This is a genomic window from Maribacter caenipelagi, from assembly GCF_004364175.1.
Lineage (GTDB): Bacteria > Bacteroidota > Bacteroidia > Flavobacteriales > Flavobacteriaceae > Maribacter > Maribacter caenipelagi.
On record NZ_SNZW01000016.1, the window covers coordinates 115,343 to 156,692 of the forward strand.

Sequence of the window (41,350 nt, forward strand, 5' to 3'; positions counted from 1 at the left end):
AATGCTATGGCTGATAATTGTTTTTTATCGATATTTGCTTTGGCTATGGCTTGATGAACAACGGGTACAATATTTTGTTGATGGGCTCTTGATGCAAGTTCTGGTACAACCCCTCCATATTCTTTATGAATAGCCTGGGTGGCGACAACATTACTGAGCACTTTATCGTTCATTAAAACTGCCGCAGAAGTGTCATCACAAGAAGATTCTATAGCAAGTATATAAATTGTATCGTGTTCCGGCATATTTGGAATAAAATTTGAATAACAAAGGTAAAACATAAAGACCTATCAAAAAACTGAGAAAAATATTGGTTCGAACATTATTGGTGCTTTTGCTGATATGTGTTTTGAGTACTATCATTTTTTCATTGCCAGTGGTGCAGACCTTATTGGCGCAGTTTGCTACGAAAAAAATTAACGATCAATATGGTACACATATCAATATTGAACGCCTGAAAGTTTCGTTGATTTCTTGGAATACCGGCTTAGAAGGCGTCTTTATAGAAGACTACAAACAAGACACTTTATTCTATGTCAATGAGCTTAAAACTTCTATTTTAAGTATTAATAATTTGGTGCAGGGTAGCTTAGAATTCGGAGATATTGAAGTTGATGAATTGAACTTTAAGCTCAAGACATATTTCGGAGAAACGAATACTAATCTTGAGGTTTTTGTAGATAAGCTCGATGATGGTAAACCTAGAGAGCCGGGTACACCACCTTTTAGGCTTTCTTCATCTTATGTGGACATAGAAAATAGTAGGTTCAAGTATATTGATGAAAATTTAAATAACACTACTATTTTAAATTTTGATAGTCTTAATATTGGTGCGGCCGATTTTTTAATTCTAGGGCCAGAGGTTTCTACAGATATTCAAGAAATGTCTTTCTATAGCAATCGTGGGTTAAAAGTAGAAAGACTAGCAACAAATTTTAAGTACACGAAGCAGCAAATGCGTTTCGATTCTTTGAAAATAAAAACTCCACTATCAGCTTTAGATGGTAATCTAGTATTTAATTATAATCGTGAAGATTTTAAAGATTTTTTAAATAAAGTGAATGTTGTTGCAGAGTTTAAGGAGTCTAAAGTCGCCTTTGATGAAATTAACTTGCTATACAATGAATTTGGTAAAGGAAAAGAGGTTACGTTCAATGCCAACGTAAATGGAGTTTTAAATGACTTGAATACAGATAATCTTTTCTTATTTTCTGATGATACCGGTATACGTGGCAATTTTAATTTTAAAAACTTATTCAGCAAACAAAAGCCATTCAGCTTAAATGCTGAAATGAAAAATGTTACAAGTAGTTATTATCAATTAAACGCCTTGTTGCCCAATCTAATCGGTAAATCTTTGCCATCTTCATTCAGTAAATTAGGGCAATTTACTATTCGTGGTACTGCCTTTATCACCAACTCTTCGGTAGATGCGAAAGTAAACTTGAATACTGCCGTAGGTAGTAGCTATGCCGATATCGTTTTAAGTGATTTTAATAATATCGATAATGCTACCTATAAAGGATTCATCTCTTTAATTGATTTTGATTTGGGTGATTTCACGGAAAATAAAAACCTGGGTAAAACAACCTTAGATTTTAATGTGGAAGGAAAAGGTTTTATCAAGGAGAAACTGAATACAGAGGTCATTGGTCAAATTTATTCTATAGAGTTCAACAACTATAATTATCAAGATTTACGGGTTTCGGGTATTATTAAAGATCAGTTATTCGATGGGTCTTTAATTAGTAACGACGAGAATTTTAAATTTAATTTTAAGGGTCTTGCTAACGTTGCCGAGACTAGAAATAATTTCAATTTCATTGCGTCTGTAGATTATGCCGATCTAAAGAAATTGAATATTATTAATGATAGCGTTTCTATTTTTAAAGGAAACGTTAGTATGGATATTACGGGTACTACCTTAGATAATATTGTTGGTGATATAAACTTTACCCAAACGAGCTATCAAAATGTAAACGACACCTATTATTTCGAAGATTTTGAGGTGACCTCTATTTTCGGAGAAGATCGTGAGCGAACAATTAATATTAACTCACCAGATATTATTACCGGTTTTATGAAGGGTGATTTTAAAGTACGAGAATTGGGTAAACTTGTACAAAACTCTTTAGGTAGTATTTATACAAATTACAGACCTTTTCAAATATCTGACGGTCAAAACCTTTCCTTTAATTTTAAAATTTACAATAAGATTGTAGATGTTTTCTTTCCTGAAGTACGGTTCGATCCAAACACTTTTATTAAGGGTAATATTGTTGCAGATGAAGGCGATTTTAAACTAAATTTTGAATCTCCGAGTATTGAGGCATTTGGCACAGCTGCAGATAATATAGAGGTTAGAATCGATAATAAGAATCCGCTGTTTAATACGTTCGTTTCGGTAGGTGAGTTAGATACACCGTATTACAATTTTAAAGATTTTAACCTGATCAATACTACATTAAAAGATACGTTGTTCTTTAGGTCTGAATTTAAAGGAGGAAGCGATTTTAATGATTCTTATAACTTGAATTTTTATCACACATTTAATCAGGACAATAAATCTGTTATTGGTCTTAAAACATCTGATGTTAATTTTAAAGGAAATAAATGGGTACTGAATAAAGATGGAGATACAAAGAACAAGGTTATTTTAAATAGGGCTCTCGATAGTATTACAATTCAAGAAATTGTAATGAACAATGAAGAGAAAGAGCAGATTAGATTAAAAGGGCAACTGGCAGATTCAACATATAAAGATCTTCAACTTCAGTTCAAAATTGTATCCTTGGATAAAATAACACCGGTAATCGATAGTCTAAAGCTGCAGGGCGAGGTTAACGGTACGCTAAACGTGCTTCAAAAAGACGGTATCTATTTACCATCATCGAATTTGAATATAGAAAAATTCGGGATCAATGATATTCCTTTGGGCGATTTGGTAATTAATATTATTGGAAATAAAGATTTATCAGAGTTTCAGGTTAATTCTCAATTATCAGATAATAACGTTGAAAAATTTAGTGTAGTTGGTAGTATCGAAAATAAGGGGGAAATACCCAAAGCAAACCTAATTGCCAATTTTAATAATTTTGGTCTTGAGCCGTTCAGTCCATTGGGTGAAGGTGTTATCGATAATATACGTGGAGATATTGACGGTAGGGTAAAGATAGAAGGCAATGTAGATAATCCCAATTTCAACGGACTCTTAACTTTAGATAATGCAGGTATTGCGGTACCTTATTTAAATGTCGATTATGGCTTTGCACCACGTTCAAGGGTGGTTCTCAGAGATCAGACTTTTGATTTTGAAAATATAGCATTAGAAGACGTTGCAAAAGGTACTCGGGCAAATTTAGATGGTACAATTAGTCATAGTTTTTTTAAAGATTGGGTGTTAGACTTAAACGTTGATACTAAGAATGATAAATTCTTAATTCTGAATACAGAGTTTAAAGAAGGAGAGTTGTATTATGGTACTGGTTATTTAAACGGAACAGGGCGTATTTACGGACCAACAACTGCTTTGAATATCACGGTAGACGGATCAACGGCAAAAGGAACTTCTTTGAAAATACCTTTAAGCGATGTGGCTAGTGTAGGTGATTATTCATTTATCAATTTTTTAGAAAAGAAAGATAGGCAAAGAATAGAAAGTCAACGTCAGCTTAAAGATTATCAAGGTTTGGAATTAGAGTTCAACCTCGACGTAACACCTGATGCCGAAGTTGAAATTGTAACTGATACCAAAACAGGAAGTTCTTTAAAAGGTACTGGGGTAGGGATTATTTTGATACAGATCAATACTAACGGTAAGTTTGAAATGTATGGTGATTATGTTGTGGTTACAGGTGAGTTCAATTATAAGTTTGGAGGTATAATAGATAAGAAATTTAAAGTAGAACCTGGTGGAACTATAAACTGGGATCAAAAACCATTAGAAGCTTTATTGGACATGGAAGCGGTTTACTCTTTAAATGCGAATCCTGCTCCATTACTTGATGATGTCGGATTTACAAGGAGAATACCGACAGATGTTATTATTAGTTTAACGGGACAACTTCAAAAACCAGATATAGATTTTGGTATTGAATTTCCTGGTACAAGCTCTATAGTTAAGTCAGAGTTGGAGTACACTTTGCAGGATCCAACGGTAGAGGAGAAGAATGCTATATTTTTATTGGCACAAGGTACCTTTGTTAATTCTCAGAGCGGAATTAATCAACAAGCGATAACGGGTAACTTAGTCCAAAGTGCATCAAGTATTCTAAACTCAATTTTAAGTGGAGGTAATGATAAGTTTAATCTAGGACTTTCTTACGAACAGGGTATCTTGGACCGCTCTGCAGATATTGAAACGGATGATAGAATAGGGGTAACGGTATCTACGCAAATATCCGATAGAATATTATTTAACGGTAAAGTAGGTGTACCGGTGGGTGCTTCTAGCGAAACATTGGTGGCAGGTGATTTTGAAATACAAGTTTTATTAAATGAAGAAGGTACTTTAAGTGCTAATTTCTTTAGTAGACAAAGTGAAATACAAGCATATTTGTCTGATCAACAAGGCTCTACTCAAGGGGCTGGAATTTCTTACGAAGTAGATTTTAATAATTTCAAAGAACTCTTTCAAAAAATATTGGCAACTAAACCAATTGAAAAGAAAGAACCAGTAAAAGAAATCGAAACCCCATCTTCTGTCATGGGTAATGATAGTTTAATTCGATTTTACGATAAGCCGAAATCATTGAATTAACAGTTAAAAGCTCATCTAATTATGAATAAATAACAAATTTTAAGAATTTGACTATTAATCTGTTATAACGAAATCCTTTTCGTTGATTTTTTCTTAAAATGCGACTGACTTTTATTCCGATTTCGACTAAGATTTATTACTTTCGTTGGCTTAAATTTTTCCATGTCCGCAGAAATAAAAAAAATAGCAGTACTGACTTCAGGAGGTGATTCACCAGGTATGAATGCAGCCATAAGATCAGTTGTTCGTACGTGTGCCTATATGAAGGTAGATTGTGTTGCAGTCTATAGAGGGTATCAAGGTATGATAGAGGGGGATTTTAAAACTATGGACGCCCGTAGTGTTAACAATATCATTAATAAAGGTGGTACCATATTAAAGTCTGCCCGTTGTGATGATTTTAGAACTCCAGAAGGTAGAAAAACAGCGCACGAGCAGTTGTTGAAAGCAGGTATAGATGCATTTGTTGTAATTGGTGGTGATGGTAGCTTTACCGGGGCAATGATTTTCAACAGAGAGTTCAATTTTCCTGTAATCGGTATACCTGGTACAATTGATAACGATATTTTCGGAACTACATTCACTTTAGGTTTTGACACAGCTTTAAATACTGTCGTTGAGTGTATTGATAAGATTAGAGATACAGCAAGTTCTCACAACAGACTTTTCTTCGTAGAAGTAATGGGAAGAGACGTTGGGCATATTGCATTAAATGCAGGTGTTGGTGCGGGTGCTGAAGAAATTTTGATACCAGAAGAGAATTTAGGTTTAGATAGATTGCTTGAATCTTTAAAAAGAAGTAAAGAATCTGGTAAATCTTCAAGTATCGTAATTGTTGCCGAAGGTGATAAATCTGGTAAAAACGTATTCGAACTTAAAGAATATGTTGAGGAACATTTACCGATATACGATGTGCGTGTATCTGTACTTGGGCATATGCAAAGAGGTGGAGCACCTTCTTGTTTTGATCGTGTTCTTGCAAGTAGAATGGGAGTAAAGGCCGTAGAGGCTTTGTTGGAAGGTAAAACAAACCTAATGGTAGGTATTCAAGATAACAAGCTAACATTAACACCTATCAATAAGGCGATTAAAGGGCATACAAAAATTGATAAGGAGCTCATAAGAGTTTCAGAAATAATGACTACATAATATTAAAAATTAAAAATAGAGAAAATGTCAAATTTGAAAATAGGAATTAACGGTTTCGGTAGAATAGGTAGATTGGTCTTCAGAACTACAATTAAGCGTGGTGATGTAGATGTAGTGGCTATCAACGATTTATTAGATGTTGAGCACTTAGCTTACTTATTGAAATATGATTCAGTTCACGGTAGATTCGATGGTACTGTTGATGTAAAAGATGGTCATTTGGTCGTAAACGGAAAAACGGTACGTATTACTGCAGAAAGAGATCCTAAAAATTGTAAGTGGGATGAAGTTGGTGCTGATACGGTTGCTGAATGTACCGGTATTTTTACAACTTTAGAAACTGCTCAATACCATATTGATGGTGGTACTAAGAAAGTTGTAATTTCTGCTCCTTCTAAAGATGCACCAATGTTCGTAGTGGGTGTAAATCACAAAGATGTTAAAGCAACGGATACTATCGTTTCTAATGCATCTTGTACTACAAACTGTTTAGCGCCTTTAGCTAAAGTTGTTAATGATAACTTTGGTATTGAAGAAGCATTAATGACAACGGTACATGCAACTACAGCAACGCAAATGACAGTTGATGGTCCTTCTAGAAAAGACTGGAGAGGTGGTAGAAGTGCAATGTTAAATATCATTCCCGCATCTACAGGTGCTGCAGTAGCGGTAACTAAAGTTATTCCTTCATTGAAAGGAAAACTTACTGGTATGGCTTTTAGAGTACCTACTGCTGATGTTTCTGTAGTAGATTTAACAGTGAAAGTTAAAAAAGAAACTTCTTTAGATGAGATTAAAAAAGCTTTTAAAGCAGCTTCTGAGGGCGAATTAAAAGGTGTATTAGGTTATACAGAAGAGAGCGTTGTTTCTCAAGATTTTATTGGGGATGCTAGAACTAGTATTTTTGATGCAGGTGCTTGTATCGAATTAAACTCTAGTTTCTTCAAGTTAATTTCTTGGTATGATAACGAAGCTGGTTTCTCTAATAAAATGGTAGACCTAATTCAGCACGTTAATAGCTTATAACCTTCATTTTAGTATAACAAAGATATATCCTGAAAATGAGGCGATTTTTCCTTATTTTCAGGTTTATTTTTTAAAGACATTCGGTATATGATTTTAATAGTAGATAGTGGTGCAACCAAGTCAGATTGGATTGCCTTGGATGAAAATGGCGAACAACTTTTTTTAACACAAACTTTGGGTTTGAGTCCAGAGGTATTAACTAAAGATGTTATTGAAGATCGCTTAGCGAATAATTTTGAACTTTCTAAGAATAGAGAAAAGGTATCCCATCTTTATTTCTATGGTGCGGGTTGTGGTACTGAGCGTATGAAATTGTTTTTAAAAGCAATTTTTAAAGACTTTTTTCCCAATGCAAAAGCCGATGTAAAAGAAGATACTTATGCAGCCATATTTGCTACAACAAAAGTTGGTCATCAAGGTATCGTTTGTATTTTAGGTACAGGGTCTAACTGTAGTTATTATGATGGTAATCAGTTGTTTCAGAAAGTAACTTCTTTAGGTTACATACCTATGGATGATGGTAGTGGAAATTTCTTTGGTCGTAAACTTATTCGTGATTACTATTTTCATAAAATGCCATCTGATCTAGCGCATAAATTTGCTTCTTCTCATGATTTGGATGCCGATGTAATAAAAGAGAACTTATACAAGCAACCTAACCCGAATACTTACTTAGCGACCTTTGCTCGTTTTTTAATCGAAAACAAAGAGCATCCATACGCTAAAGGTGTTATAGATAAAGGCTTTCAGCAATTTATTAATAATTATGTAATGCAATTTGAATTGGCTACTAAAGTGCCCATCAATTTTGTAGGTAGTATTGCGCATTATCTAAGAGATGAATTAACTTCTGTGCTACTTAGAAATGATTTGATCGTTGGTGTAATTAGACAAAGACCTATTGAAGGTTTGGTCGATTTTCACCGATCTAACATGTAAGATTTTATTTTACGGCAATCATAGAGATTTCAACATTTACAAATTTAGGTAAATTTGCAACTTCTACTGTTTCTCTTGCTGGTGCAGTTTCTGCATTAAAATAAGAAGCGTATACTTCGTTTACTTCAGTGAACTGTTTCATGTCACTAAGAAAAATAGACGACTTAACAACATTTTCAAAGGTCATTTCAGCTTCGGTTAAAATGGCCTTTAAATTTTCCATAGACTGTTTTGTCTCTAATTTGATATCTCCAGAAACCAATTCTCCGCTTTTAGGGTTCAAAGGAATTTGACCAGAAATATATAAAGTTCCATTGCTTAATGTTGCTTGATTGTATGGTCCTATAGGTGCAGGAGCATTCTCAGTATTGATAATTTTTTTCATTTTGGCTAAAATTTAGTTGTTAGTTCTGGCTTCTGTTTTCCCACTTAAGATCTTTAAGTATCGAAGAATCTATACCAATAAAGAAATACCATCTTTTATAGGTTCCGAAGGGAGTCCAATTAAAGCGCATGGTAAAACTTTTTAAATCTCTTTGAAAACGCAATTGGGTTAAGGTGAAACCTTGATTTTTGAAATCGTAACCAGATGATCCGCCAACAGACCAACGTGGGGCAAGTTCTATATCTCCAGAGAACATTAGCGAGTGGCTGCTAAACTCACTTTGCCGAGCCGAATTACTGTAGTTGGCAGAATAGGCAAGTCTAAAGTTCCACGGTATTTTTGTGCCGAAAATGGGGTTTTCTACATCAGAATTTTTATCGTCTTTTCTAACCGGGTTAGAATTGAAATCATCGGCCCTACCAAAAAGGTCGTCATCTCTACCACCACTTTGAGCTACATAATCGAAGGGGTCTAAATCTTCTTCTTCATCTTTCCCTTTATCGTCTTTCTTTCCGAACATTTCACTGCTTATGGAATATGATACATTGGCATTGGCTCTTGTAAGTCTAAAAAGACTTCCGCCATTATCAATATTCCAAGTGTCTATTCTAGTTCCATTATTATCAATTGCGTAAGGATCTAGACCTGCAGAGAAGTTAATCGACATTTTATTGTCTAATATATTAGTACCACCATTTATACTTAATGGATTAAGACGAAGTGAATCTGATTCAAAATTATATCCTGTAGAGATATTAAAATTACTTAATAATGATATTTTTTTAGGTTCAATTTTGGTGGAATCTTTGTCTCTAACCTTTGCCTCTAATGTATTTGCTAAAGAAAAGCTTAAGCTATTAGATTTTCCTAAAGATGGTGCACCGTTTAATGTTCCTTGAAAGCGGCTATATTGTACTTCCACTTCATCGCCATTTAGGTATTCATCGTAAAACTGTTCAAATGATGGCGCATAACCATAGCTTAAAGATGGTCTTAGGGTATGTCTAATTGCTTGTATTTTTTTGTCTTCTCCGAAGTCAAAAGTTCCGTAAAGAGTGGTCCCAATACTTGCGCTGAAATTATAGGTGTTATAACGGTCAAATCCGCTTATCGTATCTCTAACAACTGCGTCTGTATCTGCATCAAAACGTTGATTGTAGGTTTCTAAGGCCCAAACATCTTCATAGTTACCACCGACACTAACACTAAAAAATTTTGCTACTTTAAAGTTTGTGGCTATAGGTATACTGTGACTTACGCCTGCACGCGCATTGTCGAACATTTTTGTAGTCAAAAAATCATCATCGTTAGTGGTCAATCTATTTTGCGCGTTTACATTATACTGAAAATTGATGTTGTCGATAATTCCCTTTTTTATACCATCTCTTTTAACGAAAGGATATATACGCTCTACACTTGCTTGAAATGTAGGCAAGGTCATAGTGATGTTGTCTGTGTTAGATTCTGTGGCAGTCGCTGATGTTAATTGAGAATGCGTAGCCGTTAAACTCATATTCACCGACGGATAGTTAGGGAATGTTTTGGAATATGATATCGATGATGATAAGGTGTTGTTCTGAGTATTCGGTAAATTTCGTTGTTGTAAAGAATTTCGGTAATATTCACTACTACCTAAGTTTACAGACGCTGAAAAGCGTGAATTCGGACTCGACTTAGTATCCTGCGAATGCGAAAATTGAATATTGTAGTTTCGAGACAAACTATAATCGCTGAACCCTTTTTGGCTTGTTACTTGGTTTTCGTATCGTAAGTTAAGATTACCTCGGTATTTATATCGTTTCGTATAAATTGATGCGGTTCTAAATGCGTAACTACCATTTGTGTAAAAATCTCCAGAAAGGGTAACATCTGCATAATCTCCTAAAGGAACATAGTATCCCATGTCTTGAAGAAAGTATCCTGTATTTGGGTCATTACCAAAAGAGGGCATTAAAATACCTGCAGATCGACCCTGCGAAAGAGGGAAATAGGCAAAAGGCATAGCGATTGGGGTTGGTACATCTGCAATATATAAATTACTAAAACCGGCAATTACCTTCTTTTTAGGTACAAATTTTGCTTTTCTTACCCTTATGTAATAATCTGGGTTTATAGTGTCTGTAGATGTAGTCAGCTTTCCTTCGCTTAAAAAATAGACTGAGTCATTCTCTTTTTTTGTGATTTCAGCATAAACTTTCATAGCATCGCTGCCTAAAGCACCTGCTGCCGCTTGTTGTTCTGTTCTCGAATTCCAGATAAGTGCTTTTTGAGTATCAAAATTAAAGCGGATAGAATCTGGTATTACAATATTTGTTCCTTGTTTAAAATAGGGCAGTTGGGTGTAATTGCCTAAAGAATCTACCATTCTACCGGCATAAACTTCATTCTTTATATAATCCATTATAATTACACCTGCCTTTAGTTCGGTATCTTGATAATAGATTTCGGCCTCGTTGTAGAGGTAAATTTTATTTTCTTTTTGGCTTAGTTTTACATAATCTTTTGCCTTATATTTTATTTTGTCAAGCAGTAATGGTGGCTTTTGGTTAAGAGAATCGGCAACTAAAGAATCATTGGCGATAGAGTCTCTAATGGCCGTTGGTGGAAACAATGGCGCGATTATTGAATCTCTTTCTGCTTTGATATTAAGAGTCGTAATTTTACCTTCTTGACCAAGAGCATAAAAAGCATTGGCAAAAACCAAGAATAGGAAAAGTAAGTAATGTTTGTTTGATTGCAAGGCTATATATCCTATTTTTGTAAAGGTTTGGCGGTCCAATGAGCCGTTATTTAAGATGTCAAACTTACATATATTTTTTAATCCCTATGTAGGGTCTTACAATAAATTTAACCATTATCAGGGCGATATAATCCCTAACACATATGAAAATAAAATTCTTTAGCATTTCTTTAGTTTTAACAACAGCGTTATTACTTCTGTCTTTTACGGTACCTGATGAGGAAAAAAAATCAGATGATCCATTTATAGTTGTACTTGATGCAGGGCACGGCGGTCATGATCCTGGTAACTTAGGTAATGGTTACTTAGAGAAAAAAATAGCCTTAAACATTGTTTTGAAAGTTGGAGAAATACTTTCTAAGAATAAGGATATAAAAGTTATTTACACGCGTAAAGACGATACGTTTATTGATTTGTACGTTAGGGGAGAGGTAGCAAATAAAGCGAATGCAGATTTGTTTGTTTCAGTGCATTGCGATTCTCATACCTCAGACGCCCATGGTGCAGGTACCTTTGTATTAGGTCTTCACGCTAATAAGCAAAACTTTGAAATAGCAAAGAAAGAAAACTCGGTAATTTATCTTGAGGATAATTATGAGAATCGATACGCAGATTATGATATTAATTCTCCAGAATCTGTTATTGGACTCACTATAATGCAAGAAGAATTTTTAGATCAAAGTGTGGCTTTGGCAACAATGATTCAAGAAAATTTTTCTAGTAAGCTAAAAAGAACGGACAGAAAAGTGAAGCAAGCAGGTTTTATTGTATTGCACCAAACGTTTATGCCAAGTGTTCTAGTTGAAACCGGATTCTTAACTAATAAAGATGAAGGTGCTTATTTAAACTCAACTAAAGGACAAAATGATATGGGCGATGCTATTGCTAAGGCAATATTGCATTATAAAGAAGGTGTTCAACCAACGGTGCAATCTGTAGCCACAACAGTTACTAAACCCAAGGCACCACCGGTGCAAGAGGCAATAATAGAAAAGGTTGAAGAAAAAAAGGAAATTGAAGCCGAACCTGTCAATGAGGTAGTTGCTGAAGTGGAACAACCTAAAGAAGTTATTTCGACACCTAAAGTTGACGAGGTTAAAGAAGTACCTGTGGTTAAGGTCAAAGAGGCGATTAATGAAAAAGAAGTGGTAAATTCTATTGTCTTTAAAATTCAATTGATGGCAAGTAGTAAGAATGTAGCCCTAAGTTCTAGTAACTTTAAAGGACTTTCAAATCTTTCTCAAGAACCATATAAAAATTTATATCGTTATATGTATGGTGAAACAAGGTCGTTTAGAGAAGCTAAAATGATGCAGTCTCAAGCTCAAGACAAAGGGTATGCAACTGCTTATATAGTGGCTTATAAATTAGGTGAGAGAATTCCGATTCAAGAGGCGATTGACGAGGTTTCTAATTTTAGACCTTAAAGTGTAAATATTATTCATAATTTTGAGAGTACTAAAAATATAATTGCTTGAAACTATCTAGAGAATTAAAAACAGGAATTATCGTTATTGGTGGCATATTGCTGTTCATCATGGGATTCAGCTATTTAAAGTCGACCCCAATTTTTGATAATAGTAAAACATTTTACGCTGTGTACCCTAATGTTGGCGGACTGCAATCTGGTACGAACGTTTCTATTAACGGGTTCAGTGTTGGTAAGGTTAACGATATCAAATTTTTAGATAATCAAGGAAATTTATTAGTAACATTTACAGTTGGTAATAAATTTGAATTTTCAAAAAATAGTACCGTTGAATTATACGATACAGGTATAATAGGAGGTAAGGGGCTGCAAATTAAACCAATCTTTGATGAAGCCTTGGCAAAATCTGGCGATACGTTACGTACAGAAACCAGACCCGGTATTACAGATTTGGCACAGCAGAAACTAAATCCACTAGTTCGTAAAGTAGAATCGGCTATTTCTGGCGCAGACTCTGTTTTGGTTAATGTAAATTCTGTTTTAGATGAAAAGACCAAGAAAGAATTGAAAGAGGTGATAGGAGGTTTAAACACTTTGATTACTACCTTAAATGGTAGTGCAACACGACTAAATTCAGTTTTAGATGGTAATAAAGAAAAACTAGACAGCTCATTAGAAAACTTTGAACAACTAACTGCTAATTTTGCAAAACTTTCAGATTCATTAAATTCTGCAGGACTGGGTAGAACATTGGCAAGTTTAGAATCTACTATGGCCAGTTTAGATAAGGTGACAGAAAAAATAGAAAATGGCGATGGGTCACTTGGTTTACTTATGAATGATAAAGAACTTTATGGTAACTTAACTAGTGCGTCGAGAGAGTTAGACTTATTATTACAAGATTTTCGCTTAAACCCTAAGAGGTATGTCAATGTCTCTGTTTTTGGTAAAAAACAGAAAGATTACGAAGTGCCAGAAGATGATCCAGCAGCTAATTCTATAGAGAAGTAAAGAACATTAATTTATATGCAATATCTCCCTAATATTATTTTTGTAGTCCTGCTCATAGTAGGTATTGGTTTCTTTGTAAAGAATGTATCAAGGTTAAAACGAAACATTTTTTTAGGTAAAGAAGCGTCATTAACAGATAATAAGCCACAACGTTGGAAAAACATGGCAAAGATTGCTCTTGGGCAATCTAAAATGGTGGTGCGCCCAATCGCCGGAGCACTACATATTATTGTTTATGTTGGTTTTGTTATCATAAACATTGAAGTTCTAGAAATTATTTTAGATGGTATTTTCGGTACACATAGAATGTTTGCTGTTTTAGGTCCTGTTTATGATTTCTTAATCGGATCTTTCGAAGTTTTAGCCTTATTGGTTATAATAGCTGTTGTTGTTTTCTGGATTAGGAGAAATATCATAAAGCTTAAGCGGTTTTTTAAGCCAGAAATGGAAGGATGGCCTAAAAAAGACGGAAATCTTATTCTTTATATTGAGCTCGTACTAATGGTTTTGTTTTTGACCATGAACGGTGCAGATTACCAATTACAACAAATGGGTGCAGAACATTATGCTGCCGCTGGGTCTTTTCCAATCAGTAGTTTTATTGCTCCTATGTTTGAAGGCATGTCTATTTCAACATTGGTATTAATAGAACGCACAGCTTGGTGGGTGCATATTGCCGGAATTTTGTTTTTCCTTAATTACCTATACTACTCAAAGCACCTTCATATTCTTTTGGCTTTCCCGAATACATATTACGGTAAGTTGACACCTAAAGGTCAGTTTAGAAACTTACAGTCTGTTACAGACGAAGTTCGTATGATGATGGATCCAGATGCAGATCCTTACGCTGAACCTACAGAAGATGCCGTTGTTCCAGATAAGTTTGGGGCATCAGACGTGCAAGACTTAAGTTGGGTACAATTGCTGAACGCATATACATGTACAGAATGTGGTCGTTGTACTAGTGAATGCCCAGCAAACCAAACAGGAAAAAAATTGTCTCCTCGTAAGATTATGATGGATACCCGTGATCGTTTAGAGGAAGTGGGTAAGAATATAGATGCTAATAATGGTGAGTTTAAAGATGATGGTAAACAATTACTGAACGATTATATTACTCCCGAAGAATTATGGGCATGTACATCATGTAATGCTTGTGTAGAGGCTTGCCCAATAAGTATTGATCCTCTATCAATTATTATGGATATGAGACAGTATTTGGTTATGGAAGAATCTGCAGCTCCTACAGATTTGAATAACATGATGGGTAATATTGAGAATAATGGAGCACCTTGGCCATTTAACCAAATGGACCGTTTAAATTGGAGTAAAGAATCTTAAAGATAGATATGGCAAGTGAATTAAAAGTGCCTACAATGGCAGAATTTTTTGCGTCGGGAACCGTACCTGAAGTTTTGTTTTGGGTAGGTTGTGCTGGTAGTTTTGATGATAGAGCAAAGAAAATAACGAAAGCCTTCGTAAAGATTTTAAATAAGGCTAATGTATCTTTTGCGGTACTTGGTACAGAAGAAAGTTGTACTGGTGACCCAGCAAAACGTGCGGGTAATGAGTTTTTGTTTCAGATGCAGGCAGTGACTAATATAGAGGTGCTGAATGCTTATGAAATAAAAAAAATAGTAACGGCATGCCCGCATTGTTTTAATACTATCAAAAACGAATACCCTGGCTTAGGCGGTAACTATGAAGTTGTACACCATACACAGTTTCTAAAAGATTTACTGAACGATGGAAAAATTTCTATGGAAGGCGGTAACTTTAAGGGGAAGCGTATTACATTTCATGACCCTTGCTATTTAGGAAGGGCAAACGGAGTATATGAAGCACCAAGAGACTTAATTAGAAAATTAGATGCCGAGCTTATCGAAATGAAAAGCTGCAAGCAAAGAGGTCTTTGTTGTGGTGCTGGTGGTGCTCAAATGTTCAAAGAACCTGAAAAAGGAGATAAGGATGTAAATATTGAGCGTACAGAGCAAGCATTAGAAACAAAACCAGAAATTATAGCTGCAGGTTGTCCTTTCTGTAATACGATGATGACAGATGGTGTTAAGAATAAAGAAAAAGAAGGTGATGTTCAGGTAATGGATATTGCAGAGATGATTGCAACGGCCGAAGACTTATAATAGTTAAAAAATTAAAATTTGCTAGTAGAATTTAACACATTGCCAGAAACTGCAAGAGTTTGGATATATCAATGCAGCCGTTCATTTTCTGAAAAGGAAATAGTGGAAATTGGTTCGGACTTAGATACTTTTTTAACTTCATGGACCGCGCACGGTAATGACTTAAATGCAGGTTATGAGATAAAGTATAGACGATTTATAGTAATAGCTCTTGATCAAACTACCCAAGGGGCTACTGGTTGCTCTATTGATGCTTCTGTTCATTTCATACAGGCCTTAGAAAAGAAATATGATGTTCTTCTATTAGATAAGATGAATGTTTCTTATAAACAAGGTGAGTTTGTAGCTTATAAAAGTTTGATTGATTTTAAGGCGATGGCGAAACAAAAGGCTATTTCAAAAAATACGATTGTATTCAACAATCTGGTTACAAATAAAGGAGAGTATCTGGAGCATTGGGAAGTACCTGCTTCTGAGAGTTGGCATGCTCGTTTCCTTTAACATAATTTCTTCTTAAGTATTAGATTTTATTGGGTTTTATCGATGAAATGCAATAATTTCAATCCATAATAGTTATCTCAGTACATATATTTTTATGCGCTATATTTTTATTCTTATTTGTGGTTTGTTTTGCTGTTCAAGTTTACCGGCTCAAAATCCCCTTGTAACTAAAGACAGTACTGCTCAACAACGATGGGTAGATACTAAGTATAATGAAATGAGCTTAGATCAAAAACTGGGTCAGCTTTTTATGGTTAGTGTTGCTTCGAATCAAAGTAAACAAGCTACCGATCAAATTAAAAATTTAATACTTCAAGAGCATTTGGGTGGCGTTATTTTTTCTAAAGGCGGGCCTGTTCGACAAGCGAAACTTACAAATGATTATCAAGCTGCTTCAAAAATTCCATTATTAATTGGAATGGATGCCGAGTGGGGACTTTCCATGAGATTAGATTCTACCTATGCATTCCCTTGGAATATGACTTTGGGTGCTATTCAAGATAATTCTATAGTAGAAAAGGTAGGATACCAAATTGGAAAGCATGCTAAACGTTTAGGTGTACAAATAAACTTTGCTCCAGATTTAGATATCAATACGAATCCGAATAACCCGATTATTGGAAATCGTTCTTTTGGTGAGAGTAGGAAAAATGTAGTTGATAAAGGAATAGCTTTTGCTCGAGGGATGGAAAGTGCTGGGGTTTTGGCAAATGGTAAGCATTTTCCAGGTCATGGCGATACAGAAGTTGATTCTCATCATAATTTACCGGTAATTCCATTCTCAAGAAAAAGACTGGATAGCTTAGAACTGTATCCGTTTAAGAAATTAATCAATTCAGGTTTAAGTAGTATAATGGTAGCTCATTTAGAGGTGCCTGCACTTGAAATGAAAAAAGGAATGCCTTCTTCTTTGTCGGAGCAAATAATATCCGGAATTTTAAAGGAAGAATTAGGCTATGAGGGATTAATTTTTACCGACGCCCTAAATATGAAAGGGGTTTCTACAAAAGGTAAAGATGGTAGCGTTGAATTAGATGCATTTATGGCAGGTAACGATATGTTATTAATGCCAGAGAATATTGTAAGTGCAAAAGAAAAATTGACAAAAGCCTACGAAAAGGGCAAGTTATCTGAAGAGCGTTTAGCCTATTCTGTCAAAAAAATATTACAAGCAAAGTTTAAGGCTGGTTTAGATAAATATAAGCCTGTACAAATAGAAAATTTATATGAAGATTTAAATAGCCTAGAAGATGATATTGTTTATGAGCAAGCTATAGAGAACGCTATTACGGTTGTAAAGAATAAATTAGATTTACTTGCGGTTAAGAATCTTGATAATAAGAAGATCGCTTATGTAAAAATGGGTGATTCTGATAACGAGGCTTTCATAAAAGGGTTGAAGAATTATGCTGACATTACGGTGGTTGAAGCTAATGATATAAATACCTTGAAAGCTAAACTTAAAGATTTCAATTTAATTATTGTAGGACATCATAAGAGTAATGAAAGTCCGTGGAAATCATATAAATTTTCAACTAAAGAATTGAATTGGTTGCAAGAAATAGGTAGTGAACGAACGGCTAATCTAATTCTTTGTGTTTTTGCGAAACCGTATGCGCTATCGGATATCAAATCATTTGATATGATTGATGCTGTGGTAATGTCTTATCAAAATAGCGAGATTGCGCAAGAGAAAACAGCAGAAATTGTATTTGGGGCTGTTGGTGCAACAGGCAAATTACCTGTAACGGCGCATGAAGAGTTTCCTGTCCATACAGGCGTACAAATTAAACCGCTAAGTAGATTAGGTTATAGCATACCAGAACGTGTTGGTATGAGTTCTAAGGGACTAAGAGTAATAGATGAGTTAATGAGTCATGGGTTAGATAGTTTAATGTTTCCTGGAGCTCAAGTTTTAGTCGCTCGAAAGGGAAAAGTAATCTATCAGAAAAGTTTTGGGAAACCAACATACGATAGCAATGAAAAAATAACCAATGATTATATATATGATTTGGCTTCTTTGACAAAAATATTATCCACATTACCGATGGTAATGAAAATGGAGGAAGAGGGTAGAATAGGTTTGAACAATACTTTTGAAGAGTTGGTGCCGAATTACTCTAACACCGAAATTAAAAATGTAACAGTTTTAAAGGCACTTTCGCATTATGGTCGTTTGCCAGCGTGGATTCCTTTTTATATCAATACATTAGATGAAAATAAAAAGCCTTCAGGTGAGTTTTATAGAAACTCGCCATTACCAGGTTTTTCAACAAAAGTGTATGATAATTTATACTTAGCCGATGCATACAAGGATTCTATTTACAATAGAATCGGTAGACAAGATTTAAAGTCTAATAGATATCGTTACAGCGACGTACCCTATTATGTAATGAAAAAGGTTGTTGAAGAAAGTTATGGTCAAAGGTTAGACGGATTAACAAATAATTTTCTTTATAATAGAATAGGCGCAAACCATACTTCATATAATCCTTTAGAGAAATTTGACAAGAATAGGATTGTACCTTCTGAGGAAGATAATTATTACAGATACGGTACTGTACAGGGTTATGTTCATGATATGGGTGCTGCAATGCAAGCTGGGGTTGGCGGCCATGCCGGACTTTTTAGTAACTCTAACGACATAGCCAAGATTATGCAGATGTATCTACAAGATGGCTATTATGGCGGTACTAAGTTTTTCGATTCTAGAACCGTTAAAAAATTCAATACCTGTTATTTTTGTGATAACAATGTGCGTAGGGGAGTAGGATTTGATAAACCACAACTACAACACAGTGGACCAACCTGTGGTTGTGTTTCAAGAAAAAGTTTTGGACATAGTGGTTTTACAGGAACTTATACTTGGGCAGATCCAGAGGAAGAAATTGTCTACGTATTTTTATCTAACAGAACATATCCATCTGCATCTAATACACTTTTAGTTAAATCTGGGTTAAGAACCAGAATTCAACAGGCTATTTACGATTCAATTCTGAATTAAAAAAGGTAGTTTTGTTGTAATGAAAATAGCAATAGTATGTTACCCTACCTTTGGTGGTAGTGGTGTTGTCGCAACAGAATTAGGAATTGCATTGGCTAACAGAGGTCATGAAATTCATTTTATTACCTATAAGCAGCCTGTTCGTTTAGAGCTGTTAAGTAATAAAATATTCTTTCATGAAGTTCATGTGCCAGAATATCCTCTGTTTCATTATCAGCCTTATGAACTTGCATTATCTAGTAAGTTAGTAGATACAATTAAGCTTCATAAAATAGATCTTTTACATGTACATTATGCCATACCACATGCATACGCAGGGTATATGGCTAAGAAAATGCTAGAAGAAGAGGGTATTTACGTACCTATGATCACTACATTACATGGTACTGATATCACTTTAGTTGGTAAACACCCTTTTTATAAGCCAGCTGTTACTTTTAGTATCAACCAATCTGATGTGGTTACTTCGGTTTCTGAAAGTTTAAAACAAGGTACTTTGGATACTTTTGACATTAAAGGCGAAATTGAAGTTATACCTAATTTTATCGATGCTAAAAAATATAGCACATCTTTTACCGATTGCCAAAGGTCGAACATGGCAACAGAAGAAGAACGTATAGTTACTCATATCAGTAATTTTAGAAAGGTAAAACGCATACCTGATGTTATAAAGATTTTCAGTAAAATACAATTAGAGATTCCTTCAAAACTTATTATGGTCGGTGAAGGACCAGAAAAAGAAGGAGCAGAGCGTTTGTGCGAAGAGTTGGGTATAGCAGATAAGGTAATATTTTTAGGCAATAGTAATGAGATTGATAAGATTTTATGCTTCTCAGATTTATTCCTTTTACCTTCACAATCAGAAAGTTTCGGACTAGCAGCTCTTGAGGCTATGATAAACAAGGTTCCTGTTATTTCTAGTAATGCTGGTGGTATACCAGAAGTAAATACAGAAGGTGTTAGCGGATTTTTAAGTGATGTTGGTGATATTAATGATATGGCTGCAAAAGCAATTACTATTTTAAAGAATGATAGTGTTTTAGAAAGATTTAAACTTAATGCCTTAAAAGAAGCGCAACGTTTTGATATTCAAAAAGTGGTTCCGCTTTATGAAGAAGTGTATGAAAGGGCATATAAAGGAAGATTTAAAAATGTTTAAATATTCAATTTGTTTTTTTCTGTTAGTTATAATTCAATTAAATTCTTGCAAGGGTACTGCTCAAAATAACGTGCAAGAATCTAATGATATGGGTATGGAACTTATCTTAAATGAAAATTACAGCGGCTTTGAACAAGAAGAATATCTTTTAATTAAAAATCAAAAAGAATTGAACGCGTTTTACGGTAAAATAAACCGAACTAGAAAACCAGGATTGACTCCACCTTTAATAGATTTTACTACCGAAATGATTCTTATTTGGTGTGGTGATAGTGCTGCATCAAATTATGTTAATCTAAAATTGAGCGAAGATGATGAGTTTTTAAAGATACACAAGCTTAAGTCTAAGACTTCTAAAGAAGAAAGTAAGCTAGTGGTTAGTCCTTTTAGTATGTATAAACTTCCTTTAAGTACTAAAAGTTTAAAAATTGAAAAGTAATTAGTCGATAAATATTCTACATTCAACTATCAAACGATTTTAATTGCTGTACATAGTAATTTTTTGACAACTACCTAACTTACAATTAATTTTACATTTTATAACCCAAATTATTTATTATGAAAACTACTAAAATTTTTAGTTTTTTATTTTTATTTATGTTCTCATCTGTCACCTTTGCCCAAGATGAACTTCAAATTACGGCAAAAGATAGTATAGTGCAAAGCTCATGGATTTTCGGTGTTGGTTTAAATGCTGTAGATGATTCAGGTAATGTTTTTGATGGTATTTTTAATGTAGGTCAAGAATGGAATATTGTTCCTTTTCCATCGCGAGTAAGTATTGGTAGATATTTCAAAAGTGGATTAGGTATAGAAGCTATTGGAACCTATAACCAGTACAAAGAGGGTAATGTTATAGATGCTGAAGTTATTACGGAGAACATTAGTTATTTTGGTTTCGACGGTAGAGTAACTTATGATATTAATAAGATTATCGGTGAAACAGGTTGGTTTGATCCTTATGTAGGTATTGGTGCTGGGTATACAGATGCAAATAATAAAGGTAGAGGTACTTATAATGCTGTTGTAGGTTTCAGAACATGGTTTTCTGACAGATGGGGGTTAGATTTTAATTCAACTGGTAAATGGGCTATGAGTCAAGATCAGGGTGCAACCAATCATATTCAGCACGCCGCAGGAGTTGTTTATCAATTTGGAATTGAAAAAGGGCTTTCTAAGCGCGGTGAAGAAAAACTTGAACTATTAGCAGCTATAGAAAAAGAGAAACAACGCCAAACAGATTCTATCAATGAAGTTAATCGTATAAAAGACGAAGCGTTATTGGCTGAAAGACTGAAAAAGCAACAAGAAGAAGATGCTTTGGCTGCAGCTGAGAAGGCAAAAATAGATGCAATAAATAAGCGTAAGACGGAAATTAAGTCAAGAATTGAAAATTTAGGAAATGTATATTTCGGATTGAATTCTTCGGTTGTTAATTCTTCATCTAAAAAAGTGTTGGATTCTCTAGCACAAGTTTTAGAGGAGATTCCGACATTAACCTTGAAGATAACTTCTCACACCGATTCTCGTGGTACCTCTAAGTATAATGACTGGCTATCGCAACGAAGAGTTGATAAAACAAAAGACTATTTATTGTCTAAAGGGGTTTCTGCGGATATGCTGACAACAGAAGCTTACGGTGAAACTATGTTACTGAACGAATGTGATGACGATACCTATTGTCCTGAAGAAAAACATGCCGTTAATAGGCGTTCTGAGTTTGTGATTATGGAATTCTAATAAAAAGTACATCATTTATAAAGCCCCTTTAGTAAGTACTAAAGGGCTTTTTTATATCCAATAGAAAGATTTAATTATTAAGATGCGTTAACCTACAGAAAACGTAAATACCTCAGAGGTAGATTCATTACCGATACTATCTTTAGTAATAATTTTCCAATAATAGATTTTGCCTGCTTCTACAGGAATGTCATTAACTCTAGTTTCTGTGATATTTGTTCCATAAAGCTGTGGGTCCTTTGCTTCACCAAAATACAGGTCGTAAGAAATAATATCATCATCAGGGTCTTCTGATTTCCAAATTAGGTTTACCGTTGTACTTGTTTGAGAAATTGAAGCTCCAGATACAGGAGAAATAGCTGTTGCGGGGTATGGAATAGTGGATTCTAAGCCTGGTCCTTCATTATAGAAATTCCAAATTTCACTGCTGCTATTTATTTTTCCAGTTACATACCACGAATAAGCTACACCTCGGTCTAGTATTATAGCAACATTGGTATCATTACTTTCTATTAAATCTGTTTGAGAGCTTAAGAGATTTGTTAAATGGACAATGTAAGGACTATTATTATTTTCATCTGACCATTCAAAGATGAGCTCGCTTTGTGTAGCGGAAACAATGATACCTTCTGTACATTCTGAGTCATCTTCAGGGAAGACAAGCGCGATATTTATTTGATCTTTGGCGTATTCCAAAACATCTGAATCTACACCGCATGATTGTATCATTAACAATAGGAAAACTAAAAATCCGCTTTTTTTCACTGTTTTAAAAGTTTGAAGGATTTATTGAAGTTATCATTCTTCAACCTTAAAAAATAAATACCTGAGCTTAATAAACTAGTATTAATTTCAATGATTGGTTGTTCAACTTGATAGTTGTTAGAATATACTAAAATCCCTGATTCTGTAAAAATAGCTATTTCCACCTGATTCATTGTAAGAGATTTCAAATCTATTGACAGACTATTACCTACCGGATTAGGATAAATTATTGGAGTTTTTCCTAGATATATCGTTTCCTCGAATTTACCTTGACAAAGTTGATTTGTACTAATACTAATAGTATTAGTTTCATCTAGTAAAGGCACATTTATTTGAGATTTTTTTGTTTTAAAACTTTTACCATTTACTTGAACGGTATATTCCTCTGCACCGTTCATTTTTATATTGGCACTATTGGTCAATGCATCAAAATCTAAAAGAACATTTAATGGCAAAGGCTCGGTAATAACAATCTTAGAACAATTTTGATAATTTGTTGATGTGCTAGAAGACATACATAAATTATATTCCCCTTTTGCTAAGTCGGCAATAGTTAGGGTTTCAGTGAAGGCAATAGTTCTATTTTCACCTTCGCCAGTAATTGTAGCATGAAATTCTTCATCGTTTAAAGATTCAATGAATATAAATCCGTTATCGGAACTAATACATGAAGTACCAGTTGAAGTTATTTTAAATTGATTTGCAGGATATGATGTAACCTTACATCCTTTTTCATCCACTATTTCACCATCAGGAGTATTCGGGCAATTATCGTCTACATTTAATATACCGTCGCCATCATCATCTCCAATATTATTTAATTGTGCGCTAGAACAGCCGTTGGTATCGGAAGTTTCTCCAGCAGCGGTATTCGGACATAAATCGTTGGTGTTGTTTACTCCGTCTCCATCATCATCTCCATCATTGTTAGTACCTGATATTGTCAATATAAAGTCTGTAGTGCAACCTTCTGACGTTGTAAAAGTATATGTCCCAGATTGGGAAGAATTTAGGTTCTCTATGAGATAATCATTATTTACCACAGAACCTCCTGGCAAGGAGATGGTAAAAGAAATGTCATTAGGTAAAATACTTAAGGTTATAGCATCTCCTTCCTCTAATGTTAAGTTGTTGCTTCCACTGTCCCAAGTGCCATTAATCAAATATTCGGGTATTACGCTTTCGTCAGTGCAAAAAATTTCTCCCCATATTGCAATATTATTAGCATTGATATTTCCTGCAGTACTAAAATTACCACCAACCAGAAGTTCGGTATCATTCTTAATAAACTGCATAGTATTAACTCTAATATCCACCCCTACATTAGTAGCTGTACCTAAAGCCTGCCAACCATTTTGCGTACTCCAACGAGCAATATTGTTCACTACTTTATCGATTGTGCCATTATCACTGGCGGTATCAAATGTGCCACCAACGTATAAATATGAGCCACTACTTGTAATGGTATTTACATTTCCGCTTACCCCAGTACCTAAAGCTTCCCAAGTGTTATTGTTTTTATGGTATCGGGCTATTCTATTTACAGTTTTATCTCCGGCAATCGCAAAATTACCTCCAACATATAAATAATCACCCGCAGAATCCATGGCTTGTACAAATCCACTTGTACCAGAACCAAGAGCAAACCAATTAGAGCCGTTCCATAAGGCAATTCTAGTTGCCGATATTCCACCGGCAGTATCAAAATTTCCGCCAATATAAACCCTGTTATTATTGTCTATATGTATAGAACGTACCTCATTATTTGTTCCTGAAATATTTGTTGAAGCGTCTGTAAGTAAGCTCCAAGTTTCGTTTTCCCATTTAGCAATATTATTGGCATTCAAGCCGCCGGCAGTTGTAAATACACCTCCTATGAATAAAGTTCCGATTTCATTAAAAGCTATGGTTGAAATTGGACCGTTTGTACCAGAGCTCAAGGCTGACCAAGAAGTACCGTTCCACTTCGCGATATTATTAGCTTCAATACCACTTACTTTGGTAAAATCACCGGCAATGTAAAGTGTTCCGTCGGGGGATAAAGCTATTGCTAGAACAGAACCTTCTATATCACTACCAAGTGATGCCCACACTTCAGTATTGCTTAGAGTAGCTAGGTCGGATGTACTAATACCGCCGGCAGAATTAAAGGATCCAGCAATGTAACTTTTGCCATTGGTAGATGATGTAATAGATTGTACAATACCATCTGTACCTGAAGATAGTGATTTCCATTCCCCAATACCGTTTACGGGAGTGGTTACCGGACCGGTTATGGTTTCCGTTAGTTTAAATAATTTGGCATTTGTTCCATAATCAGAAAAATATAATTCTCCAGCTTCATCTTCACCAAAAGTTGAAATGAATTCTCCGTTGGTTTTAAAGAGTAATTCGTTAGATGTTACACCGTTGGATGCATTATATTCTAGCGCCCACACACGGCCAGAAACATAATCCCCATATACATATTTATTCTTTATGCTATTGCTTGTTAACGATCCTCTATAGGTGTAGCCCCCTGTAATTGAAAGATCAGATGCACTATGGTCATAAAAGAATATTGGTTTAATATCGGGTGAAGTAGAAAGCGATGTTTCTCTACCATAACTTGGTTCTGTATTTGCTTCAAATCTGTTCCATCCAAAATTACCGCCTTTAACTATAAGATTAATTTCTTCATAAGAATTTTGACCTACATCTGACCCCCAAAGATTACCAGTGGGGTCAAAAGAAAATTTCCAGGTATTTCTGATACCCCAGGCATAAAGTTCATCTAAACCTGATTGACCAACCCCTGGATTATCTGAAGGAATCTCATAATTGCCATTCGGTAATTCGGGGTTTGTTTCTATTGGATTACTGCCATCTACATCTACATCTAATCGAAGTATACTGCCAAATACAGTATTTAAGTTTTGTCCGTTGCCCTGTGGGTCACCACCACCGCCACCATCACCAATTGAAATATACAAATATCCATCAGGACCGAACGCAATTTTACCGCCATTATGGTTTGAATCTGATTGGTTTTTAGTGAATTGTGCTATTATTAATCTAGAGTTTGGATTAATTATGTTTGGGTTTGAATTATCAACTTGAAACCTTGCAATGTTAATTCTGTAGTTACTAGGTTGATCTATATAGTACACAAAAATGTAACCGTTAGTAGTATAATTAGGGTGAAAAGCAAGACCTAAAAGTCCAATTTCTTGACCAGTACTGTATGATACTATTGAGGAGATATCTAAGAATGTACTTTGTTCTTGAGCAGTAACATTTTCTTTGTTAGGAAATACTTTTATTAGCCCAGGTTGCTCAACCACAAACATACGGTTAGTACCATCTACACTACCTTGAATTTCAGTCGCAAAATTAAATGAGAGGTTAGGGAAGGCGTTTTCATATGATACTTGAGAGTATAAAAAGGTATTTATAAAAGTAAAAAACAATAATAACCAATACTTAAACGTAAGTTCAGTGTTCATTTATACGTGTCGGGGATTAAAATTACCCGCCAAAGATAGAGAATAACTGACCAGATTTTAACTCAATTAAATCTTATATGTATTATTAGTAATAACTTTTTAGAAGTAATTACTATCAAAATTATAGAGCATTATAAATTTTATCAGCTAATATTTCACTGCTCCAAATAATTCGTCCACAGTGCTCTAGATGCCAAAGTGCGCGATCTTTAATTAAATTTCCTGCAAGCATAGGTCCTGCGATATAAAGATTTTCAGAAGCTTGTAAATTTTCATTTATTTTAATTCCAATCTTAGAATCATTTATAGTCGCAAGATTCTTGTCGAAGATGTTTTTAAATAAATCAGGAATATGTTCATTTTCTAAATTAATGCTACCAAGACAATTAATTACAATATGAAAATTATCTTTCTGATTCGAATCATTATTTTCGGGTGAGTCAAAATTTAATTTGAAGTAATCTTTTTCGAGTTCTAAGTTTTGAAATCTACCTTTAATTTGAGTAAATTTTTTCTCTTCCATTAATTGGTCGATGACGGATAAATAATGAACACCCGCACATCTTTGTCTTCTGCCAATTTGATTTCCATGAGTACAAGCAAATTTTATTAACTCATCTTTATTCAATTTAGGCAATAAATTACCAAAACCTTTAGAAATAACCCCAACTGTAGAGGCTGCTCCTAAATTTATACTATCGGCGAGGTCTAAATCTTTATTAACAGCCAGGGCAATCTGGTCTGCAGTAATATTTTTAGCATCCTTTAATCTGTCTAAGTTAACAGTGCTAAAACTAGTTAATTTATTGTGATTTATACGACCATCAGGCATAGTGCCATGGGTAGATAAACATGTAAATGTATTTGTGCCTTGTTTAAATTGTGGTTGGTCAAATATTCTATAAATTGCTTCTAAGCCACTTGCATTGGCGCCTAAAACTAAAATATTTGAATTAAGCTCTTTTTTACTTCTTTCGGCGAGAACATTTACAACCTCTTTTATATTTGTTTCTATTGTAGGCAAATACAAATTGTTGATATACTTTAAAGTGGATGCGACGTTATTTTTATCTTCAAATAATTTTTTATTAGGAAGAGATCCTGCAGATAAAATTACTTTATCACATTCTAAAGTAGATTTGTCAATAAAATCTATAACAAAACCATTTTCAGTTTTTTGAAGGTCAATAGCTTCATTTTTTATTTCCTTTAGAGTAATGTGTTTTGAGTTATTTGCTTTTGTGATTTGATTTTTTACCTGTTCTTTTATATACTTGCCAAAAAAGAATCTAGGTACATATAAGTCATCCCAATCACCGGTGTCTATATTTTTCTTATTATTGTCTATCCAAATTTTTGAAAGTTCACCACCATTAAAAATAAAAGTTTCTAATAATTCATTTAAATTTTCATTTAACCAATTTTTAAAATTCGTTCTATGTGATTCAATCGGAATAAAACTTTTAAGATCGTTAATTAGTAATACGGCTTCTCCAGATTGTTTTCCATAAGGAATACCGCTGTAGAAATTATCTGTTTTATCTATTAGGTATAAATCTACTTTCTTAGTAGCCATTAATAATTTTTCTATCAATGGAATTAAGGTATAACTTGTAGCGATTCCGGCACCGATAAATGAAATTTTTTCGGACATAGATTGATTATGAATATTTACTCAAAAATGAACATTATTTGAGAGAAAGATATCTTTTTTCTGAACAATTGGTTTAACTAGTAAATAAAATCGACATCTAACAATTTCGTAGTCATCGATATTAAATTTTAATAAAAAAAGCCTGATGCGATCAGGCTTTTTTTTGCGGAGGAAGAAGGGATTCGAACCCTCGAAGGCGTTAACCTTACAAGTAAAATACATTACTTGCTACAATAGACCACTCTGCCATTCCTCCAAGTTGTACAAAAAAACGACATATAATTTTATTTATTGTCTTCTATTACTTTTTTATCTAAAAAAAGTTCTGAATGATTATAGGTTGAGGTAAATTTGTATAATTGAACTATATCGTAAATAAACCCCTTTGAACGATATTAATATTTGAACACGGTAAATTTGTTTTTTTTTGTTGTTTGAATTAACCTAGAAGTCTTAAAATGAGAAAAGTTTCTTACAAGAATATGTTACAGAACAAAAAGAATGTTGCCCTAACTTCTTTGGTCATAGTAATGTCTGCAGTTGGAATGAGTTTTGGCCCAATGTTTTTTGGTCCAGGTCTAACAGAAGCAGAACCTATTGGTAATTATTTGGATGGTGTATTTCCTAATACAGGTTTTACACAAGATCCTTATGTGGTTGCTTATCCAAATCTGGATTTTGATACACCTTTGAATTTTAATGTTGTACCGGGTCAGAACAAGATTATTGTTGGTCAAAGAGACGGTAAGGTATTTTGGTTTGACGATGCAGATAATACCACGGTAAAAAATACGGTGATCGATTTATCAAATGTTGTCGGAGGACAAGTTTGGGATGGCGGATTTTTAGGATTGTCAATTCACCCAGATTTTGGAGATGGAGTACACAACTTTTTCTATGTCTATTATAGTACTGCATCTAACGACACAACTTTAGAGCAGCCACTCGGTTTTTATTGTGGTGAAGAGAAGTTTCACGGGAATTACTTAGTATTAGAAAGATTCGAGGTAAATCCAGCAACAATGGTTGCCGTGCCAAATACAAGGGAAAGGATGATTCAGCGTCAATTATATAATACTACGCACCGTGGTGGTGGTATGGAGTTTGGTAATGATGGCTACTTATGGTTAACAACAGGTGATCAAGCAGCATATATTAATGCACAACAAATAGATGAGAATTTAGATGGTGGTGTATTACGTATAGATGTTGATATGATTGGTGGTACTACTAGTCATGCGCCGATTCGTATTCTTGGTAACCAAGCAGGGGAGGCTGATGAATTTTCTGGTATAGGATATTATATTCCTAACGATAACCCTTTTAATGATGGTTCAGGGGCAGTTTTTGAAGAGTATTTTACTTTAGGTCATAGAAATCCACATAGAATGACCAAAGATAGTGCTACAGGTATATTCTATATTGGCGAAGTAGGTGAAGATAGTCATGAAGAAATTAATATTGTGGATCCAGCATCGCCCGGTTTAAACTATGGCTGGCCTTTATTTGAGGCAAATGCCCCTTATACACCAAGAACAAATGCAGGAGATGTATGTTTAACTCAGTTATATAATAACATGGCGCATACCGGGCCTTTAGTGCAGTTTCCTAGGGCAGAGGCAAATGCAATAATTGGTGGTTATGTATATAGAGGTCAAGATTATAATGACCTTACTGGTTCATATATCTGTGGTGATTATGGTGTAGGTGGTGAAATTTGGAAGGTTGATATAGGAGCAAATAATACCTATACTTCTTTAGGAAATTTTGCTCCTGGTAATATGGTATCTTGGGGTCAAGATTATGATGGTGAATTGTATATTCTTAGTCAAGGGGCTGGTGTTAAGTTATATAAACTTAGATCACCAGAAGCTACTAACTATAGCAATCTGCCTCAAAATTTAAGTGATACAGGCATCTTTACTGATATGACCAACTTAACCGTTAGAGAGGGTGTTATACCTTACGAAGGTATTGATCCTTTCTGGTCAGACGGTGCTCTTAAAAAAAGATGGTTGGCAATACCAAATGATGGAACACATGATACTCCAGCAGAACAAATTGCCTATTCAGAAGATGGTGTTTGGGAATTTCCTGTAGGTAGTGTACTAATCAAGCATTTTGATTATCCAATTGATGAGAATGATCCAAGTGTTGTTAAAAGAATGGAAACCAGATTTTCTATCAAAGGTAGTGATGGTGAATTTTATTTTGTGACTTATAATTGGAATGAAGCGCAGACCGATGCTGTTTTACAAGAAGATGGTTTAGATGAGCCAGTATTGGTAACTGAAGTTGGAGGAGGTACGAGAACAGATACTTGGCACTTTCCAAATAATGGAGAATGTGTTACCTGTCATAATGATATATCTCAAGGAACGCTTGGCGCTCGATCAAGATATTTAAATACCGACTATGATTACGCTGATAAAGGTGGTGTAGTTGGTAATCAATTAGTTACGCTAAGTGAATTAGGTATTTTAGACGCTACTATTACAGATACTGATACCCCTGGTATTTTAACTCATACTTCAATTAACGATGTAAATGGAACTTTAGATGATAAGGCAAGGTCATATTTAGATTTAAATTGTGCTTATTGTCACCAAGAGGGTACAAATAACCGTGGTGATTTTGATTTAAGATTGTTTAAAACATTAAATCAAACAGGATTATTGACTGCAGGTGTTAATGAACCGTTGGGTGTAACACCAGATGAAAAAATTGTATTTGCTGGCGATGCCAATAAATCAGTGCTTTGGCATAGAACAAATAGTGTTGTTCCAGGTCAAGCGATGCCTCCATTGGCTAAAAATAGAGTTGATGAACAAGGTGTAGCTATGCTTCAAGATTGGATCAACAGTTTAGTAGAACCATTAGCTGCACCTGATACGGGTACATACAGAATAGTTAATGTGGAGTCAGGTCAAACCTTACAAGTTGATGGTGGTGCTACTAACAATACTGCTAATGTCCTTCAAGGTGGATATCAAGGTGTAGATAGTCAGCATTTTATATTAGAAAATGCTTATGCTGGTTATTTTGAACTTCGTGCAGTACACAGTGATAAATACTTAGATGTAGCTGGTTTTGGAGCTGCACAAAATGTAAATGTATGGCAGTATGATGGTAATGGTAGTGATGCTCAACAATGGGAAGTGTTAGGTGTTGGTAATGATGAATACCATATTGTAAATTCTCGTACTGGAAAATATTTAGGCGTACAAACAGATGGTAACGTTGCAGTTCTAGATGATGATGGAACCGATATATTTAAATGGAGATTTGATGATATAGGTGCTGTTGTTGAGAGAGAAATTGTTCTCGATGTTGATATTCTTACTACTAGCGAAGATGAAGATATAGCACAGTTTCAAGTTTCTCTTGGCGCTGAACCTACAGGTGATGTTGAGTTAGATTTAACAGTAATATTAAATGCTGATGAAATTTTATTGTCCGAGGCGATATTGACTTTTACTAATGCTAATTGGAACCTTCCGCAAACTGTTGATGTTACTGGGGTAGACGATGTAGATGTAGATGGTCCTCAAGATTTTCAAATTCAAATTAGAGCGAATGAAAATTCTATAGATGCTGATTATATTGGTACTACGATAATATTAGATGGAGTTAATTCTGATAACGATGGTGGTGGTGTAGCACCACCAAACCCAGGTATTTATAGAATAGTTAACAAAAATAGCGGACAAACTCTAGAAGTTTTGGCATCTAGTTTAGACAATGAGGCTAACGTTCAGCAAGGTCCTTACCAAGGTGTTGATAATGAGCATTTTGAAATTGACTATGATGGTGCTGGTTACTATTCATTTATTGCACAACATAGTTTGAAAGCAATGGATGTTGCTGGTATAGGAGCTGGAGTTGGTGTCAATGTTTGGCAATATGATTTTAATGGTACTAACGCACAACTTTGGGAAATAGTTGATACTGGCGATGGAGATAATACTTTTTTTATAATCAGTAAATCTACTGGTAACTATCTTAGAATTTCTCCAGAAGGTAATATTGAAGTTGTTGCTAATCTGAATACAGATATTTTTAAATGGACATTCTTGCCTATCGGTACTCCTGCTAGTGCCGGTGTTAACGTAAGTAAAGATGTTGTAGTTGTTGATGAAGATTTAGATACAGATTCTTTTAATGTAACCTTGAATACTTCGCCTAATGGTCAAGTTGTTCTTGAATTTAATGTGGTACTTGGTGCTGATGAATTTACGCTGGATCAAACGCAATTAATTTTCGATGCAACAAACTGGGATACGCCACAAACGGTTGTAGTAACAGGTGTTGATGATGCTATTGTCGATGGAGTACAAGATTTAATATTTGATGTGCTTGTAGTTGACCCTGTTGTCGATACAAATTACGAAGGACTTGGTACAACTGTTAAAGGTTTAAACTATGACAATGATGGTGGTGACAATGGTGCTCCAATAGTTGGTGAATATAGACTTGTAAACGTACAGACGCAGAATACTATAAGAGCTGCAAATGGAGGGTTAATTCAAGAAACGAACTTAGAAACTGGTGCTTATGATGGGGCAGCTTATCAAGAGTTTGAATTGGAAGATGTTGGAGATGGGTATTATGCCCTAAGAACTTTACATACAGCTGATCAATACCTCGATGTGCAGTTTTCTAATACTGATCCAGGTGCTAATATTTGGCAGTATACTTTTAATGGGTCAAATGCACAATTATGGCAAATTGTTGATGCCGGTAATAATACCTATCATGTAATAAGTAAGTTAAGTGGTTATTATTTAACAGAAGATGTAAATGGTAACGTATATGTTGATGAAGATAACGGTGGGGATATCTATAGATGGCAATTCTTAAATACAGGTTTTGCTCCTGTTGCAAATTCAACTGCAGATATTCTAACAGGTAATGAGGACCTTACAGTACAATTTTCTAGTACTGGTTCTACCGATGACAAAAATGATATAGTGTCTTATCTATGGGATTTTGGCAATGGTGATATTTCAAATGAGGCTAATCCAGAATACATTTTCGAAGATGGCGGTTCATACGATGTTATTTTAACAATAGAAGATGGAGATGGTTATACAGATGTTGCCGATGCTCTTACAATAGAGGTAAATGGGGCACCTATTGCTAATGCATCTTCCAATTTGAGCGGTGGTGAGGCTACTATAGATATAGTTTTTACAGGTGATCAGTCTGCAGATGATGTAGGTATCGAATCTTATTTATGGACATTTGAACCTGGCGAGACATCTATTGCTGTAAATCCTACTTACACATTTACAACAGAAGGGACTTATGAAGTTACCTTAACGGTTACTGATGAAGGAGGCTTAGAAGACACAACAACATTAGAAATAACAATAACCGCGCCTAATCAAGCTCCGGTGGCAGTTGCATCTTCAAATGTTGCAGGTGGTATTGTTCCTCTTGAAGTTGAATTTATTGGAGATCAGTCTACAGATGATGTAGGGGTTGAATCTTACTTATGGACGTTTGAGCCAGGTGAAACATCTACTGAGGCTAATCCAACTTATACCTTTAATGATATAGGTGTCTATACAGTAGAGTTAACAGTTACCGATATAGAAGGACTAGAGAGTACAACAACAATTGATATTACAGTAACAGCGGACAATGAAGCTCCAGTTGCAGTTGCCTCTTCTAATGTAATGACAGGTGATGCACCTTTAGAAGTGCAATTTACTGGTGATCAATCAACTGATGATGTAGGTGTAGTATCTTATTTATGGACATTTGAGATGGGGCAAACATCAACAGAGGCTAACCCAACGTATACATTTACTACAGAAGGTACTTATATAGTTACTATGGTAGTAACTGATGCTGGTGGTTTGGAAGATACTACGACTGTTGAGATTATAGTAACAGTAGATGAAACCCCTGTTGCTGTTGCTTCAGCTAGTGTGACACAAGGTGAAGCGCCTTTAGAGGTTCAGTTTACCGGTGATCAATCTACAGGTGTAAATGAGATTGTTTCATATGCTTGGGATTTTGGTAATGGTGATACATCAACAGAGGCAAACCCAACATATACTTATACTACTCCGGGTACTTTTGATGCAACATTAATAGTTACGGATAGTGAAGGGTTAACAGGAACATCTACTATTGAGATTACCGTTGGTGGTGTTGTAGTAGAAAACCCTACAGCTGTAGCTTCTGCTGATGTAACTAGTGGTGATGCTCCATTGGTTGTGTCATTTACTGGAGATCAATCAACAAGTGTAAATGAGATAGTTTCATATGAATGGGATTTTGGTGATGGTGAAACTTCAACAGAAGCGAACCCCACATACATTTATAATACGCCAGGTACGTTTATCGCAACATTGATTGTGACAGATAGTGAAGGGTTAACTGGGACATCTATAGTAGAAATTACCGTTACTGGTGGTGTTAATTTAGCTCCAATTGCGATGGTGACATCTAATGTTGAAGTTGGTGAAGCCTTAGAAGAAATAGTTTTCACTGGTGATCAATCTAGTGATGATGGAGACATAGTTTCTTACACTTGGGACTTTGGAGATGGTGGTACGTCAGATGAAGTTAATCCGTCATATACATTTTTGGAGGCTGGTACATATACCATAACTCTGGTTGTAACGGATGATGAGGGTTTAACCGATGAAGCTAGTATTACGCTACAGGTATTAAATGAAAATATAGTTCTTGAAAATGATGATTTCGAAGTAGTATTGTCACCAAATCCTTCTGTTGATTTTGTAGAAGTATCTTTTTCAGGAGACTTTAATACGGATGATGTTATTGGTCTTATGGTTCATGATATGAGCGGTAGGCTTATTAGAAGGTATATACCTGAAGAAATTGCAGAAGATAATAAGTATAGAATTTCAACTGCAATTTTCAATAATGAAGTATATGTGATAACATTGGTTATGACAAGTCAAGAACCAATCTCTAAAAGGTTAGTAATTAATAAATAATATATTCTTAAGTAACACAATAAAAGTGGCTATATCTCGTAATATAGTCACTTTTACTTTTTATAATAGTTTATGAATATCAAAAAAGATTTCATTAAGACGTTGGTTTTTACCGTTTTAATTTCGGGTATATTCTTATTTTTTGCTTCTAAATCCTCTCCAATTTATCCTTTAAATGATTGGGTAGATGCAAACGCTATTTTTACGGTCGGTAAGAGTATGATGGATGGTAAAGTGGTTTATAAAGATATATTTGAACAGAAAGGACCCACATTATATTTAATTCATGGTGTAGGCTCTTTAATATCTCATAATACATTTATTGGAATTTATCTGATGGAAGTTATTGCGTTTGCATTTTTCCTGTTTTTTGGAAGAAGAATATTTAGATTGTACTTCAATGCGCAATTATCCAGCCTGTCAACTATTTTATTGGCATTCTTCATGGTTAATGTAACTAATTTTGTTCATGGTGATAGTGCTGAAGAATATTGTATCCCGTTACTCGGAGCAAGTTTGTTTTATTTAATAAGATATTTAAAAGAAGGTAATAGGAGTTTGATGTCATTTAAAATGTTGTTGGTTAATGGCATATTGGCCGGATCAGTAATTTGGATCAAGTACTCTATGATTGGCTTTTGGTTCGGGTGGATGTTAGTTGTACTGTTCACATTGCTTATCGATAAAAAAATATTTAGAGCTTTTCAAGCTAGTATGGTATTTCTTTTTGGAATGGTTTTATCAGGTATACCATGGTTAGTATATTTTTATTCTGTTGACGGACTTTCTGATTTTATAGAAGTGTATTTTATTACCAACATAAAATACTATGCTAGTTCTAACGGAATGTTAATGAATTTGGTAACTATTATCGGAAAAATTATTCTTGTTTATTTTAGACAAAATCCGGTATTTGGAATTTTGTTTATTGGAGGTTTAATTGGCTTTATGTTGACCCAAAAAGTAGAATCAAATAAGAATGTTAAGTTGGCAATAATAGTACCTTTTCTTTTTCTGTTTCTTTCAGTATATGGCGGGGGAATTCGACTAGATTATTATTTTCAAATATTCACACCATTTGTATTCTTGGGTATATTATTCATTCTTAAAATGCTACCAGATAGCCTTAAGAATATAATTCAAAATAAAGCAAACTATTTTTCTATTGGTATTGTTTTAATCTTATGTGCTTTTATGAATTTTAATCATCATAATACTTATATGAGAGATTATACCAAAGACGAGTTGTTTCAATATCAATTTGCAGATTACATTAATGAATATTCAAATCCTACTTTGTTGAATTATATGTTTCTGGATATGGGTGTTTATAATACAGCTAATATTGAGCCTACAACCTTTTACTACATGAAACATAATTTTGATTATGACGTATATCCTTTTGATGTAGATGCACTTAATTCGTATGTAAGAAACAAAGAAATTGATTTTGTTGTCCTAAGAGCGAATGCAGACAAACCCTATGCTAACGAACTGTTAGAGGCAAATTACACATTGGTGATGGAGAAAAATCAATACTATGAAGAAGAAATTCATAGATTCATGCTTTATAAGCTTAAGGGTTTAGAAAAGTAAATTTTCTATAACACATACGCTAAGCTGATTTTGTTAAAAGTTAAAATCCTCCTGCACCATGATTACATGGTAAAAGAGGATTTATAAATTAGTACCAAACCTTTTTATTCTCCTTCAATAATTATTGAGGCAATACAAGTTTGATAATTTCTAATTTTAATTAACCTTTAATAGACTCTACGGTACTATATGATTTAGATAAGTTGTTAAACTCCTTTAAAAGGGTGTTCTTTTTTAATCTTAAAAGTATAATGTTCTTTACGGCCTCAGTAAATACATTGTTGGATAATTTAGACTTACCTGCCACTCTATCATGAAACACAATTGGTGTTTCAGTGATTTTAAAGCCTCTCAAGTAAGCTCTATATGTTAATTCTATTTGAAAAGCATATCCATTAGAAATAATAGAATCTAGATCTATGGTTTTTAAAACTTCAACAGAGAAGCACTTGTAACCTCCGGTTAAATCTCTAAAAGGTAAACCTAAAATGATTTTTGAGTATAAATTACCTCCTTTGCTAATTAGTATTCTATGCTTTCCCCAATTTACAACGCCACCACCTTTCATATACCTAGTTCCCAAAACTAAATCTGATGTTTTTATTTTTTCTAAGAAATCAGGTAGATATTTGGGGTTATGAGATAAATCTGCATCCATTTCAAATACGTAGTCGTAATTATTGCTAATGGCCCATTTAAAACCAGCAATGTAGGCCGTACCTAAGCCTTGCTTTCCTTCACGTTGTAAAAGATGTAATTTACCTGTGTATAGTTCTGATTGTAACGTTTTAACTAAGTCGGCCGTTCCGTCTGGTGAATTGTCATCAACTACTAATACATGAATAGATTTGTTTTGATCAATATACTCTTGTTGTTCATAGATTTGCCTCAAGATAATCTTTATATTATCTATTTCGTTGTAGGTAGGTACTATGATTAATATTTTGTTTTTCATGTTCTATGGCTTTATGAATGTGTTCTGGGGGTCTTCTTTAAAAGTGATAAACTTATTTCCTAAATAATTTAATATTGTAGCAAATCCAATGCCGATTACTTGCGAAATAATTTTATTATAAAAAACCGCGTCACCTTCTAGTAAAAAACTTAAATTATTTGATAGAAACTCACCAAAGCTCATATTCTTATTGAGAATCCAAAGAGATATAGACAATATAATTAGGTTGGTCAATAAGTTTAAACCACTTATACTAATAAATTCAAAATACTTTTTAAGCTTTGTTTTGTGAACGGCCCTATTTTTGAACGTCCATATAGAATTAAAATAATAGTTACTAGTAACGGCTATTACAAATGCCAATAAAGATGCTACTATAAAGTGAATTCCATATTTTACGAAAATAGTGTAAAAGCTAATATTGATAATTGTTCCAAAACCACCAACTACTAGAAATTTTAAAAATGCGGATTTTCGCAGGTCAATTTTCATTTCATAATATTTGAAGCGCAAAATTACGCAGTAACAAATAAAGAAATGAATTCTTCCACTATTAAAAATATTCGTTCAAAAGGGGGCAAAAAAAGTTTAAGGTAATCCTGAAGATGAAATGATGTAGTAAAAAGCCTATATCTCTATATTCTTTGTATTACAAATATGCTTAGTTGTTTGTAGGTGAAATAGTTATAAGTTTATTTGTTGATTTTCTTATAATCTAACATACCATTAGTCGTAAATAAATTGTCGTTTATCGATTATTTAACTTCTTAAATTTTAGTCACAAAAAATAGTATAATTTTGAATTCCCCTATAATCATTAAAGGTCTTCAGCGCTATGAAAAAGAATTACAGGGGTATAATTTTATTAGTTTCTTCATTTGTTTTATTAACAGGTTTTGTTCCCTTGTTTTTTGGCTCAGGACTTACAGAATCAAAACCTTTCAATTTACTAAGCGATACAAACTTTGATCCTTTACCTACAGGTTCACAGCCATATGGTGTTGCTTTTACAAATCTAGATTTCAATACTCCGTTGAACTTTAATATTGTTCCTAACTCAAATAATATTGTAGTAGGTCAACGAGATGGTAAGGTTTTCTGGTTTGATAATGATGAGAACGTAGCCCAAAAAAATTTGTTAGTCGATTTGTCTTCCGAAGTTGGTGGTAAGGTTTGGGATGGAGGCTTTTTAGGTTTAAGTATACATCCATTATTTGGTTCAGGTGTAAACAAGAATTTTGTTTATGTGTATTACACTACACAGTCAAATGACAAAACCTTAGAAAAACCACTGTCTTTTTCCTGTGGCTTAGAAAGATTTCATGGTAATTATTTGATATTAGAGAAATTCGAGGTTGATGCTACTTCCATGCAGTTTGTAGAAAATAGTAGGATGACTTTAATTAAACGACGAATGTTTAATACTACACATAGGGGTGGCGGTATGGAGTTCGGTAATGATGGTTATTTATATGTCTCTACAGGGGATCAAGCTGCATATATAAATGCACAACAAATTTCAGAAAATCTTGACGGTGGTGTGCTTCGCATAGATGTTGATATGGATCTTTCTCGAAGTCATATTCCACTACGTAAGTTAGGTGTTGAAGCGGGGGAAAGTGATGAGTTTTCTGGTTTATATTATACGATACCTAATGATAATCCCTTTGTTGATGCTAGCGGTTCTGTATTTGAAGAATATTATTCGATAGGTCACCGAAATCCACATAGGTTAACAAAAGACTTTCAAACAGGTATATTCTACATTGGTGAAGTAGGAGAAGATAGTCATGAAGAAATAAATGTACTTTCTTCTGGTAAAAATTACGGCTGGCCACTTTACGAAGGTTTTGACGGTCCTAATATAAATTGTTTACCATCATTATATAATAATATGCCGCATACAAGACCTTTGGTTTCCTTTCCCAGAACAGATGCAAATGCGATAATAGGTGGGTATGTGTATCGAGGTAGCGACATACCAGAATTAACCGGTAAGTATATTTGTGCAGATTATGGTGTAGGTAGTGAAATTTGGTCTGTAGATGTCAACAATGGTGCTTATGAACTTTTAGGCAATTTTGCACCTACTAATATTGTTTCTTTTGGGCAAGATAAAGACGGTGAACTATATCTATTGAAGCAGGGAGAGAATGTTAAGTTGTATAAGATGAAATCTAAATCGCTTATAGAATCTGCTCCACAAACATTAACAGAGACTGGAATTTTTGTTGGTGAAGTGGCTAATTTAGATGTTCGTGAAGGTTTTATTCCCTATGACTTAATAGATTCTTTCTATTCTGATGGAGCTATTAAAAGTAGATGGATGGCAATTCCTAACGACGGCTCTCATAACACGGCTAATGAAAAAATAAATTTTTCAGAAAATGATAATTGGGATTTCCCTGTCGGTACCGTTTTAATAAAACATTTTGATTATCCTATAGATGATAGAAATCTTTCAATAACGAGAAAAGTTGAAACAAGATTTTCTATAAAGGATGCTGAGGGTAAATTTTACTTTTTAACATATAAATGGAACGAGGCACAAACTGAAGCCTATTTAGTAGACACTTCTATTGAAGAAGATATTACAATAACCACCATAAGTGGTGCAACTAGGCAAATAAGTTGGCATTTTCCATCAGAAGGAGAATGTCTAAGTTGTCATAACCCGTCAAGCGGTGGTACTTTAGGTCCGCGTACAAAAAATTTAAACAAAAATTATGATTATGTAGAGCTGGGTGGTAGCATAGGAAATCAGTTGGTGACACTGAGCGCATTGGGAATATTGGACCAAACTATAACAGATGTTGACACTCCAGATTATATTACCCATACTTCAATTTCTAATGTCAATAGTAGCTTAGAGGATAGAGCAAGGTCTTATTTAGATTTAAATTGCGCGTACTGCCATAACCCTAGTACAGATAATAGAGCTAATTTCGATTTAAGATTAGATCGTACTTTGGTACAAACCGGACTTTTGACCGCTGGAGTTAATGAATCTTTAAATATGGATCCAAATGAAAGAATTCTTTACGAGGGCGATGCATTAAAGTCTATATTATATCATCGTACAGCTAGTGTTCAGCCAGGAATTATGATGCCTCCCTTGGCTAAAAATCAAGTAGATGATGCTGGGGTAGCATTATTAGAAAGTTGGATCAATAGTTTACAACCAAGCGTATTACCTCCTGATAGCGGTATATATCGTATAGTTAATGTTGCTACCAATAACACGTTACAAGTTTTGAACGGTGGAAATTCAAATTCTGTTAATATTGTTCATCAAGAATATCAAGAAGAAGATTGGCAACATTTTCAATTTGATAATGCTACGGTAGGATACTATGAATTTAAAGCGGTACATAGTGAAAAGTACTTAGATGTTGCAGGTTTTGGTCCTATGACCGGTAGTAATGTGTGGCAATATGAAGGCAATAATTCCGATGCTCAACTTTGGGAAATTCTTGATGCAGGTGATGACTCATTTTTTATCATCAATAAGAGAACATCAAAATATTTAACTGCAATGGCAGATGGTAATGTTATTGTCGCTGCTAACGATGGTTCTGGTCGTGTAAAATGGAAGTTTGAAACTACTGGGGTACAAACCAATACAAATGCTTACCATTACCGGTTGAACGCAGCTGGTCCGTCGGTCGCATCCACAGATGGCGGTCCTGACTGGGCTGCAGGGGCAACGTCCAACGGTCTGTTCACTGGCGGCGGTTATACGGTAACCGCGGGCAACGTTGGCGGTACTAACCCAGTACTCGATTATGGTCTTCGCGACGGTTCCATACCCTCTTGGATGGATGCGGGCACGTATGCATCGATATTCACGAACGAAAGATGGGATCCGGGCAGTGCGCCCGAGATGGGCTATCGCTTTACCGTTCCCAACGGGGCGTATACGGTGAACATATTTG

The 41,350-nt window shown here is 34.6% G+C and carries 24 protein-coding genes and 1 pseudogene (1 of these 25 only partly in view); 16 read left to right on the forward strand and 9 right to left on the reverse strand.

Annotated elements, in window-relative coordinates:
• Positions 1–245, reverse strand: the beginning of a protein-coding gene (gene tsaD / locus DFQ03_RS13085; RefSeq protein ID WP_243834497.1) for a tRNA (adenosine(37)-N6)-threonylcarbamoyltransferase complex transferase subunit TsaD. 784 nt of this gene lie to the left of the window's left edge; only the first 245 of its 1,029 coding nucleotides appear in the window; its start codon is at positions 243–245; its stop codon lies beyond the left edge, outside the window.
• A gap of 65 nt (positions 246–310) precedes the next feature.
• Between tsaD and DFQ03_RS13090 the strand changes: the two genes are divergently transcribed.
• The 4 genes from DFQ03_RS13090 (at position 311) to DFQ03_RS13105 (ending at position 7,873) form a co-directional block, all read left to right on the forward strand.
• Positions 311–4,759 (forward strand): translocation/assembly module TamB domain-containing protein, encoded by a 4,449-nt coding sequence (locus tag DFQ03_RS13090; RefSeq protein WP_449405360.1) that lies wholly within the window; start codon positions 311–313, stop codon positions 4,757–4,759.
• Between the two features lie 162 nt (positions 4,760–4,921).
• Positions 4,922–5,908, forward strand: a complete 987-nt coding sequence (gene pfkA, locus DFQ03_RS13095) for a 6-phosphofructokinase (RefSeq protein WP_133673632.1) — start codon at positions 4,922–4,924, stop codon at positions 5,906–5,908.
• 24 nt (positions 5,909–5,932) lie between these two features.
• Positions 5,933–6,934 (forward strand): type I glyceraldehyde-3-phosphate dehydrogenase, encoded by a 1,002-nt coding sequence (gene gap, locus DFQ03_RS13100; RefSeq protein WP_133673633.1) that lies wholly within the window; start codon positions 5,933–5,935, stop codon positions 6,932–6,934.
• A gap of 87 nt (positions 6,935–7,021) precedes the next feature.
• The gene (locus DFQ03_RS13105; protein ID WP_133673634.1) at positions 7,022–7,873 is read left to right on the forward strand and encodes an N-acetylglucosamine kinase; all 852 of its coding nucleotides are present in this window, start codon (positions 7,022–7,024) and stop codon (positions 7,871–7,873) included.
• A 4-nt stretch (positions 7,874–7,877) separates the two neighbouring features.
• Here DFQ03_RS13105 and DFQ03_RS13110 read toward each other — a convergent pair whose 3' ends face one another.
• A complete protein-coding gene (locus DFQ03_RS13110; RefSeq protein WP_133673635.1) occupies positions 7,878–8,258 on the reverse strand; it encodes a RidA family protein in 381 nt (126 codons plus the stop codon).
• A gap of 19 nt (positions 8,259–8,277) precedes the next feature.
• Complete coding sequence (locus tag DFQ03_RS13115) at positions 8,278–11,037, reverse strand: putative LPS assembly protein LptD (RefSeq protein WP_243834499.1); 2,760 nt, start codon at positions 11,035–11,037, stop codon at positions 8,278–8,280.
• 104 nt (positions 11,038–11,141) lie between these two features.
• On the opposite strand from DFQ03_RS13115, the gene DFQ03_RS13120 reads away from it, so the two are divergent.
• The 9 genes from DFQ03_RS13120 to DFQ03_RS13160 all read left to right on the forward strand — a co-directional run bounded on the left by DFQ03_RS13120 (position 11,142) and on the right by DFQ03_RS13160 (position 21,983).
• Positions 11,142–12,425 carry an N-acetylmuramoyl-L-alanine amidase family protein gene (locus DFQ03_RS13120; protein ID WP_133673636.1) on the forward strand — a complete coding sequence of 428 codons (1,284 nt, stop codon included), beginning with the start codon at positions 11,142–11,144 and terminating at the stop codon, positions 12,423–12,425.
• Between the two features lie 47 nt (positions 12,426–12,472).
• The gene (locus DFQ03_RS13125) at positions 12,473–13,438 is read left to right on the forward strand and encodes an MlaD family protein (RefSeq protein ID WP_133673637.1); all 966 of its coding nucleotides are present in this window, start codon (positions 12,473–12,475) and stop codon (positions 13,436–13,438) included.
• Positions 13,439–13,453: 15 nt separating this feature from the next.
• Positions 13,454–14,779: a (Fe-S)-binding protein gene (locus DFQ03_RS13130; RefSeq protein WP_133673638.1), complete on the forward strand. Its 1,326-nt coding sequence runs from the start codon at positions 13,454–13,456 to the stop codon at positions 14,777–14,779.
• A gap of 8 nt (positions 14,780–14,787) precedes the next feature.
• On the forward strand, positions 14,788–15,579 hold the full coding sequence (locus DFQ03_RS13135) for a (Fe-S)-binding protein (RefSeq protein ID WP_133673639.1): 792 nt from the start codon (positions 14,788–14,790) through the stop codon (positions 15,577–15,579).
• Positions 15,580–15,597: 18 nt separating this feature from the next.
• The gene (locus DFQ03_RS13140; protein WP_133673640.1) at positions 15,598–16,080 is read left to right on the forward strand and encodes an ABC transporter ATPase; all 483 of its coding nucleotides are present in this window, start codon (positions 15,598–15,600) and stop codon (positions 16,078–16,080) included.
• 94 nt (positions 16,081–16,174) lie between these two features.
• Positions 16,175–19,084 (forward strand): glycoside hydrolase family 3 N-terminal domain-containing protein, encoded by a 2,910-nt coding sequence (locus DFQ03_RS13145; protein WP_133673641.1) that lies wholly within the window; start codon positions 16,175–16,177, stop codon positions 19,082–19,084.
• Positions 19,085–19,103: 19 nt separating this feature from the next.
• A complete protein-coding gene (gene bshA / locus DFQ03_RS13150) occupies positions 19,104–20,243 on the forward strand; it encodes an N-acetyl-alpha-D-glucosaminyl L-malate synthase BshA (protein WP_133673642.1) in 1,140 nt (379 codons plus the stop codon).
• A complete protein-coding gene (locus DFQ03_RS13155; protein ID WP_133673643.1) occupies positions 20,206–20,682 on the forward strand; it encodes a hypothetical protein in 477 nt (158 codons plus the stop codon). The genes bshA and DFQ03_RS13155 overlap by 38 nt, the downstream gene beginning before the upstream one ends.
• Before the next feature lie 119 nt (positions 20,683–20,801).
• A complete protein-coding gene (locus tag DFQ03_RS13160; RefSeq protein WP_133673644.1) occupies positions 20,802–21,983 on the forward strand; it encodes an OmpA family protein in 1,182 nt (393 codons plus the stop codon).
• 87 nt (positions 21,984–22,070) lie between these two features.
• On the opposite strand, the gene DFQ03_RS13165 is transcribed toward DFQ03_RS13160, so the two are convergent.
• From DFQ03_RS13165 to DFQ03_RS18850, 4 genes and pseudogenes are all read right to left on the reverse strand, one after another.
• Positions 22,071–22,712 (reverse strand): hypothetical protein, encoded by a 642-nt coding sequence (locus tag DFQ03_RS13165; protein WP_133673645.1) that lies wholly within the window; start codon positions 22,710–22,712, stop codon positions 22,071–22,073.
• Positions 22,713–22,744: 32 nt separating this feature from the next.
• Entirely contained in the window at positions 22,745–26,233 is a 3,489-nt protein-coding gene (locus DFQ03_RS13170; RefSeq protein ID WP_133673646.1) for a PQQ-dependent sugar dehydrogenase, read from the reverse strand.
• A 121-nt stretch (positions 26,234–26,354) separates the two neighbouring features.
• Positions 26,355–27,887, reverse strand: coding sequence for an FAD/NAD(P)-binding protein (locus DFQ03_RS13175; protein ID WP_133673647.1), 1,533 nt, complete (start codon positions 27,885–27,887; stop codon positions 26,355–26,357).
• A gap of 166 nt (positions 27,888–28,053) precedes the next feature.
• Positions 28,054–28,143: pseudogene (locus tag DFQ03_RS18850) on the reverse strand.
• Between the two features lie 202 nt (positions 28,144–28,345).
• Here DFQ03_RS18850 and DFQ03_RS13180 point away from each other — a divergent pair.
• Both DFQ03_RS13180 and DFQ03_RS13185 read left to right on the forward strand, forming a co-directional pair.
• On the forward strand, positions 28,346–34,864 hold the full coding sequence (locus DFQ03_RS13180) for a PKD domain-containing protein (RefSeq protein ID WP_133673648.1): 6,519 nt from the start codon (positions 28,346–28,348) through the stop codon (positions 34,862–34,864).
• A 72-nt stretch (positions 34,865–34,936) separates the two neighbouring features.
• A complete protein-coding gene (locus tag DFQ03_RS13185; RefSeq protein WP_133673649.1) occupies positions 34,937–36,460 on the forward strand; it encodes an MFS transporter in 1,524 nt (507 codons plus the stop codon).
• A gap of 160 nt (positions 36,461–36,620) precedes the next feature.
• On the opposite strand, the gene DFQ03_RS13190 is transcribed toward DFQ03_RS13185, so the two are convergent.
• A complete protein-coding gene (locus DFQ03_RS13190) occupies positions 36,621–37,415 on the reverse strand; it encodes a polyprenol monophosphomannose synthase (protein WP_133673650.1) in 795 nt (264 codons plus the stop codon).
• Positions 37,416–37,418: 3 nt separating this feature from the next.
• The gene (locus DFQ03_RS13195; protein ID WP_133673651.1) at positions 37,419–37,907 is read right to left on the reverse strand and encodes a GtrA family protein; all 489 of its coding nucleotides are present in this window, start codon (positions 37,905–37,907) and stop codon (positions 37,419–37,421) included.
• A gap of 343 nt (positions 37,908–38,250) precedes the next feature.
• Between DFQ03_RS13195 and DFQ03_RS13200 the strand changes: the two genes are divergently transcribed.
• On the forward strand, positions 38,251–41,350 hold a 3,100-nt coding region (locus tag DFQ03_RS13200), incomplete at its 3' end, for a PQQ-dependent sugar dehydrogenase (protein ID WP_208295925.1).

Coding starts and splice junctions, on each gene's coding strand:
- pfkA (WP_133673632.1), top strand. CDS start 4,922: ATGTCCGCAGAAATAAAAAAAATAGCAGTACTGACTTCAGGAGGTGAT.
- gap (WP_133673633.1), top strand. CDS start 5,933: ATGTCAAATTTGAAAATAGGAATTAACGGTTTCGGTAGAATAGGTAGA.
- DFQ03_RS13105 (WP_133673634.1), top strand. CDS start 7,022: ATGATTTTAATAGTAGATAGTGGTGCAACCAAGTCAGATTGGATTGCC.
- DFQ03_RS13110 (WP_133673635.1), bottom strand. CDS start 8,258: ATGAAAAAAATTATCAATACTGAGAATGCTCCTGCACCTATAGGACCA.
- DFQ03_RS13120 (WP_133673636.1), top strand. CDS start 11,142: ATGAAAATAAAATTCTTTAGCATTTCTTTAGTTTTAACAACAGCGTTA.
- DFQ03_RS13130 (WP_133673638.1), top strand. CDS start 13,454: ATGCAATATCTCCCTAATATTATTTTTGTAGTCCTGCTCATAGTAGGT.
- DFQ03_RS13135 (WP_133673639.1), top strand. CDS start 14,788: ATGGCAAGTGAATTAAAAGTGCCTACAATGGCAGAATTTTTTGCGTCG.
- DFQ03_RS13145 (WP_133673641.1), top strand. CDS start 16,175: ATGCGCTATATTTTTATTCTTATTTGTGGTTTGTTTTGCTGTTCAAGT.
- bshA (WP_133673642.1), top strand. CDS start 19,104: ATGAAAATAGCAATAGTATGTTACCCTACCTTTGGTGGTAGTGGTGTT.
- DFQ03_RS13155 (WP_133673643.1), top strand. CDS start 20,206: ATGAAAGGGCATATAAAGGAAGATTTAAAAATGTTTAAATATTCAATT.
- DFQ03_RS13160 (WP_133673644.1), top strand. CDS start 20,802: ATGAAAACTACTAAAATTTTTAGTTTTTTATTTTTATTTATGTTCTCA.
- DFQ03_RS13165 (WP_133673645.1), bottom strand. CDS start 22,712: ATGATACAATCATGCGGTGTAGATTCAGATGTTTTGGAATACGCCAAA.
- DFQ03_RS13170 (WP_133673646.1), bottom strand. CDS start 26,233: ATGAACACTGAACTTACGTTTAAGTATTGGTTATTATTGTTTTTTACT.
- DFQ03_RS13175 (WP_133673647.1), bottom strand. CDS start 27,887: ATGTCCGAAAAAATTTCATTTATCGGTGCCGGAATCGCTACAAGTTAT.
- DFQ03_RS13180 (WP_133673648.1), top strand. CDS start 28,346: ATGAGAAAAGTTTCTTACAAGAATATGTTACAGAACAAAAAGAATGTT.
- DFQ03_RS13185 (WP_133673649.1), top strand. CDS start 34,937: ATGAATATCAAAAAAGATTTCATTAAGACGTTGGTTTTTACCGTTTTA.
- DFQ03_RS13190 (WP_133673650.1), bottom strand. CDS start 37,415: ATGAAAAACAAAATATTAATCATAGTACCTACCTACAACGAAATAGAT.
- DFQ03_RS13195 (WP_133673651.1), bottom strand. CDS start 37,907: ATGAAAATTGACCTGCGAAAATCCGCATTTTTAAAATTTCTAGTAGTT.